Origin of the sequence: Sinorhizobium meliloti (assembly GCF_017876815.1) — a bacterium.
In the GTDB taxonomy this organism is placed as follows: domain Bacteria; phylum Pseudomonadota; class Alphaproteobacteria; order Rhizobiales; family Rhizobiaceae; genus Sinorhizobium; species Sinorhizobium meliloti.
The window spans coordinates 1,421,748-1,479,077 of sequence record NZ_JAGIOS010000003.1; the positions used below are offsets into that span (position 1 = coordinate 1,421,748).

The 57,330-nt window shown below is 58.7% G+C and carries 50 protein-coding genes and 13 pseudogenes (2 of these 63 running past the window's edge); 20 read left to right on the forward strand and 43 right to left on the reverse strand.

Translation table 11 applies throughout. The annotated features are described in order from the left end of the window. The 13 genes in view from JOH52_RS33385 to JOH52_RS33445 are tightly spaced (at most 39 nt apart) and all read right to left on the reverse strand, a layout consistent with a single transcriptional unit that may run on beyond the window. Positions 1-1,607: the 5' portion of a type IV secretory system conjugative DNA transfer family protein gene (locus JOH52_RS33385; protein WP_014531067.1), read on the reverse strand. Its footprint begins 493 nt before the window's first position; the window shows 1,607 of its 2,100 coding nt (coding positions 1-1,607); it begins with the start codon at positions 1,605-1,607; its stop codon lies off the left edge, out of view. Next, the gene (gene virB11, locus JOH52_RS33390) at positions 1,604-2,632 is read right to left on the reverse strand and encodes a P-type DNA transfer ATPase VirB11 (protein ID WP_014531068.1); all 1,029 of its coding nucleotides are present in this window, start codon (positions 2,630-2,632) and stop codon (positions 1,604-1,606) included. Before virB11 ends, JOH52_RS33385 begins: the two co-directional genes overlap by 4 nt. Further along, a complete protein-coding gene (gene virB10 / locus JOH52_RS33395; protein WP_014531069.1) occupies positions 2,613-3,824 on the reverse strand; it encodes a type IV secretion system protein VirB10 in 1,212 nt (403 codons plus the stop codon). Before virB10 ends, virB11 begins: the two co-directional genes overlap by 20 nt. Beyond that, a complete protein-coding gene (locus tag JOH52_RS33400; protein ID WP_017266188.1) occupies positions 3,824-4,633 on the reverse strand; it encodes a TrbG/VirB9 family P-type conjugative transfer protein in 810 nt (269 codons plus the stop codon). Before JOH52_RS33400 ends, virB10 begins: the two co-directional genes overlap by 1 nt. Further along, a complete protein-coding gene (locus JOH52_RS33405) occupies positions 4,630-5,325 on the reverse strand; it encodes a VirB8 family type IV secretion system protein (RefSeq protein WP_017266187.1) in 696 nt (231 codons plus the stop codon). The genes JOH52_RS33400 and JOH52_RS33405 overlap by 4 nt, the downstream gene beginning before the upstream one ends. A gap of 39 nt (positions 5,326-5,364) precedes the next feature. Next, positions 5,365-6,393, reverse strand: coding sequence for a TrbL/VirB6 family protein (locus JOH52_RS33410; protein WP_014531072.1), 1,029 nt, complete (start codon positions 6,391-6,393; stop codon positions 5,365-5,367). Positions 6,394-6,408: 15 nt separating this feature from the next. Beyond that, positions 6,409-6,636, reverse strand: a complete 228-nt coding sequence (locus tag JOH52_RS33415) for a hypothetical protein (protein ID WP_014531073.1) — start codon at positions 6,634-6,636, stop codon at positions 6,409-6,411. Then, complete coding sequence (locus JOH52_RS33420) at positions 6,626-7,327, reverse strand: type IV secretion system protein (protein WP_014531074.1); 702 nt, start codon at positions 7,325-7,327, stop codon at positions 6,626-6,628. The genes JOH52_RS33415 and JOH52_RS33420 overlap by 11 nt, the downstream gene beginning before the upstream one ends. Before the next feature lie 11 nt (positions 7,328-7,338). Then, on the reverse strand, positions 7,339-8,427 hold the full coding sequence (locus JOH52_RS33425) for a lytic transglycosylase domain-containing protein (protein ID WP_014531075.1): 1,089 nt from the start codon (positions 8,425-8,427) through the stop codon (positions 7,339-7,341). Continuing rightward, positions 8,424-10,883, reverse strand: coding sequence for a VirB4 family type IV secretion/conjugal transfer ATPase (locus JOH52_RS33430; RefSeq protein ID WP_014531076.1), 2,460 nt, complete (start codon positions 10,881-10,883; stop codon positions 8,424-8,426). Before JOH52_RS33430 ends, JOH52_RS33425 begins: the two co-directional genes overlap by 4 nt. A gap of 2 nt (positions 10,884-10,885) precedes the next feature. Continuing rightward, positions 10,886-11,185 carry a VirB3 family type IV secretion system protein gene (locus JOH52_RS33435; RefSeq protein WP_014531077.1) on the reverse strand — a complete coding sequence of 100 codons (300 nt, stop codon included), beginning with the start codon at positions 11,183-11,185 and terminating at the stop codon, positions 10,886-10,888. Positions 11,186-11,188: 3 nt separating this feature from the next. After that, positions 11,189-11,527, reverse strand: a complete 339-nt coding sequence (locus JOH52_RS33440) for a TrbC/VirB2 family type IV secretion system protein (RefSeq protein WP_014531078.1) — start codon at positions 11,525-11,527, stop codon at positions 11,189-11,191. 11 nt (positions 11,528-11,538) lie between these two features. Further along, the gene (locus tag JOH52_RS33445; protein WP_014531079.1) at positions 11,539-12,441 is read right to left on the reverse strand and encodes a lytic transglycosylase domain-containing protein; all 903 of its coding nucleotides are present in this window, start codon (positions 12,439-12,441) and stop codon (positions 11,539-11,541) included. Positions 12,442-12,663: 222 nt separating this feature from the next. On the opposite strand from JOH52_RS33445, the gene JOH52_RS33450 reads away from it, so the two are divergent. The 5 genes from JOH52_RS33450 to JOH52_RS33475 all read left to right on the forward strand — a co-directional run bounded on the left by JOH52_RS33450 (position 12,664) and on the right by JOH52_RS33475 (position 15,941). Then, complete coding sequence (locus tag JOH52_RS33450; protein WP_014531080.1) at positions 12,664-13,272, forward strand: hypothetical protein; 609 nt, start codon at positions 12,664-12,666, stop codon at positions 13,270-13,272. Then, positions 13,269-13,805 carry a thermonuclease family protein gene (locus JOH52_RS33455; RefSeq protein WP_014531081.1) on the forward strand — a complete coding sequence of 179 codons (537 nt, stop codon included), beginning with the start codon at positions 13,269-13,271 and terminating at the stop codon, positions 13,803-13,805. The genes JOH52_RS33450 and JOH52_RS33455 overlap by 4 nt, the downstream gene beginning before the upstream one ends. Next, entirely contained in the window at positions 13,802-14,503 is a 702-nt protein-coding gene (locus JOH52_RS33460) for a thermonuclease family protein (protein WP_014531082.1), read from the forward strand. The genes JOH52_RS33455 and JOH52_RS33460 overlap by 4 nt, the downstream gene beginning before the upstream one ends. A 404-nt stretch (positions 14,504-14,907) precedes the next feature. Then, complete coding sequence (locus JOH52_RS33470) at positions 14,908-15,501, forward strand: hypothetical protein (protein ID WP_026029870.1); 594 nt, start codon at positions 14,908-14,910, stop codon at positions 15,499-15,501. A 23-nt stretch (positions 15,502-15,524) separates the two neighbouring features. Beyond that, positions 15,525-15,941 (forward strand): hypothetical protein, encoded by a 417-nt coding sequence (locus JOH52_RS33475; protein ID WP_014531084.1) that lies wholly within the window; start codon positions 15,525-15,527, stop codon positions 15,939-15,941. 81 nt (positions 15,942-16,022) lie between these two features. Here JOH52_RS33475 and JOH52_RS33480 read toward each other — a convergent pair whose 3' ends face one another. Continuing rightward, positions 16,023-16,358, reverse strand: a complete 336-nt coding sequence (locus tag JOH52_RS33480) for a hypothetical protein (RefSeq protein WP_013845322.1) — start codon at positions 16,356-16,358, stop codon at positions 16,023-16,025. A 495-nt stretch (positions 16,359-16,853) separates the two neighbouring features. Between JOH52_RS33480 and JOH52_RS33485 the strand changes: the two genes are divergently transcribed. Beyond that, entirely contained in the window at positions 16,854-17,018 is a 165-nt protein-coding gene (locus tag JOH52_RS33485; protein WP_013845323.1) for a hypothetical protein, read from the forward strand. A 69-nt stretch (positions 17,019-17,087) separates the two neighbouring features. On the opposite strand, the gene JOH52_RS33490 is transcribed toward JOH52_RS33485, so the two are convergent. Together JOH52_RS33490 and JOH52_RS33495 are read right to left on the reverse strand one after the other, a co-directional pair. Next, positions 17,088-18,098, reverse strand: a complete 1,011-nt coding sequence (locus JOH52_RS33490) for an RcgR family putative quorum lactone hydrolase (RefSeq protein ID WP_013845324.1) — start codon at positions 18,096-18,098, stop codon at positions 17,088-17,090. After that, the gene (locus tag JOH52_RS33495; RefSeq protein ID WP_013845325.1) at positions 18,088-19,659 is read right to left on the reverse strand and encodes an RcgA family putative transporter; all 1,572 of its coding nucleotides are present in this window, start codon (positions 19,657-19,659) and stop codon (positions 18,088-18,090) included. The genes JOH52_RS33490 and JOH52_RS33495 overlap by 11 nt, the downstream gene beginning before the upstream one ends. Before the next feature lie 263 nt (positions 19,660-19,922). Here JOH52_RS33495 and JOH52_RS33500 point away from each other — a divergent pair, with 263 nt between their 5' ends. Further along, the gene (locus tag JOH52_RS33500; protein ID WP_017265009.1) at positions 19,923-20,225 is read left to right on the forward strand and encodes a hypothetical protein; all 303 of its coding nucleotides are present in this window, start codon (positions 19,923-19,925) and stop codon (positions 20,223-20,225) included. Between the two features lie 270 nt (positions 20,226-20,495). Here the strand turns inward: JOH52_RS33500 and JOH52_RS33505 are convergent, their stop codons facing one another. Both JOH52_RS33505 and JOH52_RS33510 read right to left on the reverse strand, forming a co-directional pair. Then, a complete protein-coding gene (locus JOH52_RS33505; protein WP_014531086.1) occupies positions 20,496-21,179 on the reverse strand; it encodes a B3/B4 domain-containing protein in 684 nt (227 codons plus the stop codon). A gap of 44 nt (positions 21,180-21,223) precedes the next feature. After that, positions 21,224-21,847 carry an FMN-binding negative transcriptional regulator gene (locus tag JOH52_RS33510; RefSeq protein WP_013845328.1) on the reverse strand — a complete coding sequence of 208 codons (624 nt, stop codon included), beginning with the start codon at positions 21,845-21,847 and terminating at the stop codon, positions 21,224-21,226. 75 nt (positions 21,848-21,922) lie between these two features. On the opposite strand from JOH52_RS33510, the gene pdxR reads away from it, so the two are divergent. Beyond that, positions 21,923-23,380, forward strand: coding sequence for a MocR-like pyridoxine biosynthesis transcription factor PdxR (pdxR, locus tag JOH52_RS33515; protein ID WP_015241476.1), 1,458 nt, complete (start codon positions 21,923-21,925; stop codon positions 23,378-23,380). An 81-nt stretch (positions 23,381-23,461) separates the two neighbouring features. On the opposite strand, the gene JOH52_RS33520 is transcribed toward pdxR, so the two are convergent. The 6 genes and pseudogenes from JOH52_RS33520 to JOH52_RS33540 form a co-directional block, all read right to left on the reverse strand. Beyond that, a complete protein-coding gene (locus JOH52_RS33520; RefSeq protein WP_014531088.1) occupies positions 23,462-23,758 on the reverse strand; it encodes a hypothetical protein in 297 nt (98 codons plus the stop codon). A 56-nt stretch (positions 23,759-23,814) separates the two neighbouring features. Continuing rightward, entirely contained in the window at positions 23,815-24,033 is a 219-nt protein-coding gene (locus JOH52_RS33525) for a hypothetical protein (RefSeq protein WP_014531089.1), read from the reverse strand. Between the two features lie 127 nt (positions 24,034-24,160). Beyond that, on the reverse strand, positions 24,161-24,370 hold the full coding sequence (locus JOH52_RS33530; RefSeq protein WP_003532639.1) for a cold-shock protein: 210 nt from the start codon (positions 24,368-24,370) through the stop codon (positions 24,161-24,163). A gap of 88 nt (positions 24,371-24,458) precedes the next feature. Next, the gene (locus JOH52_RS33535; RefSeq protein ID WP_003532635.1) at positions 24,459-24,647 is read right to left on the reverse strand and encodes a hypothetical protein; all 189 of its coding nucleotides are present in this window, start codon (positions 24,645-24,647) and stop codon (positions 24,459-24,461) included. Then, positions 24,647-25,003, reverse strand: a pseudogene (locus tag JOH52_RS35740) (VOC family protein). Before JOH52_RS35740 ends, JOH52_RS33535 begins: the two are co-directional and overlap by 1 nt. 485 nt (positions 25,004-25,488) lie before the next feature. Next, positions 25,489-26,490: an IS30 family transposase gene (locus JOH52_RS33540; protein WP_014531093.1), complete on the reverse strand. Its 1,002-nt coding sequence runs from the start codon at positions 26,488-26,490 to the stop codon at positions 25,489-25,491. Between the two features lie 67 nt (positions 26,491-26,557). Between JOH52_RS33540 and JOH52_RS33545 the strand changes: the two are divergent. The 5 genes and pseudogenes from JOH52_RS33545 to JOH52_RS33565 all read left to right on the forward strand — a co-directional run. Continuing rightward, positions 26,558-26,816: pseudogene (locus JOH52_RS33545) on the forward strand (IS110 family transposase); the annotation flags it as partial. A 194-nt stretch (positions 26,817-27,010) separates the two neighbouring features. Then, positions 27,011-27,457 carry an IS66-like element accessory protein TnpA gene (gene tnpA, locus JOH52_RS33550; RefSeq protein ID WP_014531097.1) on the forward strand — a complete coding sequence of 149 codons (447 nt, stop codon included), beginning with the start codon at positions 27,011-27,013 and terminating at the stop codon, positions 27,455-27,457. Beyond that, positions 27,454-27,807 (forward strand): IS66 family insertion sequence element accessory protein TnpB, encoded by a 354-nt coding sequence (gene tnpB / locus JOH52_RS33555; RefSeq protein ID WP_014531098.1) that lies wholly within the window; start codon positions 27,454-27,456, stop codon positions 27,805-27,807. Before tnpA ends, tnpB begins: the two co-directional genes overlap by 4 nt. A 62-nt stretch (positions 27,808-27,869) precedes the next feature. Continuing rightward, entirely contained in the window at positions 27,870-29,522 is a 1,653-nt protein-coding gene (locus JOH52_RS33560) for an IS66-like element ISRm14 family transposase (RefSeq protein WP_017266328.1), read from the forward strand. A gap of 274 nt (positions 29,523-29,796) precedes the next feature. Continuing rightward, positions 29,797-30,087 (forward strand): annotated as a pseudogene (locus JOH52_RS33565) (integrase core domain-containing protein); the annotation flags it as partial. A 149-nt stretch (positions 30,088-30,236) separates the two neighbouring features. Here the strand turns inward: JOH52_RS33565 and repA (JOH52_RS33570) are convergent. Then, positions 30,237-31,508 carry a plasmid partitioning protein RepA gene (gene repA / locus JOH52_RS33570; protein ID WP_014531105.1) on the reverse strand — a complete coding sequence of 424 codons (1,272 nt, stop codon included), beginning with the start codon at positions 31,506-31,508 and terminating at the stop codon, positions 30,237-30,239. A 206-nt stretch (positions 31,509-31,714) separates the two neighbouring features. Between repA (JOH52_RS33570) and JOH52_RS33575 the strand changes: the two are divergent. Then, a pseudogene (locus JOH52_RS33575) lies at positions 31,715-32,804 on the forward strand (IS630 family transposase). 758 nt (positions 32,805-33,562) lie between these two features. Here the strand turns inward: JOH52_RS33575 and JOH52_RS33580 are convergent. The 3 genes and pseudogenes from JOH52_RS33580 to JOH52_RS33590 form a co-directional block, all read right to left on the reverse strand. After that, positions 33,563-34,328, reverse strand: a pseudogene (locus JOH52_RS33580) (IS5 family transposase). Positions 34,329-34,395: 67 nt separating this feature from the next. Beyond that, positions 34,396-35,673: a plasmid partitioning protein RepA gene (gene repA / locus JOH52_RS33585; RefSeq protein WP_153530223.1), complete on the reverse strand. Its 1,278-nt coding sequence runs from the start codon at positions 35,671-35,673 to the stop codon at positions 34,396-34,398. Positions 35,674-36,305: 632 nt separating this feature from the next. Next, complete coding sequence (locus JOH52_RS33590; RefSeq protein ID WP_153530224.1) at positions 36,306-36,995, reverse strand: GntR family transcriptional regulator; 690 nt, start codon at positions 36,993-36,995, stop codon at positions 36,306-36,308. A gap of 747 nt (positions 36,996-37,742) precedes the next feature. Between JOH52_RS33590 and JOH52_RS33595 the strand changes: the two are divergent. From JOH52_RS33595 to JOH52_RS36740, 4 genes and pseudogenes are all read left to right on the forward strand, one after another. After that, positions 37,743-37,895, forward strand: a pseudogene (locus JOH52_RS33595) (Tn3 family transposase); the annotation flags it as partial. Positions 37,896-38,900: 1,005 nt separating this feature from the next. Then, the gene (locus JOH52_RS36065; RefSeq protein ID WP_276312787.1) at positions 38,901-39,515 is read left to right on the forward strand and encodes a ZinT family metal-binding protein; all 615 of its coding nucleotides are present in this window, start codon (positions 38,901-38,903) and stop codon (positions 39,513-39,515) included. A 77-nt stretch (positions 39,516-39,592) separates the two neighbouring features. Further along, positions 39,593-40,817: pseudogene (zigA, locus tag JOH52_RS33605) on the forward strand (zinc metallochaperone GTPase ZigA). Positions 40,818-41,068: 251 nt separating this feature from the next. Then, a pseudogene (locus JOH52_RS36740) lies at positions 41,069-41,167 on the forward strand (integrase-like protein y4lS); the annotation flags it as partial. Positions 41,168-41,229: 62 nt separating this feature from the next. Here JOH52_RS36740 and JOH52_RS33610 read toward each other — a convergent pair. From JOH52_RS33610 to JOH52_RS33630, 5 genes and pseudogenes are all read right to left on the reverse strand, one after another. After that, complete coding sequence (locus JOH52_RS33610) at positions 41,230-41,676, reverse strand: P-loop NTPase family protein (RefSeq protein WP_017267240.1); 447 nt, start codon at positions 41,674-41,676, stop codon at positions 41,230-41,232. Positions 41,677-41,722: 46 nt separating this feature from the next. Then, positions 41,723-42,198 (reverse strand): annotated as a pseudogene (locus JOH52_RS33615) (HIT family protein). 90 nt (positions 42,199-42,288) lie between these two features. Next, positions 42,289-42,570 (reverse strand): GrpB family protein, encoded by a 282-nt coding sequence (locus JOH52_RS36745; protein ID WP_080567557.1) that lies wholly within the window; start codon positions 42,568-42,570, stop codon positions 42,289-42,291. A gap of 584 nt (positions 42,571-43,154) precedes the next feature. Further along, positions 43,155-44,098 (reverse strand): IS630 family transposase gene (locus tag JOH52_RS33625; RefSeq protein ID WP_164843349.1). Its coding sequence is split into 2 segments (ribosomal slippage): positions 43,155-43,762 and positions 43,762-44,098, totalling 945 coding nucleotides; the frame shifts between segments, so codons are not numbered across the junction. 620 nt (positions 44,099-44,718) lie between these two features. Next, positions 44,719-44,908, reverse strand: a pseudogene (locus JOH52_RS33630) (transposase); the annotation flags it as partial. Between JOH52_RS33630 and JOH52_RS33635 the strand changes: the two are divergent. Further along, a pseudogene (locus JOH52_RS33635) lies at positions 44,905-45,132 on the forward strand (transposase); the annotation flags it as partial. The pseudogenes JOH52_RS33630 and JOH52_RS33635 overlap by 4 nt on opposite strands. A gap of 17 nt (positions 45,133-45,149) precedes the next feature. Here JOH52_RS33635 and JOH52_RS33640 read toward each other — a convergent pair. Genes JOH52_RS33640 through JOH52_RS33670 form a run of 7 tightly spaced genes read right to left on the reverse strand, consistent with a single transcriptional unit; the run spans position 45,150 to position 53,801 of the window. Next, positions 45,150-46,340 carry a serine hydrolase domain-containing protein gene (locus JOH52_RS33640; protein WP_014531122.1) on the reverse strand — a complete coding sequence of 397 codons (1,191 nt, stop codon included), beginning with the start codon at positions 46,338-46,340 and terminating at the stop codon, positions 45,150-45,152. 28 nt (positions 46,341-46,368) lie between these two features. Continuing rightward, the gene (locus JOH52_RS33645) at positions 46,369-47,298 is read right to left on the reverse strand and encodes a MurR/RpiR family transcriptional regulator (RefSeq protein WP_014531123.1); all 930 of its coding nucleotides are present in this window, start codon (positions 47,296-47,298) and stop codon (positions 46,369-46,371) included. Positions 47,299-47,310: 12 nt separating this feature from the next. Next, entirely contained in the window at positions 47,311-48,762 is a 1,452-nt protein-coding gene (locus JOH52_RS33650; protein WP_014531124.1) for an amidase, read from the reverse strand. Beyond that, positions 48,752-50,416, reverse strand: coding sequence for a dipeptide ABC transporter ATP-binding protein (locus JOH52_RS33655; protein WP_014531125.1), 1,665 nt, complete (start codon positions 50,414-50,416; stop codon positions 48,752-48,754). Before JOH52_RS33655 ends, JOH52_RS33650 begins: the two co-directional genes overlap by 11 nt. Beyond that, positions 50,413-51,264 carry an ABC transporter permease gene (locus JOH52_RS33660; RefSeq protein WP_014531126.1) on the reverse strand — a complete coding sequence of 284 codons (852 nt, stop codon included), beginning with the start codon at positions 51,262-51,264 and terminating at the stop codon, positions 50,413-50,415. The genes JOH52_RS33655 and JOH52_RS33660 overlap by 4 nt, the downstream gene beginning before the upstream one ends. Positions 51,265-51,275: 11 nt before the next feature. Continuing rightward, positions 51,276-52,214, reverse strand: a complete 939-nt coding sequence (locus tag JOH52_RS33665) for an ABC transporter permease (RefSeq protein WP_014531127.1) — start codon at positions 52,212-52,214, stop codon at positions 51,276-51,278. Between the two features lie 39 nt (positions 52,215-52,253). Then, entirely contained in the window at positions 52,254-53,801 is a 1,548-nt protein-coding gene (locus tag JOH52_RS33670) for an ABC transporter substrate-binding protein (RefSeq protein ID WP_014531128.1), read from the reverse strand. Positions 53,802-54,064: 263 nt separating this feature from the next. On the opposite strand from JOH52_RS33670, the pseudogene JOH52_RS33675 reads away from it, so the two are divergent. Beyond that, a pseudogene (locus JOH52_RS33675) lies at positions 54,065-55,216 on the forward strand (transposase); the annotation flags it as partial. A gap of 15 nt (positions 55,217-55,231) precedes the next feature. Here JOH52_RS33675 and JOH52_RS33680 read toward each other — a convergent pair. The 3 genes and pseudogenes from JOH52_RS33680 to JOH52_RS33690 all read right to left on the reverse strand — a co-directional run. After that, positions 55,232-55,585: pseudogene (locus tag JOH52_RS33680) on the reverse strand (transposase); the annotation flags it as partial. A gap of 308 nt (positions 55,586-55,893) precedes the next feature. Continuing rightward, the gene (locus tag JOH52_RS33685) at positions 55,894-56,925 is read right to left on the reverse strand and encodes a C45 family autoproteolytic acyltransferase/hydrolase (protein WP_014531131.1); all 1,032 of its coding nucleotides are present in this window, start codon (positions 56,923-56,925) and stop codon (positions 55,894-55,896) included. Beyond that, positions 56,922-57,330 carry the 3' portion of a biotin carboxylase gene (locus JOH52_RS33690; RefSeq protein WP_014531132.1) on the reverse strand. 1,031 nt of this gene lie beyond the right edge of the window, so the window shows 409 of its 1,440 coding nt (coding positions 1,032-1,440); the start codon falls outside the window, past its right edge; the stop codon is at positions 56,922-56,924. The genes JOH52_RS33685 and JOH52_RS33690 overlap by 4 nt, the downstream gene beginning before the upstream one ends.

The window sequence follows — 57,330 nt, forward strand, 5'->3', positions numbered from 1 at the left end:
AACGCCTCGGCTGATTTGAAGGGCTGCGTCTGGAAGAAGCGAAGCTTTTCACCGAAGATCGGCCGTTGTCCTTCGATGAGCAGGATCATCTTGTTCTCTGGCATTTGCCGGACCTCCTGCGGCATCATCAGATCGCGTTCGCGAATCTGCTCCACCTTCGTGCGGCGAGGCAGGCCCATCAATTCGATCGTGCGGGATTCCGACTGGTAGCGGATGGTGCGCTTTCCGAGCGCGCGTGATGCATACTCGGCCGTGGCCTGATCGTTGGCGCCGAGGACGAGCTGATAGCCACAATTGCCGAGCAGGGAATGCCGGGAGGTTTCGCCATAGATCTCATCGAGGTTCTTCAGATCCTGGATGATGAAGGCGAGCTTGATATTATAGCCAGCCACATAGGGCAGCTTGGTCATGATCTCGTCCATTCGCTTCAACTGCCGGAACTCGTCGAGCAGGAAGTAGACGGGGAGCGAATTGGGATCGTGCTCAAGCGTGAGAATATCCATCACCTGCTGCACGAAAAGCGTGAGGAGAGGGCGCAGCAGGGTGATGTCGGTGATGTTCGGCGCCAGGTAGATCGAGATCGGCCGGCGCTTCATTGCGCGAAGATCCATGTCCGTGACATTGGTCGCGGCAACAATCCTCTCGTTCTTGAAAGGCCGCATCGCCTTTTGAATGTCCAAGAGAGCAGACGCGGCGGCGCGTTCCGATAGAGCGATGTAGGAATTGAAGCTCTCGACTGTGAACTTCGAAAGGTAGGGCTCTTTCTCCTTGATGTATTTCATGAGCGCCTGGAGATCGACGCCGCTATTAAAAAAGGAATTGACCTCGGCGAGGTTGCGCCGGTCTTTGTAGAAGGGGCTTTCCGTGATGTAGCTGATGGCGCCGGCAAGGACCTGTTGCGCGGTCGCTTGCCACACGGAATTTTCCGATGCCGTGTTCTCGGGCACAAGAATGCTGGCGATGTTTTGAATGTCGGTCGTGCGATTGCCGCGCTGCGGCCGGATAAAGTCCAACGGGTTATAGCTGCTGGTCTTTTCGGAGCCAGGCGCGAATAGGAAGACTTGGCTGCCGTTCTCGCGGCGATAACCCGCGGTCGCCTTGAACACTTCGCCCTTGAGATCGGTAACGATCATTGAGCCTTCGTGCATCAGCGCATTGGGGATCACATAGCCCGCGCCTTTACCGGAGCGTGTCGGGCCAATGATCAGATGATGCCGATCGTCCCTGGTGCGGAGTATGTTCCGCCCGACCCGGCCGAAGATGTGTCCCTGTTTGCGGAACCATTTTCCCCGCCGTAGCGAAGCCATGTCCTGAAACGCGGCATCCCCCAATGGGCTGCTCGTCGGTTTCAGTCCGATGCAGGCGACAAGGCCCGCCACCAGCATCGCCGGTACCAGCGAACCAAGCGCGACCTTCTGCAGGGCAGGGCTGGTTTTGTAGTGCCAGAACTGTTGAATCGGAGCGAAGGGATTGCTCGTGATCGTCGTTTCGAGGATCCGACCGTCCTTATAGAAGAGCTGAAGCCCCAGGCCGTACCCGAGCATCCAGACAACGAACGCTATCCCGACGCAAAAGAGCAGGTAGAACGCCTGGAGCTGCTTCGTCATGACTCATCCCGGGCGAAGAAGATCTCAGAGACGCCGCGCTTGCCGCCTTCACGGCGCAGCTGTATGACGATCGGGATGACCATCTGGATATACGACATCAGATCCTGCTTCGAAAAACCCGCCGACATACCGGCTTGCTGCATCATCATGGCGAGCTGTTCATAAGCACCCATCGGCGTATCGGCGTGAACCGTCGACATGCTGCCGGGATGGCCGGTGTTGATTGCCCGGAGGAAGGAAAAAGCCTCTGCACCCCGAATTTCACCGACGAACAGGCGATCCGGCCGCATGCGTAGCGATGACTCGAGTAGGCTTTGAATGGTCACGTCCGCTGTGCCCTGGTCGCCCTTCGACGCGATCAGATGAACGGCATTTGCTTGCGGTGGGAAGAGCTCACGCGTGTCCTCGAGCGTGATGATCCGCTCATGCGGATCGACGCTCTTCAGGCAGGCATTGAGGAAGGTCGTTTTGCCGGAGGAAGTGCCGCCACTGATCAGGATAGAGACCCGCTTGGTGATGGCGGTATGGATGAAATCGTAAATCCGATTGGCGCGCAGATGCCTTATCAGCTCGCGATCAATGTCGCTGAGGCCGCCGACGGCCACAGAGACCTTATCGAGCGAACCGTTGTCGCGAAACTCCTCGAGCGTGAAGTTATTGACCACCTGCTTCCGGATCGAGATCGAGCCACCTTCGGGTGCCGCCGGCGGCAAGACGATCTGGATACGCTCGCCGGTCGGAAGCGCGGCGCTGAGGATTGGCTTCGAGCGGCTGATGAACTGGTTCGTGGCAGCCGCAACACGCTCGCCGATGTTCTGGATTTCATCACCCGTCAGGGCGTTGATTAGATGATGCTCCATGTAATCGGCGCCAAACCGCTCCACATAGACATGGCCCGGTTTGTTGACGGCGATTTCCACCACCCTCGGATCGTCGATAAATTCCCTGATCGGTTCGAGAGCGCGGTTGAGGAAATAATGGGGATCGCGCTTGATCGTAGTGGCGTTACCTCCGGCGACGTTCACGTTGGATCTCCTTCATCGCTTTGGTGACCGGGTCGTCATACATGGCACTGAAATCGAGGTCCTGGCGTACGTAGACAAAGATCCGCTCGCCCTGGCTGACGCTGATGGTGGGAGGAATGCGCAGGTTTTCGCTCAAGGCCTGGTTCGCCATATCCGAGAAGGTCTCGGCGATGGTTTCGCGGGCGAGCTCCTCGCCACGTTGTGCCTCTCTGTTGTTGTCGCCGAACGCCTCGTCGCTTCCGTAGCCGGTCAGGAAGCTGGCGCCGGCGCCGACGACGGAAAGCATGATTGCGGAGCCGAACCGCTCGCGCCATTTGTTGTCGACGTGGCCGGTCAAGCCCGAGCGCCCCAAGCTATCCGTGCCGATGGAGTTGAGGCGCACCGACACGCCGTCGTCGCGAATGAGCCGGGTCCAGATAACAAAAATCCGTTTTTGCCCGCGGGTGATCTCGGACTGGTATTCGCCAATGAGGCGCGTTCCAGTCGGAATGAGGATGCGCCGCCCGTCAAAGGAATAGACGTCCTGCGACGTGATCGCACGAATCTGGCCGGGGAGATCGCTGTTGATCGCGGTCTCGAGGATGCCGGAGATCAACGTCCCCTCCGGTATCAGGGCGTCGATGCGTTCGATTTGCCGAGCCTTTGCGCTCCGATCGGCGAGACTCGAGGCCGCAGCCAGGTACTTGCTGTTGCGGTCCTCGCCAGCGACACTCAGCCCGGAATCGTCCTCGCCTGGAAATCCGCCGTTGCCGTTCCCATTGCCTTTCTGATCAAGCGAGATCAGGCCCGACTTATAGCGTTCGGGAAACTCTTCGACGGGCGCAGCCTCAGGCGTGTATTCAACCACCTCCGGCGGGGGAGGAACCTTGAACTCGGTTGTATCAACGGGCGTTTCTTGAACCGGCTCAGGTGGCGGCGGCAGATTGATGACTGCAGGTTCTATCTCCGGCTTCGGCTCTTCTTGCTCACGCACGAATGACGGCGGCCGGAAGGTGGTCGTCTGAAATTCTTCGTCGCTATCGACGACATCACGCGGCTTTTCTCCTGCCGTGGCAAGCACGAAATAGGCGGCGACAGCGCCCCCCAGGAGCAGGGCAGCCATGCCGATGGTTTGATTGCGTCCAGCGTTTCTGTTGCTGACGGCCGTTTCATCGGCCGCCGTCATGGCCTCAAGTTCGGGACTGCGCTTCATTAATTGCCGCTCCTCCTACGTTTCGTCGCCTTGGCATCAGGAGCCGGACCGAGAATGGCAGGATCCGGAGCGCCGAAGTCGGGCTTGCGAAGGTTAAAGATGCAGGTCCATTGATTGCCCTCGCGCAGCGTGTATTGCGTCGCGACACCATCGACGACGATGTATTCGCCCTCCTTTCGGAAATTGCGCAGCGTCTCGGAAAAGTCGGCCTGGACGGCAAAAATCGCCGGGACCCGGCTGCCGAACTTGAAGAAGGTCTTTTTCCCGTCGTCGAAGATCACCAAGGGCTTCAACGCCGGATCACCGGAAAACGAATAGTCGATGTTGATGTTGGCCTTATCGACATTCGACATGTTCGGGTTTGCCGCCCGGTACTCAGCTTCCTTGCGAAGCGCGGCATTTAGATCCTTCTCCGGATAGACGAAACGGATTCCGAACACCTGCTTGCCATCGGACGGAGCATGGTCGTTGAGCTCGAGGAAATAGATCCTCTTGCTGGTCACAACATTCATGTTGGTGGCGACGTTCTTTGCGATCGGCTTCACGAACAGAATGTTGCCCTTCTCGGAAGGGGCAACCTGCCAACTGTCGGTGTCGCCAAGTGAGATCGTTTCGAACTTTTCGTCCTCATCAAAGATGATCATGGTGGAGATGCCGTAGGTGGCAGCGACCTTCACCACGTTATTGGACTGATAGACGACGCTGGTTACGCGCGAATCGAGGTTGCCCGGGCGAGGTGCCTGCGCAGCATGCGCGTGAGTCATCATCGCGGCCGCGCAGGCCGCGGAAAGCAGGAGGCGTTTGATCATTCTTCACCTCCAGGCGTAACCGTTTCTTGATCGCGACGGTAGTTGTAGACCTGAAAGCCCAAGGGGTTCTCAAAACGCCATTCGTTGGTCGCCGGCGTGTCCGTATAGCGATAGCGAACGACTGAAATGTAGTGACGCACGATCGAATCCGTGTCCGATTTCTCGGTCGTGGAAAAACGGACCAAGGCCGTGCTCGCATTGGAGAAGGTGACGGACTTTATGTCGACCGTGACCTTCTTGTTCTTGCCGAGGACTTTTGCGGGATTGCTGGGATTTGCGGCGCTGTAAAGCTCCTGCAGCTCGCGGGCTGCATCATCAGTGGAGAGTAGGGCGGCGATGCCGAAATTCTGCTCGATCGCGAAGGGGTCGTAGCCTTCGCGAGATCGGATATAGCGCACGACGTTCGCCTGCGTGACCGCCTGTTGGTCAGTCAGCTTGGCAGACCTGGTTAGACCGGTTTTTACCTCCATATAGCCGGTGTTCTTATCGACCTCGACGATGTAGGGCTCAAAGCTCTTCAGCGGAACGAGCATCACCAATGCGGTCAGCGACAGCAGGGTAATTGCGCCGAAAATCAATGTGACGAACCATGCGAGCGAGCGCGATCGCTTGGCCTTTTTGACGATCTCCTGTTCCCAACGATCGCCGTCCTGAAAGTAGCTCCGAAGAGCTGCGTCATTCGTTTCTGCCATTCGATCTAGCCCTTACATCTAGCCCTTAAATTCGCGTCCTCAGCGAGGCATGCTGTTGCTGCTAATGCGGTTCTGCATCGCCTCCGCAGCGGCGTTGCGAATATTGGTTCTCATGCCTTCCTGGGTACGTGCCCTGGCTTGCATCCCGGCGTTGCCAATTGATGCCGCCAGTCGTTGTCCGCCCGACAGGGCGGATACTGGTCCTGATATGCCTGCAAATCGGCCGACGGCGCGCGCAACGTTGCCAATCCCGGCGGCCACGCCACCGGTAATGCCCTGCGCGAGAACCTGAATGTTGAAGAGTACAAATGCGCCCGCGGCGCAAAGCAGCAGGAAAGCGGAAATGTCGCTAAGCTGAAGTTCCCGTTGGTTTGCAGCGCTCGTGACCTTTGTCAGTTCCGGGTCCATGGCTGAGATCAGGAATGCAGCCACGACGTAGACGAATAGCGGGATTAGCGCATACATCAGCACCTGCTGGAACCAGGCGACGCCCATGCCTCTTGTCTGTTCGAAGAGCATGCAGCCGATGAAGATCGGTGCGGTCCCGATCAGCACCCACATCATCACCTTGGCAAGGAGTAGGATCGCCAGAGCCACTGCAATGAAAACCGCCACCGCAAGCATGATCAGAAAACCGATCATGGACGGCAGCACCGCAAAATAACCGGACTGTTCCGCAAAGGCAGAAGCGGCCTCGTTTGCCGTCTTCCAGATCATCGAAAGGCCGTTTGTCGGCTCTGTGATTCCGGTGCCTGTGGCGGTCAGGATCGCCCGGCCGACGTCCTCTGGCGTGTTGTTCAGCCAGGAATAGAAAAGCGTGTTGAAATAGTTCCACTCCCTGACCAGCGCCAGAATGATCAGCATACGGGCTACGCGGCCAATGATCTCGCTGACGCTGACGCGAGCCGTTCCCATGAAAAGCTGGAGGCCGTAGTAGCCCACATATGCAATGAACATGATGGTGAGCAGCGGCACGATCTCATCGCCGACAATCCCATAGGCCCGGGAAGAAAAATTCGCGCCGGTCTGTTCAATTCTGTCCAGCAGATCGCCTAGAAAATCGTGCATCGTTGCAAATTGTCCTTATTCAGCCGCCGTCGCCTCAATGGCAGCGAAGGCGGCCGCTGCGTCACCGTTGACGCTCATCATCGGGCCGCATTCTTGGTGAGGATCCGGCACGTAAGACGTCAGGTTGGCAGGTCTCTTGCAGGGGGCGGTCTTCTCCTTCGCCGCGGTACCGCAGCCGGCCAGGCCGGCCGCGATCAGGACGAGAAACAGAACCTTTGCGGTCGTGGTGTTTTTACTGGTCACTGTAGGTGAGCGCCTTCTTCGAGTTGGAAATGTCCGTCAGGAGTCGCTGGTTATCGGCCTGAAGCGAAGACACGGCGCCGTTCATGACGCCGATCAATTCGTTGATCGTCAGGCCAGCTTGCACCTGAAGCTGAGTGTTCTGATCGATCGATCCTTTGATGTCTTTGGCCTGGCCGATATTTGCGCCCGCCTGCTCGAAAGAGGTGCGGCGAGTCTGGACGGCCTGCTGCGAGCCAGTCACGAGCGCCGCGACACCGAGGACGGTGTTGACCATCTCTTCGTAAGACTTGTCGCCCGAAAACGAGCTGCCCGCCTGCCCGGACAGGTTCTTCACCAGTTGCAGGCCGTTGATGAAGGTCGTTGCGACCTTGGCAACATCGCCGCCCATGCTTCCGAAGTTCGGAACGCCGCCAGACATCAGGCTATCGAAGGACGGCATTTGAGAGACGCTGAAGCCATTGCCGACGGCAAGGTTCTGCATCTGATTGGCGTCGCTACCGCGATCGCCAGTTACCGCCTGTAGGGTCTCCTGCACCGTTTTCAGGACTTCCTTGTTGGTGCCGAGAATGTCGTCTGTGGTTTTCGACGTTCTCTGCGCAATCTCAAGATTGGCAGCGTCGATGACCGGGACTTGCGCGAAAGCTGTAGACGCAAGGGCTATCGAACACGCCGACAAAATCGAAGGCTTCATGGCAGTTCTCCTCATTGAGCGGTCAACATCAGATCTACGTTGGCTTCGCGTTCCCGCTTCTGGACGCAAGCCTTCTCAGTCGGGCTCCATTCAAGCCCCTCGCGAGGATCGCAAATGCCAGTCGTTTTGCGGTCCGTCTCATCGTCATCCTTCTTGAAGTCGCTCGTACGTGATGCGCCTGAAAGATTGCCCACATCGACCGCACTTCGAGAATTCATGAGGTCCGCCATCGTCGTGCCGAGGCGGATGACCTGGTTCATCATTTCGAGGTTGGCATTTCGCGCGCCGGAATTATGGTCCCAACTGTCCTGAATTCTCCCGCTGGACATGGCGCCCAACTGCTGCAGCCAGGAGGCAACATTCCCGCTGCTTTCCCCGATCGCCTCGGACGTCGCCATGGAGTTGATGGTGGAATCCCGCATGCCGGTGAAGGCTGTAGACCCGCCGCCATAGTTCAAAGGGATGTTGGCAACGTCGGAGCCGCCGAAGGCGGGGAGCCACTTTTGGGTGATGTTTGCGACATACCCTTGCGTTTCCTTAAATGGCGGAATGCCGCCATATTTCTGGACGTTGCCAGGTCCTGCGTTATAGGCAGCCAGTGCGAGATTCGCGTTGCCGTTGAAGCGCCGGAGCTGTTGTTTCAGGTAGCGCGCGCCGCCACGAAGATTGTCTTCCATGTCAAATGGATTGACCCCGAGATCCTTTGCCGTACCCGGCATGAGCTGAGAAAGGCCAATGGCGCCGACCGGCGATTTCGCACAGGGATTGAACCGGCTTTCTTGGTAGACGAGCGCCATGAAGAGGCTTTCGTCGACGCCCTCTTCCTGGGCCACTCGCTTCACGAGGCCGGTGATTTCCGGGTTGGCCGTTGCAGCGGAAGCGGCATCACCGCTGCGACCTGGACGATACAATGAGCAGGTCACGCTCTTGCTGACCGTATGACGGTCACTATCCGTCTTCTCGATTTCCGTCGTCGTCTGGTCGCGTTTGGTGTCGGTCTCGAGCACCTCGCCGTCAAGCACCGGCACCTGAGGGTGCGCCGTTCCGAAGGCACCAAGCCACAGCGCAGAAATCACCCACAAAGCAGGACTCTTCCTCATTCGGCCTTCTCCCATCCGCAAAATTTAGCCAGCCAATTTTCAGGCTCGCCGCCATATTGTTCCCGAAGCGCCGCGCACTCCTCGACGGTCTCCTTGCGGCCGGAGAGCACCTTCACGAGATCGGGCATGGCGGAGAGATCGAGCCGAGCGATGACCGAGTCATTGCCGTGCTTGATCAGGAAAGTTCGCTTTTCGGGTGGAGTGTTCTTGATGAAGTTGAATTCCTTCACCGTCAGGCCAAAGCGCTTGATGTAGCTCTCTTCGTCGGCCCGCGGGTTCGGAAAGTGAATGTTCGTCGCCGACTGCTCGATCAGCGTATGCGAGGCTTTTGCCTTGGCGATATCCGCCGCGGACTGGGTGCCGAAGCCAACAATGCCGTTGAGCTTTCGGATGGTTTTCATCTTGTCGACGATGAACGCCGAAAAGGTCTCGTCCATAAGGAGTTGCCAGCCCTCGTCCATGAAGAACATGACCGGGTTCCCGTCGAGCAGCTCGTCAAGACGATGATAGAGGTACATCAGCGCCGGCGTGCGGAGATCCTCATTGCCGAGGATGTTCGTCATGTCGAACCCAAAGACGCTGCGACCCGAGAAAGAGAGGACGTCGTGCTGAGCGTTGAAGAGCCACGCCTTTTCACCTTCGATCCAAGGACGAAGGCGAGAGTGAAGGTCATTGGCATCCGCCCGCGACCGACCCACAAGCAAGGCGGCCAGGTTCGCTAGGTTCCGTTCCGCCGCAGGTTCCTGCATCAGGCGGACGATCGCCCGCTCAAGCGTATCCTCGTCTTCCTGAGTGAAGTCACTGCGATCACCGGAGCGCAGCATTGCCTTCAGGAGGCGAAGGAGAAATTCGCGGTTTGGGCCGGTATTTTCGAGCTGCAGCGGGTTAAAGCCGGTTGGCGTTCCCGGTGACAGCACCTCATATGAACCGCCAATCGCCCTTACGAAGATTTCCGCGCCGCGATCCTTGTCGAAGAACACGGCCTTTGGCGTCGGTGAAACGCGCATCGCCTGTGCGAGCAGGAAGGTCAAAGCGACCGTTTTACCGGAGCCGGTTGGTCCCGTGACGAGGAAGTGCCCGATGTCGCGGCGATGGAAGTTGAACCAGTACGGCGTCTGCGACGTGGTTTCGAGGATCGTGATCGGCAGTCCCCAATGAGTGCGATCGGCCTGGCCCGTCGCGAAATTGTGCATGGAGGACAGGCCGGAAAAATTCGCGCTCGACAACATCGCTTTGCGAGCAATGTAGCTGTGATTGCCGGGCAGTTGCGCCCAAAATCCCGCTTCGAGGTTCAGATCCTCGCGAAGCCAGGTGAGGTTCATGTCGGTGAGGCAAGCACCGAGTTCGGAAACGGTGCGGCTAAGGCCCGGGAGATCGCGGGAGAGGCATAGGAGCGAAAGATGGTGGAAACCGAAGACGGCTTCCTGGTTCATCAGGCTATTGAGCGCATAGTCGATATCCTGTTCAACTGTGCTACCGGACTCGTCCGAGGCTCTGATCTGCCTCTGCAATCGACTAATACGTTCTTGAGCGATCGGCTTGTCGGCGATGGTGAAGGATTGCGTCAGAATGAATTCGTGGTTCACCTGCAGCAGGCCGTCCAGCATTCCCGGCCCGGTGAAGGGCGGATATTCCTTGATGGACAGCAGCGCCCCAAAGCGGGTGTCTGCATAGACGGCCGCTTGAGCTTGCATCGTCCGCTTGCTGAAATGCAGTCGCGACGTTCCGACATAATTGCGAATGCCCATGCGTGGCAGGCGCATCTTGCGCGGCACACCGCAGCTCAGGATCGCATTGAAGAACTCGCAGGGTTCCGAGTAAGGCTCGCCTTTCTCCTTCTCTTCATGCACTTCAATGTTGGCTTCGTCGTCATTCCTGCGACGATAGGTAATTCCGAGCGCCCGGGCTCCATACTTGTGCAGATCGCGGACGATGTTGCCGATCAGCTCCTCGAGCTCTGTAACATCTTCGCGCGTTCGCTGGACCCGAGCGTCCCTGTTTGCCTTGTCAAAGAGCCTCTTCAACGAGTCGCCGACGCCGAGGGCGCCCCGCATCCCAGACCGAACGATCGTCAAATATATTTCATTCGTAAACATGCGCTTGTGACGCAGTTGCCCCATGTAGCGCTTGTTCAACAGGTCGCAGAATGGTTCATCGAACGCGCCACCGATCTGCGTTTCGACCTCTCTCCGGATCACGGTCGACCAAAGAGAATAGCGGCTCGACCCCAAAGCACGGATCATCGTGTTTTGGACGACCGAACGCATGTTGAGCTCAGCCTGGTCCTCCGTCTGAAAGAACAGTCCATCGAGTTTGATCACGCTTAGAAGCGAGCCGTTTTCCAGCCCGATCACTGTATCGGCGACGTGTCGGAGATACGGAATATGAGTCGACATGGGCCGCTCGTTACTGGCGACCCGGCCGAATCCAAGCTCTTCTTTGACGACTTTCAGCATGGTCACGGTCCGTAGGAGTTGGTGCCCCAAAAGCGCTTGTTGGGCGTGCGGGGCGTCTTGCGGGAAGTCACCTGCATCACATCGAGGATCCTGTTGTCCCAGGTGCAGAGCGAGAACAGGACAAGGTAAGCAACCGGCGCGATCAGCAACGCCAGGAGGTCGTTCGTTGCAAGCCAGCCGATAATGGTGACGCCAACGATCAGCACCACCGCCATGTAGGGGACGCCCCAAAGCGTTGGGGACCGGGTTAACCCGATCACCAACGGCGTCAAAGCTGGCTTTTCGTCCTGAAACTCACTCATCGGTCACTGACCGACCGCCGAGATCATCTCGTCGACGATCGCCGGTGCACCAAACACCAGACCGATGCCCATCACGACCGCGCCGGCCGTGAACCACGATAGGCGTCCGGCGAATGTCAGAAACCCAAGGCCGATAACGGCAATGGTCGCGAGCAGGCGACCGAACGGGCCCGTGATGAAATCGACGATCATCTGCACCGCCGTCTGCAACGGCCCGAACGCGCCGCCTGCGCTCTGCGCTAGAGCCACATCGGCCCCGGCGATCTGGACTGCAGCCACGATGCCGAGCGTCGCTGCGAGCTTGAAAGCCTGAGACTTCCTCGTTTGCATTTCAAATTGCATGTTTCTCTCCTTCAAAAGTGCATGACACCGCCGACAAACTTGCCGGTCTTCTTCACGGCGATGACACCGGCGTCGCCGCTGTCACTCGCATCCGAGACCGCCTGCGGAGCGGCGGCCGGCCTCGCCTTGCCTTTTGCCGACGGCATTGGCAGCCCGAGTTGGTAGTTCACCACCTTGGCGACGTATCCGACTGTTTCCTGGAACGGCGGGATGCCGCCGTGTTGGTAGATCCGCTGTTCGCCGCTGTTGTAGGCAGCCGCGACCAGGAGCGGGTTCTGAAACTCATCAAGCAAAAAGCGCAGGTACTTCATCCCGCCCTCGATATTCTGAGCGGGATCACAGATGTCCTTGACGCCGAACCGCGCAGCCGTCGCAGGCATGAGCTGCATCGGTCCGCGCGCGCCCTTTGGGGAATTGCGGCTTTGGTCAAAGCCGCTCTCTGCCCAGGCGATGGCCGTCGCGAAGACTTCATCGACGCGATATTTGCGCGCCGTCTGTACAACCAGAGACTTAACCTCTTCCGAGCTGAGCGGAGACGGACCGCAGTCTTTGGTGTTGTCATCGATCTGCCGAACTGCACCAAGTTGCTGTATTGAGCCCGCGGGAACTTGCGGTTCATCAACCCTGTTCGGCACGTCGTTGGAGGAAGCGAAATTGCTCAAGACTGCATCAATATGATTCATGCCCCCAAAATCATGGGGGCTTTTGTCAGCTTTGTACTGAACCGCATTTTCCTGCTTCACAACGCCATCAGCGCCTAGCACGAACTCCTTCTCTGAGCCGCGCCAGTGCTCATCGAAGTTCGTTGCAAGATCCGCCTGGCGCTCGATCGTCCAAGTGCCTTTTTTTGTTATAATATCTGCAGATTTCGGCCCATCTTGGGCGTAAGAAATCTGAACCCAGCTCGTGCACAAAAGGGCGCTCCCGGTAAAAGCGGTCCAGCTCACAACGCCTGAAAATCTAGCCCTTTTATCCATCGCCGCGCGCCTAACTTGCGGTGTTGTGATCGAAACGAAAACCAACTAAGCTGGTGAAGATGTCGCATCGATTTGGTTCATCGATACAACTTTTCGAGGCAGACTTAAACCCCCTATTGCAGGGGAACGATCGGAAGCAATATGGGTAAGGGCTAGAAAATGAAACGGACCATCATCGCCGCACTCGTAAGTTGTGCAACCGCAACACCTGCGTTGTCCGTCTCGGACATCAACAAGGATTACATCAAATCGCTCGCAGCGCCGGGCAAGACGGTTCTCGTGCTCGAATATTACGACGGAAGCGGAAAGGTCGCCGATCGGAAGGGCTATGCAACAACGGCCGGATTTAAGGCCGTTTCACCGACCGACTTTCGCGTGGATGACAAGACAACACTGCACCTTTTTGGCCTGGAGCCATGCAAGGGCGAAATGGTCAATCGCAGTGAAGACTTCGCCGGGAGCTGCACCGATTATGCGCAGCAACAGCTTCAGATCCTGTTACAAAATCCGAAGGTCGTGTTTTGCCGTGCCTTTGTGAGCGAGCAAGGTTCGCCCGTCCAGAACGCCACCTGCTACGGCTACTATAATTTCCCCGGTAGCCTCGACTCCGTCGATATGTTCGAGGAGCAGCTTCTGTCGCTCGGCGCGCTCCGCCTCGCAAAAAAGCGAGATGGGACTCCCGTTCGTCCGGATCTCTCCAAAGCTGAGGAGATTGGCCAGAAGGGGTCATTCGGAATGTGGGCCGATCCGAGGGTGAAGGGTCAATGAGAAGGGCTCTTTCCCTTCTGTCGGCTCTCTTGCCGACATCCGTATCCGCAGCGCCCGCAGGCTATTTCGATCTTCTTCCTGGCGTCACCCTGGAAACTGGCGAGACGTGGGTTTCCAATGGTGAAAGATTCCGTCTCTACGGCGTCCAGTCCTGTTTGCGCGGCACTGCCTATACGGACAAGCACGGGCAGAAACGTGACTGCGGCGAGGCGTCCCTTGCCGTGCTGGCGGCCTATATCAAAGACACCAAACCTGTTTGCGCCCCGGTGGTGAAGAAAGACGGTATCGCTTACGTCGTCTGCTACGCCACAGTTGGGAAGGAGCGGCTTGATCTGGCAAACGTCCTGATCACGAGCGGATACGCCTTCGCGTCCCTCAACGGTGAGGGCATGCCCTATCACGTCCCCTATGCCGTGGCTGAGAAACTTGCGCGCGATAAGCGTGCCGGCCTCTGGCAGTTCGAAGACGTCCAGCATCCGGCCATTCTCTTGAGCCGCGAGGTGAATGCGCGAACCAAGAAGGCAGATCAATGAAGCGATACCTACTTGCAGCCGCCGCGCTCGCTACGATCCCCCAGGCAGCGACAGCCGCGGATCTCATCAAGACTCCGGCCGCGGCGGCTCGGCCACCGCAGAGATTGAGCGAAGCTCCAATCTACCAAAATCCGGTCTACAACGGCCAAGTCGCCGTCATGGACGGCCGCACCCTGTGGTATCCGCAATATGCGCAGCGCGTTCGCCTCGTCGAGATCGACGCGTGCGAGCTCCCACAGTGGGCGATTGATCCGAAGTGGGTGGATCGCGAGCGGCAAAAGGCGCCGTCACCCGTTCCGTGCGGCCCACTTGCGAAGGCTTGGCTCAAGAGGACCATAGGCAGCAGACCGGTCGAATGTACCGTCGTAGCGTATGGCAATGACGGTATCCCCCAGGCCCGCTGCACGTCAGCCGGCCGCGATATTGCGGTCGAGATGCTTCGTGTCGGATGGGCGCGTGTCGCGTCGCCCTATTCATACAACAGCCAATACCTGGTCTATCAGCAGAACGCGATGGCGGCTCGCTATGGCATGTGGGCCACTTACGTCCTCGACATGAACGAGTGGCGTCGCAAGGCCGTCGACAAGACGCTAGACCGCGAGCCGATCGCTGATTTCAACCTGCTTGTCGAACGGGAAAGAGAAATATCGCCTCCCTTCATCGACGCGCGGAAAAAGCCCAAGAGGACAGACCGATAGTTGCCAGACTTCGCACATATTGCGAGCTCATTCGCAACCGATCCGCTGGCGAGCTTAATGCTCGCCATTCCCTTATCGTTTGCGCTCATCGTCGTTTCGGAACAAATCTGTGGGTGCACGGTCCGTTCGCCCTGGCGCTCCTGATCCTTTCGATCCTCTTTCTCGATCGACGTCATCTGGCGCTGGACAGCTTTCTTGTCGGCTTATTCGCCTTTGCACCGCTTTGCCGGGACATTCCCAACCAGCCGATGCTTTTTCGGATCGGGATTCTCTGGTTTTCAGCCTTCGCGCTCGTTGCCGCCATCATCTACGCAGCAGGCGGTCGAGTGAACCATGCCACACCGCTCGACAAGCTATTCGTCGACCACGCGTCTCCAGCCGCAACCATCATGAGGCCAACTGACATGAAACACCTGCTTTATGCTGCAGCCGGTCTTGCTGCACTTGCCTTCGCCCCCACAGGAGCGGAGGCAGAAGATGCTTCCTGGGGCTGCCAGGTCCTCCTTTGCGCTGCTTCACAAAATCCGTCATGGCAGGGCGTTCCCTATTGCGTGCCCCCGATGAAGAGGCTGATAGCCGCAATGTCGAAGCCGGGATTTGATTGGCCCATTTGCCACGATGCGAAGGCCGGCGAGCCAGGTCGGCAAGAGTTCGAGGACTGCCCTGCAGGGTCGCGCCCCACCTCTAGCAATGATGGGAACGACAACGGCTTGCGCCGCCGCAACGAGGAGGAGCAATGCGTCCGGGTCGTGGACAGATGCGAGAACCGCGGCGAGTACAACCGCCTCTATGGTGACGAGGACGCCAACCAGCGTAATGGCGTGACCGTAAGGTCCATCAGCGGCAACAGCGACGATTTCGGGAATCGCGACAATCGCTACAACGGCTGCAAGGTGCAGGTAACTTCCCCCCGTCCGCGGCGCGCAAATCCCTGGTTCTTCGACATCCCAAACGACAAGGGCGTCAAAGAGCGCTTCTGGTTCAATCTACGCACCTAGCCCTTGCCTAAGAGGAAGAATCTATGCACCAGAACGCCATAATCGCGATCGCAGCCACCCTCGGTATAATGGTTGGCGCCGGCGGCACCTACATTGCAACCTCTGAGCCGAAAGTTGAAGCTCAGGCCATCTCGAAAGCAGAGCTGGTTGCGGCTATCTCCGCTGATCCATCGCTTTGCCCTATTCCGACTGTTGAAGCGCCGACGGAAGCCGAAGCATTGGCCGCCTACCGCAAAGCACATGCGGCGTCTCCTCTCGTTTGGGATCGGAATAATCTGCCGGAAATCTCTCTGGCGCTCGGCCAATGTGACAAGGCCGGGGCAGGGCCAGGCGTCGCTTGCATGACCTCAGTCAAGATGGGACCCGAAGCGCGGCCTATTGATCGAATCGTCGGCTTCGCAAAATCAGCATCCGGCGAGTGGATCGCCACCATCAACTAAGAAAGAAGCCGCCCAACAAGGCGGCTTTATTCTTCTGCCCTTTACGCTCGACCCAGCACATTGCCGGGCCAGGGCAGAGGCCTACTCCATAGGCTCGGTCGTGCTCAAGACGGCATCCATTTCTTTCGGCTTGAGCGAGCCTCGCGTCGCGAACAAATACGCGGCCAAGTGCGTCAACTTTTGCCATCCTTGTTGATCGTTGCACGGCCGGTGGTTCACGATCCTTAGCCTGGCGGCCTCTTCCTCTTTCGTCACCTTGAGCAGAGCCTTTGCGTAGACCACGTTGGTTACATCGCCAGCCGCGCGGCGTTCATCCCATTCGTGCACCGCCTCAGAAGTCGCCGATAGCGCCGCTATATGCCGCTCGATCATCGTATCCAACGACACGGTGGCTTCCATTCCAAAATCCTCTGTCATCGCACCCTCAATCCCAGGTTCCGCGCTAACTGCTGGACCTCCCAAATCGAAGGGAGAGCAGGCCCGCTCCTGCTCCCGAGCTCGTGCGGAACAGCGGAAGAGAGGGGGACAAGCGCTAAACCGGAGGGGGATCACCCACCCGCCGGGCCGTGTCGGCGCAGCCGTCCGGTGCTGCAGGCCATCGGGCCGAAGCATGGGGAGACCGGTTTAGTGCTTGTGGGGGAGAGAGGGCAGGGCTCTCTCTTCCCCTCTCAGAAAGTTCAAAATATGCGGCCTTCGGCCGTTATTTCGGTGCAATACGGAGAGGTAGTTTTCTCTCTCAACATACGGCGATCGTACCGAGCTAATGGGCTTGCCTCAATGACAGACGGTTCCCCCAATTTTGCCGCGAGCGACAAAATCGGCTCCCCCATCTGCCCTTCGGGCCAGCGCGATCATTGACACAAGCCCATTAGCTCGGGGCTCAGCCTCTGTTTTGAATCAGAGGAGCTGACGATGACCACTTACGAGCACATTGAGGAATTGCGGGCCGAGTTGGCGGCATCCATCGACGCCGGCGAGCGTCAGCAGATCGCGGCCGAGCTGGAGCGCGCCGTCGCGCAGCGCCAGCAGGAAGAGGCCGCATTCGACGCGCTGATCAGCGTTGAGCCGCCTCACTAGGCGGCTCGCGATCTTTCCTGAGTATCACTGTAACGGCGGCCGACGCCAACTGCATATTCGCCGGGCCGATCATTTGTCCGCACACGATAGAAACCGCTTCAAGCTCAAACCCGCCAATAAAATGTAAGGCGGCATGGCGAGCGAATAGTGACCGCAGTTCAGTTCCAAAACATTCGGCCTGACTCCGACGTCCTTCAGCTTCTGAATGAGGCGTCTGGATAGGGCGGGCAACACCACCTTGTCCCGCGTAGCCAACACGACGTGAAGTTCGAGATCGGGCCGTGCCAGATTATGCGCGTAATTCTCTAAGTTGAGCGGACCCCATGCCCTTCGGAGATCGGTAAGCTCAATTACAGGCTCAAGGCTATCGCGTATCGATCGGGTCGCGCGCCCCGTCCAAACCATGTCTGCGAGACTTCCCGCCGTCAAAAATAACGAGGCCTTCGATACGGCCGGATCATGCGCAGCGATCAATCCCGCAACCCAGGAGCCAAGGCTCATGCCGAGAACCGAGACCTCTCGATAGCCTTCGCTCTTCAGCCAGCGGACGAGCTTTCGCCCATCCCATACGGCCTGCCTTACAGACTGGATCGTTCGGCCGAGATTCGAACTAAGCATATAATCGGCGTACAGCGAGCCGGGACGGCTGCGCTCGAAGTGATAAGGCATAGCAATCTCGACAACCGTGATTCCACGCTGCGAGAAAAACTTGGCAATCTGACGATTTCGGGTGCTGGCATTCCAGTGATGAAAAATCACCATTGCCTGATCGAGCGAGCCGCTCTCGGTGATTTTTGCCCAAACGACGTTGTTCTCTTCGACGTCAGTAGAAATGTCTGATGGAAATTTGAGCCACCCATCGTGCCTTTCAAAGCCCTGACCGCTCCCGCTCGGCGGTTCGAAGAAGCTTGGATCGGACACGGCCTTGTCCGCCAGGACACAAAATTCATCGAGTGTTTCGACCTTCTTCGCGCTTGGAAAGGCGCGACCGGCGTCAAGGACGAAAGCGGTTGTTTTCTTCGCTTCCTCACCGCGTCGGGCCCGCCGCTCGTCCCAACGATCAAGCCAACTATGATACACTTTGATTGCTTCCCAACTCGTCTGCGCGCCACCGCCCGAACTCTGGATCAAAGAGGCCGTACGTCGCGAGCAGCGTTCCAGTGCCCAGGAGGATCGAAAACCCGTCAAATGCATCGATCAGCAAGTAGCTGGCAAAGAGTAATGCTACGACCGCCGACATCTTCCACAAGGGCGCATGAAAGCGCTTTCCGAACCGGATGGAGCCGTACAGAAAGCCAACACAGGACGAAATAGCGACAAGGAGACTGCTGTAATGGGTCGGCATTCGATAGCTGAAGCTGTTGCTATCGTTTCTCTGCCCGTTCAAGACTGAAGACATATCGTTGGCTAGCCAGGTCAGGATATCTTCGCCGTTCGAGGCCAGGTAAGCGCTTTGAGCCTTCATGCATATGGCGACTAGAACACCCAGGACCGTACACCGAAAGATTCCCCGCATCACCCTGAGGCCGATTTCGCCGCCCGCGCGTCGATATTCCTCCAGGCGCATCTTCGATCCCTCTTCAATTTTCCCAAGATCATGGAGGATCGTATGAAGCAGGATGAGGCCCGCGAAGAGCAGATAAAAGCAAAGACACATGTAGAGGTAAGCGAGACCAGTGAACACAACGGTCATCGGCACCGATATGACTTCAGGGCGCACAATGGCTAACTTGCCCCAATCTACCGCATAGTTGCCACCGCCGTTGATCAACGGGATCAAGCACACGCCGATCCACTGGAAAAGACCGGCGAACAACACACAGATCAGAAAAACGGCCCAGTATGTATACGAAGAAGCCTCAACGTTGCGCGCCCAAGCATCGTCGCTTTCCATCTTCTCGCTATACCCTGTCAGCCTGAGGCGTCCTTCGTCTTTCCAGAAGACCAGCAGCTCCGTCACGAGCGCAAAAAACAGGGGCAAAAGCACCATGAAAAGGAATGTCCAATTCGGCGCCCAAAGAAACCCAACCTGCTTAACGACACCATCCGCGCGGCCATAAGTGGCGCTGTGGATCCCCACAATGTACGACAAAAATCCAAGCGCGGAGGCACCGGCAAATACCGAGGCGGGCAAGTTCAAGGGCGATCCACGGGTGAAAAGCGCCTCCGATGTTCTTGCCAAGTTGAAACCCTGTCGGCCCGCAGGCCGTGTCTGATTATCGACCATCACAGGCGGCGGCATGTCTGGAACCCGCAGCGCCGTGCTGCTACCCGCCTTCTTTGAATCTCGCCTCTTGGCGGTTAGCCGTAATTGCGCCGCGCTGAGCTCCATCTGCCATTCGCTGGTCGCTTCGGGATCGTCGCACCCAAAGATCCGCGCCAGCCAACGAATGTTGGAGGTGCTAATCCCCTTCTCGTTCTGTTGAAACCAGAGCTGGACCGTCCGCAAATCGACCCCGATCCGGTTGGAGTCGATCTGTGAAATCGCCTCTGCCAAAAGCTCCGGCGTCCATGGGCCTTGGGGAAACCCGTCACTGCCTAATGGCCGGCCTGCTCCCGCAGCGGCTAACTGCTTGAACAGTTCCTTGAAATCGCTCCCGTCCTTGGGCGGTGCGACAAAAATCTTTCCGTTCTTTTCCAAAGGCTTATAGGCCCAAATTTCGTTTCGGTTCGTATCCTATCGTGCCTTCAGCCTCAATCAATGGTCTTAACGCCCGCAATGCAACTTGATCGGTGAGGCATTCCATCATGCTATTGTTGTCGTCATCCAGTTCGCGTTCGTCCCGTGACACCGGCGACATTTCTCCGAGCCCGAGCGCGGCTTTGAGTGCGTCAGCGCCGGATCGCAAGGTGGGACAAAAAGAAGAGGGCGGGGCGGAAACTGCGATTTCCCTTTGCGAGTTGATGGAGCGGCATATAGCGGCACAACTCGCGACCGCGGACGCCGTTCGTGCGTGGGATGAACCCAGGGCGGCCAGCAAGGTTACGAACGTAGCCTATGCAAACCGACTGTTAGATGTTGCGCGGGATGAAGAAGCCTGCCGGCTTGCGATCATCAATTACAGGCCGCGGGGCGATCGGGAATCGAGGCTGAAGCTGGCCTATATGGCAGCTTACCTCATCGCGACACGTGGCACCCTGCAACCCAGTCAGATGAATGCCGTCTTGGAAGACACTCGCGATCGGCCAAGCACATCGGTTTCCTGAGTCTCCTTTACGCCGGATTGCACAATAGTGTGCTGAGACCACACTGCTGTCGATTATGCCGGGGCGATGTCCCGTATCGACCATTGCGTCGAACACGAGTCGTCACGCATTGCGGTGTGACTACTAATGTAAATGCAACAAGGGCTTAAAGGCTGCCACAGGGCAGGAGATCAGTCCCTGGTCAGGCGTGCTGGTCGGGGTTGCTAAGCCTGTCCGGGCGGATGGCGACGCTGTAAAGAAGGTCTGCTCCGCGCCATCAGCGGGCCATCCTCAGACGGCGATTCTCTGCGCGAACACCAAACAATCGGGCATCAGCGTATTTAGCCCTTCAACCAGCATGTCCGACACTTCTGCTAGCGCGCCTACCGGCATTGTCTCAAGGCTTTCCAACACAAACCACATGCGGCCATCGACTGCCTCCAGTCGGGTGCGCGTGCCCTGCCGCCAGTTCCAACGCCGGCATGTGACGCCCGCATCGTCTCGCCAGATGACCTCTCCCGGGAGGGGATTTTCGATCACCACTTCGCCATTCATGACTGTTTCGAATGGTTCGCTTCCGTCGGCCACGGTAAGAAGCGGACGCCCAGCATAGGCATCGTAGTTCTCGCCGCCAACGGGAATGGCATATTTGAGACTGACGGCGTTATAGAGATCGACGATAGGATTGATCGAAGGAATCATTCCGTCCTTCAACACCCGCTTTCTCAGTGCTTGCGCCGAACAGGGTGTCCGATTGGGCTTGGCTCCAAACCGGGTATAGGCGTCGGCCCAACTGGTCAAATGGGCGTCCGCCCATGCTGGGCCGCCCCGCAAGACGTAATCGCAGGCATCCGTCAGAAGCCCCGTGTGAAGGCTTCCTTCTCCGGCATTTGTTGCGTCGACATGAATGCTCATCGCTCTGAAACCGGGTGCGATTTCCTTGATCCGTTCGTCGATCACGGGCGATTCAAACATCTATTGCTAACTCCAGAATTCCATTCAAGGGCCAATTGCTCGTCTCAGACCGGGATCATGTCAGAAACGATCTGATCGGTAGGGCTGCGGCTATCGGCAAGTCCGTGTTTCACCCCTTTGCGATCGGCCCCAGGGCGATTTTGGCTCATCTTGCGCTTCCCCTGCAGCGAAACGACGGGCATGCGAATACCGACAATGCCGCGAAGCTGAGCCTTGATGTAGGCTTCGGGAGCGTCAGTGACTGCCCAAGGTAGCGAGCGTGACGCCTCGTGAATGCCCGTGAGGCGCGACACCACCTCGAATAGTCGTTCGGCTTCTTCGAAAAACTCAACCGGCCCGGTCGCATGAACGGCTGTGTAGTTCCATGTTGGGACTACCTTCCCATGCTCGGCTTTTGAGGCGTACCAGGACGGCGTCACATAAGCGTCCGGTCCCATAAAGACCGCAAGTCCATGTCCGACGACAGGAGCCTGCCACTGCGGGTTCGGTCGCGCCAGATGCGCATAGAGGACGCCCCTTTCTCCCTCCGCCTCATCGAGGAACATAGGTAAGGGGGTGGCCATCGGACCACCGGGTGTAGCCGTCACGAAATTGGCAAGACGACATTGCCGCATCATTTCGTAGAGCTCGGTCGTGTCTTCCACGGCGAAGGCTGGCGGGGTGTACATAAGCATCTCCTTGACGTGAGCTCATTATTCACATCAAGGTGGCACAAGATACACCGCCACTTTTGGAATATCTCATTGGTCCAGTTAGTGAAGGGCTCACGAAAGAGCGGCGCGACCCGCCGCATTTACCTGTCTTTGCGCGACCAGATTACGTCTGGCGTCTACGATGCGGGTGAGAGATTGCCCTCGAGCCGCGCGCTTGCGGGCGAACTCGGCGTTTCCAGGACCACGGTGACGGCCGCCTACGACCAGCTGATCTCTGAGGGGTATATTACGGTGCGGCAGGGCGCCAAGCCCACGGTCACGTCCGAGGGACGACATCCGTACACCAGACCCGCATCGCAAGCACAGGAACCCACTCCCCAGGTGTCCGCCTATGCCTCACGTGCAATGGCATTGCCGAAGAACATCAGCGCGGAACAGGCGGCGCTTCAATACGACTTCCGGTACGGCGACATTGCTTCGTCGGACTTTCCCAAGCTGGCTTGGCGGCGCGCCCTGAACGCGGCAGTTCTGGCGTACCGAGAACGGCTTGGCTATGAGCATCCAGCCGGTAACCTGGCACTTCGTCGTGCGCTGCAAGGCTATCTCTGGCGAGCCCGTGGCATTGAATGCGATATCACCCAGATCATCGTGGTCAGCGGTTCCCAGCAGGCGTTGGACCTGTGTGCGCGGGTGTTTGTCGATCCGGGAGGCCAGGTTGTCCTCGAGGAGCCCTGCTACGCGATGGCCCGCAACGTGATGCTTGCAACAGGAGCAATGCCTGTCGCCATCCCCTGCGACAAGGATGGAATGGACACCTCTCGGCTTCCCGTTCCTAAGGACGTAGCCCTGGCATTTGTAACACCCAGCCATCAGTTTCCGCTGGGCGGCGTTCTACCGTCCGGACGTCGCAAAGCCCTGATCGAATGGGCGATCTCCGGCAACACCTACATCATCGAGGACGACTACGACGGGGAGTATCGATATGACGTACGTCCGATTCCGCCGCTGTGGATGATCGGTCAAGGTCGGGTCATCTATGTCGGCACCGTATCCAAGACGCTGTCGCCAACGCTCCGCCTTGGTTACATGGTGCTGCCTGGCACGCTTGCGGAGCCCTTTGTCCGATGCAAGCAGATCACCGATCGACACAGCTCGAGCTTCGAGCAAGAGGCTCTCGCTTCGATGATCGAAACGGGCGCATATGAAAGCCACGTTCGAAAGATGAGGCGACTGAACGCCGAAAGGCGTACGGCATTCCTGAATGCAATGGCCGAAGCGTTTGGCGACGAGGTCGACATCGTTGGCACGTCGGCGGGCCTCCATGTCGTCGTGTGGTTCAACCACCTCACTGGCAGCGATGAAGAGCGTTTTGCCGCCTCCGCGAGGCAAGAAGGTGTTGGCATCTACCCAATCTCGCGTCTGTATGCGGCCCCAACAGATCAACGTGCGGGGTTCATATTCGGATACGCCGGCTTGCCCGTTGAGCAGATTGGAAAGGGTGTGAATGACCTAGTACAGGTCTACCGATCCAAATTCCGATCGGCATGACCGGTTTGGGCCGTCCCCGTCATGTCGCGCGTGAGGGTAAATCCGTCCTGCTGAAGGTGGTCGTGGCACATCAACAGAGATTTATGTCGTCCCGGGTCGAGGGTCAGATTGCTCGAAGGTGAAGGAGGTCAGGAGGTTTGTGACAATATTGGTCGCCTTCTCCTTCACCAGAGTTTCGGTCCATTCATTCGTTCCCCGCAGCCTGAGGTCGCTGTAGATGCTGCCTACCGCACCCTCTTCGATACGCTTTATATGTGCCGTGAAGGCGACTTCACCATGAGATTGATAGAGGTCACGGACGACCATGCGGAGGATTTCCTGCATTGCGATCTGCCATGCCGTCGTGCTTGCCTGAAGTTCGAGCGTATCGTCTGCCATGGGATTTCCTGCATTGGGTGGATCACCTGGGTGCGTGGTGAAGCTGGCGACCACGCCTATTTTGCCCGCCTCGTGATGAGAGCTGAGGTTGCTCTCGCACGGTCATCCGACTCTTTTGCCAGCCGGGCTTCCCGCAACCGAGCAGTTTTGGCATCGCGGGCCAGCGTTACGAAATCTTGCTCTTCCACTGCCTGGTCTCTGGCGAAGAATTGGCTTTGAACCTTGTTGAAAGCGCTTTCCGCCCGTTGACGAGCCTTACTGAACGTCTGTGCCATAGGTTTTCTTTCTCGGGGTCGGCCGTTCCATCGGCCAAAAAAAAGCCGGGCATCACGCCCGGCCTTGGTTGGTTCATGCCCTCGACAGTGCCAGTACATCCGTGGTCAAGGAGAGCAGGTACCGATATTAGGCAGCCTGGAGATTGCAGGCCGACATCTTGCCCGACTTATTGTCGCGCTCCAGCTCGTAGCTGAGCTTCTGGCCTTCGACGATTTCGCGCATGCCTGCACGCTCGACGGCCGAGATGTGGACAAACGCGTCAGCGCCGCCATTGTCAGGCTCGATGAAGCCGAAGCCCTTGGTAGAATTAAACCATTTAACTGTGCCAGTGGTCATGATGAACCCTTTCGTAGCATTGGTGATCGACCGCGATGTTGGTGACATCGTGGATGGTGATAGCGATATTTTTAAAGGAAAGGTTCGTTCAGGCGCGGTGCCAGTCGCGCGGTAACCAAAGCTCAGCAAGAAAAAGATCGATAAACGCCAGATAGTGGTTCGCAATCAGAATGTCAACCAATAGTTTTGATGACGTAGCGCTAAAGGCGGTCACAGGTGCGGCGAAGCTAAGCGCAAACCTTCGTTCGCTCACATGCAGGAGCGACACGTTCGCCATCAATCCTGCGCCGGCTCCCACGGCTCGACTGGATTGCCCTCCGGATCATGAATCCGGGCAAAGCGACCTGCCTCCGAGTTCCACTCATTCAGGTTTCCAGCGCGATTCCACTTGCCGTTAGGCTGGCCACCAGCCAATCGAGATCATCGGCTCGGAAATTGACCATCCATTGTTGTTCCGCTCGACCGAAAAGTCCGTGTCCTTCGAGAAAGGACCAAATATCGTCATCCCCGCCTCCTGCCGCCATACCGACTTGTGCAGGTCGTCAATACCGAGATGCTTTTGATACCATTCGGCCAGGCCAGCCGGGTTCGCCGCCCAAAAAACAGACCGCCGATTCCAACGGCTTTTGGCATAGAGCTCTCCTCATCTTGAAACAGAACAATGCAGCTCATTGGGCGCACGTGCAATCTGAAGATTAGGAGGGACGTGGTGTCCGCTTCGGGCGAATAGGCGCGGTGACGCAGAAGCGCCAGCAGCAGTTATCCCTCCGGAAGGGTAGGGGAAACTTAGGTTGGGAAGTTCTCATCCATCCACGGACGAGCGAGCACGAGATCGTCGTCGTTTGCGGCCCATCCATGGCCCGAATCGAGCGCGTGGTGAGTAACCACTGCGATCGCTGCGATGAGCTGTTCTGCGACTTGGGAGGCGTGTGCTGTGGTTCTCTCCTGTTGTCACGCAGACCCGAAATGATAAGCACAGGCTTGCCTGACAATTCGGGAAAAGTGAAATCATCTGAGATTGGCTGTGGCCGTAGCAATATAGCTCCCACGAAATTTTCCGGTGCGAGCGCATGGAGAATCTAATCCAAGTGCAACAATGACGGGTGGAGGGTAGGGGATTACCCGCAATCGCGCAAATGGGCCATGAAGACCTCGGCGGGCGTGCGGTAACCAAGGCATTTCCTGGGCAGTGAATTGAGATGGTGGGCGAGGGCGACCAGTTGCGGCTGGTTGACGGCGGACAGGTCCGTATCGCTCGGCACAAAGCGACGGATGCGCTTGTTGGTGTTCTCGACCGCGCCTTTCTGCCACGGTGAATTCGGATCGCAAAACCAGCTCCTGGCGCCGAGTCCATCTTCCAAAGCCTTGAAACCGCGAAACTCGGTACCACGGTCGAAGGTGAAGCTCTGCCGGGCAAAGGCGGGTAGCGGTGAGAAGGCATCGATGATCTTGTCGATGAGCGGACGAGAGTGACGGCTGCCATTCTTGATCATCACCGTGTAGCGGCTCTTGCGCTCGACCAGCGAGGTGACATTGGCTTCACCAAGGTCGCGCCGGAAGATCAGGAGATCACCCTCCCAGTGGCCGAACTGAGAGCGATCGGCAATGAAATCAGGGCGTTGGCTGATCCTGCAGTCCAACGGGATCGAGCCGTCACGGGGTTTGCGGGAGCGGCGTGGGCGGCGCTTACGACGGCCTTCCGGCAGATGCTGATAGAGCTCCAGCGCATAATCTTCCTTGCTATAGATGAAGCGATAGATCGTCTCGGTGCAGACGCGGACGGCGCTCACACCATCGGCAAGCAGACGGCCGGCGATCTGCTCCGGCGACCAAAGTGCCTTCAGCTGCTCGATGACCAGTTCGCGCAATTGCGGGTGGCGGCTGAGCTTGCGCAGCCGTCGCCGACGCTCCTTCGAGATGTCGTTGGCGATACCGCTGTAATAGCCGCTGTATTCCGGAAACTCGGCATCATGAAAGGTATTGCGCTTCAGTTCACGATAGATCGTCGATCGATGCCGACCGAGTTGGCGGGCGATCTCACCGACAGGAACTTTGCGTTCCACGAGCTGATGCAAACGTCGTCGATCGGAAAGGGTGAGTTGCGAATAGCAAAGCGACATCCAAAAATCTCCAAGGCGAAGCCTTTGTTTTTATTGGCATGTCGCACTTGGAAATAGAATGTACCCGGCATTGATGCTGGTCGGTTTGCGAGAGAGACTCATTCGCAATCGAACGCAGCTCGCCAATGCCATACGCGGGTTTGCCATGGAGTTCGGCATTGCTGCGGCCAAGGGCATGTGCCGAATCGAACCGTTGCTGGAGCGGATTGCGGCTGATCAATCCCTGCCTGCATTGGCCCGCGAGCTTTTTGCCATGCATGGCGTTGAGTATCGCCGAAAAGAAGGCGGTCGAGGAAAAACTGACAGCGTTGCATCGCTCCGATGAATTATGTTGTGTGAACTTGCAAGGGAGAACAGATGGTGCGATCGATCCAAGACGCGTGACACTCCGTCAGTTCCAGTGGCCTTTTAGGTCGTTGCCGTGTTAGGAAGTAAGCGCCGTCTCCGCCCCATTGGATAGGCTGTATTTTGAGGCTGGCTGGGCGTGCGAGAAGGTTTCCAGGACTATCTGGAGATTTGCATGGCAGATGATGGATTTGTTGGGCGCTACGAAGTTGTCGAGCCGCGCCGCGGAAACCGGCGTTGGCCCGATGATGTGAAGGCGCGGATTGTCGCGGAGAGCCTTGAGCCGGGTGTTCGAGTTGTTGATGTCGCGCGCCGTCATGACGTTGTTCCGCACCAGCTTTCCTTCTGGCGTCGGCAAGCGCGCGAGGGCATTTTGGCGCTGCCTTTTGAGTCTATGCCGGGCCTATCGGAGAGCGGCGATGCCGAGCCTGCATTTGTGCCTTTGGCGATTGCGGCAGAGCCGAGCGAGGCTGTGAATGTTTTGGCGCCGCTGAAACTGCGGGAGGCGGTTTCGTCAGTCTTGACGCTCACGATCGGCCCGGACGTTGTGATGCGGGTTCCCGGCGATGTATCGGTTGAACGTGTGGCGGCCCTGGTGCGCGCCATTCGAGGGACGGCATGATCGTCGCGGGCCAACGACTGCCGATCCTGGTTGCAACGCGGCCGGTGGACTTCCGCTGTGGGCATCAGGCGCTGGCTCTGATGATGCAGACCGAGTTGAAGCTCGACCCGCATTCCGGGGTGACGGTGATCTTCCGGTCGAAGCGCGGTGATCGTCTGAAAATCCTGGTATGGGATGGCACCGGCATGGTGCTAACCTACAAAATTCTTGAACATGGAAGCTTTGCCTGGCCCAAGGTGCAGGATGGGACGATGCGTCTTTCCAGGGGGCAATACGAAGCTTTGTTCGAAGGTCTTGATTGGCGACGGGTCATGGCGCAACGGGTGACCGCGCCGTCGGCGGCAGGGTAAATATACGGCTGCCTTTGCATTGTTTTATTTGGCTTTTTTGTGCTGCCTTGCTATAAGGCCGCATGTCGTCACCCCTTGATCTCAGCCTGTTTCCGAACCTTCCGCCCGAGGTGGTGAAGGCGTTTGCGGCGATGCAGTTCGAGCTGTCGGTCGAGCGTGCTGCACGTCAGCATGAGCAGGCTGTGGTTGCCGAAAAGGATGCGTTCATCGCCGAGCTGAAGGAACTGGTCGAGAAGCTTGAAGGTCAGGTTCACGACTATCGGCGCACGAAGTTCGGGCCGAAATCGGAAAAGCTCGATCCGGCGCAGATGGAACTGGCGCTGGAAGACCTTGAAACGGCAATTGCCGAAACACAGGCGCGGATTGCCGCCGTCGAGAAAAAGATCGAAGCCAGCGCATCTGATCCGGAAAAAGTCGCTCCTCGCAAGGAGCGTAAGGCCCGTGCACTGCCCGAACATTTGCCGCGGGTCGAGCGGGTGATCGAGCCTGAGAGCATCGTTTGTCCCTGCGGTTGCGGCAACATGGTCCGGATCGGCGAAGACCGGACGGAACGGCTCGACCGGATTCCGGCGCGCTACGAGGTGATCGTCACGATCCGCCCGAAATACGCCTGCCCCAAGGGTCGAACGGGCATCGTCCAGGCCAGAGCGCCGGCGCATCTCTTAGAAGGGAGCTGGCCGACCGAAGCCCTTCTGGCTGAGATTGCCGTCTCCAAGCATTCCGAACATATGCCGCTCAACCGGCAGGCCGAGGTCATGGCGCGACACGGGGTGCCGATAGACCGCACCGTCCTGGCCGATTGGATGGGCAGGACGGGTGCTGCGATCGCGCCGGTGGTCGACCATATGGCCAAACGGCTGCTGTGGGAAAGCACGCGGCTTTATGTCGACGAGACAACGGCTCCGGTGCTTGATCCGGGGCGAGGCAAAACGAAGACCGGTTATCTATGGGCCGTGTTGCGTGACGATCGCGGCTGGAATGGCTCTGCGCCGCCAGGCGTGGTGTTCCATTACCGGCCCGGGCGTAAAGGCGAATATGCCGCTGAAATCCTCGACGGGTTTAACGGGACAATCCAAGTGGATGCCTACGGTGGTTACTCTCACCTCGCCACGTCGGACCGGGTGGGTGGCGATCCCTTGAGGCTGGCTTTCTGTTGGGCGCACGGGCGCAGAAAGCTGATCAAGGCCACGCCAAAGAGTGGATCGCCCATCGTCGACGAGGCGCTGGTGCGGATCGCCGCGCTCTACAAGATCGAAGACAGCATCCGTGGCTCAGATCCCGAACATCGCCGGGCAGTTCGACAGGAGCTGTCCCTCCCGCTGGTGGACGCGTTCTTCACCTGGCTGGCAGCGCAAGCCAAGCGCATCTCACGCAAGTCTGACCTCGGAAAAGCCCTGGCCTATATGCTAACGCGGCAGGACGGCTTCCGGCTGTACCTGGACGACGGCCACGTCGATATCGACTCCAACCTGGTGGAAAACGCGATCCGCCGACCCGCCATGAACCGCCGCAATGCGCTCTTTGCGGGGCACGATGAAGGGGGCCGCAATTGGGCCCGGTTTGCCAGCCTGATCGGCACTTGTAAAATGAACGGCGTTGAGCCCTACGCCTATCTGTGCAACCTCTTCACCCGCCTCGCAAACGGCCACCTCGCCAAAGACATCGATGCCCTGATGCCATGGGCCTATGCCGCTCGCATCCAGGCCTCACAATGAGCTCGTCAGATACTCTTCGGTGAGCTCATTTGACGGCCCGTCGATCAACCTCAGATCGCCGCAACTGAATAATCGATGGGGCGTGGACGCCGCATACGTTAGGAACGCGCGTTGCGGAAACCATCTTGGCCAGTGGTCATGTGCGACCACACACAAAGGCCGTACATTTGGAAGCAAGCGATCCGACCAAAAATATCTGCAGAAAACCCTTGCAACAGGGAGCCGTCCACATATGGAACTACGCCGCCTGAATGGCCGCGGCTTGTCGCTTACGCTTGCTCGCTATGGCAAGCCGGAGAGCTTGAACACCGACCAGGGCTCGCAGTTCACGTCCGCCGACTTGGCCGAGATCGACATTGTGATGGACGGCAAGGGCGCGTGGCGGGACAAGGTCTTCATCGAGCGGCTCTGGCGTTCGATCAAATACGAAGAGGTCTATCTCCACGCCTACAAAACCGTGTCCGAGGCCCGCGCTGGCATCGGCCGCTATCTGACTTACAATTGCCGACGCCCACATTCATCCCTTGACCAGCAGACGCCGGATCAGGCTTACTTCAACACGCTGACGCCGAGATGGCGGCAGCATAATCGAGGCGGAAATCCACTTAGCGAAAAGCCCCAAACTGTTCAGATAAACCGAACCACCTCTAGTTGGGCTCCTTCAAGAGCTCAGCCTTTCGTACAACATCGAGCGCATGCGCTGCGTGCGTAGGCTCATTTGCTAAGCCTCCTGGACTGGGATTTCGCCTTACCTGCAGTCGTCGAGCGGGAAGCCTGCGACACATAGATTGGGGGACGGCCCCAAACCTCGGATATGAGATCCATTACCTCCGCATTGACGGAATTCAGCGTTTCCATCGCTTGCTCGTATGCCGATCGGCCTACCGCTCCCGCTGACAGCTCATACAATGATCGATTTTTGAGCCGCGCTTCCCGGATCGCGTCTGATTCCCAGACGGTCGCAGTCAAGAGATCATCCCCCAGTGAGTCCCGCAGTAGGGCGACAGCCTCCTGCTGTGAGACGTCGCGCGGGTCGTGCCGTGTCACCAAGAATTTGGTGAAATACTTTACGGGCCTCTCAACTCGTTCGATCAGGGAGGCGCGATGCGACAAAACTCTGACGAACCAGGCCGTCGACGCGATCTCAGCCAATTGCGGGCGGACCGTCACCAGCAGGCCGGTCGCTGCTTCAAACGCACCCACAGTCAAGTAGCTGGGTTCAGGTGGACAGTGGATGACGACGACGTCGTAATTCGCCTCGACTTCCTTGATCGCAGACACCATTCTGACGCCAACATCTGGGTTCGTCGCGTCCTCATAGTGCCGCGAACACTCGAAGTCGAACTTGCTGAGCTCGAAAGAGCCCGGCACGAGACCAAGACCATCAAAAGGCGTCGGTCGGATTACCTCATTTATACTGGCCCGCAACGCGTCATTATAGCGCATCGCGGCATACATACTCACATCGCGGACGGGAAGTTTCGGGACTAAACCGAACATTTCCGACAATGAGCCCCTAGGATCGAGATCTATTGCGAGAATGCGAAATCCTTGGAGTGCAAGGCCCTGAGCCAGATAGAACGCTGTAGTGGTTCTTGCGGAGCCGGCGGCCACTGAGATGATCTGTAGTTTCTCACCCTCGCGCCTCCGCGGGTAAAACTTCAAAGCCTCTTTCGGACGGGCCGAAGCGAGATAAGCACGCAGTTCATTGATTTGTCGAAGCGTATAGGAGCGTCGCCCTGCGGTCCCGAGCTCCGGTGTGGGTCCCAGACCATCGGTTGACAACTGCCGTAGATAACTGTCCGACACACCGAGAATCTCGGCGACCTCGCCCAACGAGAAAGAGCGCAAGGTCATGGGGTCTGGAAATGGATATTTGATAGCTACGCCAGACGCGCGTAAGCGATCGATGAGTTCTCTACCAAGACGCTCGATGCGTTCCGACTTTGTCTCGTCTTCATACGGCGGACTAACAGGTTTTGGCATAACGGTCCTCGCGACGGCTACTCTCCTGCATGTCGGTTTATCGCGTCGCGGTTCTTCTTGCACGTCTGAAAAAGCCTCGCAAGTCGCAACCGGATAGATTGTGGCGTGTCCATCTAGACCGATCAGCGCGCGCTCGATCTTCTCTAGTCACCTGGAACTAAAATTCACTACATTGTATGCTTGGCCTCTTCATTGGAGGTTGAGGCATGGCAAATGCGACTGGCCGACCAACGGCCCCATTGGTTTTGAGCGAGGCGGAGCGGGAATATCTGGAGCGACAGGTGCGCAAGCATCGTGTTGCACGCTCCCTGTCGGAGCGGTGCCGGATCATTCTTCGCTGTGGCGAGGGAGTTCCGAGCAAGGTCGTTGCGGACGAGCTCGGCGTGCATGAACATACGGTTGGCAAATGGCGACGGCGCTTCCTCAAAGACCGACTCGATGGGCTGCTCGACGAAGTTCGCCCTGGTCGGCCCCGAACCATCGACGACGATCAGATCGCGGCTGTGATCGAGCGCACGCTGCGTTCAACGCCAAGCGATGCGACCCATTGGTCGATCCGCTCGATGGCAGGGGCCACAGGCTTTTCGCACACGACGATCCGCCGGATATGGAACGCTTTCGGCCTGCAGCCGCATCGCACAGAGACGTTCAAGCTTTCCGGCGATCCTTTGTTCGTCGATAAGGTCCGCGACATCGTCGGTCTTTATCTGTCACCTCCCAATCGGGCGCTGGTTCTCAGCGTGGACGAGAAGAGCCAAATCCAGGCTCTCGACCGCGAGCAGCCAGTGTTGCCGATGATGCCCGGCGTGCCGGAACGGCGCACGCATTCCTATGTCCGACACGGCACAACCACGTTGTTTGCCGCTCTGGATGTCGCCTCCGGCTTTGTCATCGGCAAATGCTACAAGCGGCACCGTGCCACCGAATTCCTGGATTTCCTCAAGCAGATCGATGCGAGCGTACCGTCCGATTTGGACGTTCATATCGTGATGGACTACTATGCGACCCACAAAACGGCATCGGTCAAAAACTGGCTGATGCGACGGCCGCGCTACCACGTGCACTTCACCCCGACCTCGGCGTCATGGATCAATCAGGTCGAACGCTGGTTTGCGGAACTGACCCGCAAGCAGCTCCGTCGCGGCGTCCGCACTTCGACAATGCAGCTCGAAGCCGACATCCGAAGCTTTCATCGAACGCCATAATCAGAACCCGAAGCCCTACAGGTGGACGAAATCCGCAGACGACATCCTGGCCTCCGTCAAACGTTTCTGCCAGAAAGTCCAGGACTTATGACACGAATTTCGGATTCGGATGACTAGGTCGTAAACTCATAGCAAGCCCACTTCTGGCGCTGGCGTGTAATTTCGCCTCTATCGAGTTTCGTGGAATACATGCTGCATTGTAGACGGGAATGATACTCGAGAAGTAACCGAGCAATTCCGACAATGAGCCCTCGGATCGAAATCTATGGCGAGAACGCGGAATCCTTGAAGTGCAGGCCCTGAGCCAGATAGAACGATGTGGTGGTTCTTGCGGGGCCGGCGGCCAACTGGGATGATCTGTACTCACCCTCGCGCCTCCGCGGGTAAAACTTCCCAGCCTCTTTCGGACGGGCTGGAGCGCGATAAGCACGAAGTTCGTTGATCCATCGAAGCGTATAGGAGCGTCGACCTGCGGTCCTTAGCTCCGGTGTTGGCCCCAGACCATCGATTGACAACTGGCGCAAATAACTCTGCGACATACTGAAATCTCGGCGACCTGTCCGAACGAGAGAGAGCGGAAGGTCATGTGGTTTGGAGATGAATATACCCGCGCGCGCGTTCCCAGAGCTCTTTGCAGTCAGACGGGGGAAGAGCAAGTTGTTGAATTTTGCTCATCATGACGGATTGTGTCCAATATCGAGAAATATTCCGTCGCGGTTTAATCTCTCTGTCCGTGCCAGTCAACGGCCCGTGAGCATTTTGCCGCTACCAAACTTACCGGCTCCCTCGGTGCCGCCTTTCGTCAGCCTCGTTGAAGCTTTGTTTTTATTTCCCTTTTAGGGCGTCGACTCATAAACTTTGACACCATATCCTCGCGGCGATGAGCTTGACCGCGGCGAGGTAGTTTCCCGGGTGCTTATCGTATCGGGTTGCGATGCCTCGGAACTGTTTGATCCTATTGAAGAACCGCTCCACGAGGTTCCGCTGCCGATAGACCTAGCGCGAGAAAACGAGATGACCCTTCCGGTTGGACTTCGGCGGGATGTTGGTTCAGGCCATTCGCTCGGCGGCCTTGGCCCGGATGGCATTACTGTCGTAGCCCTTGTCCGCCAGCAGGATGTCTCCCTCGCCGAGCTCGTCCGTCAGCGCGTCGGCCTCGGTGCAGTCGGCGATCTGCCCGCCGGTCAGACGGAGGTTGACGGGGCGACCTTCGGCGTCGACACGCGCGCGTGGATTTTGCTCGTGAGCCCGCCACGGGAACGTCCCATGCCGCCATCGTCTCCATCCCCCTTTTTCCCGTGGCCGCGTGCTGGTGAACGCGGACACAGTTTGAGTCGATCATGACGATGTCGCCATCGTAAGCCTCGGAAGCGGCTTCAAGAAGCCGATCCCAGACACCGGCCTTCCGCCAGCGGACGAAACGGTTGTAGCAGGTGGTCGGCGGACCATAGCGCTCCGGAATTTCCGCCCAGGGCGAGCCCGTGCGAAACCGCTAGAGGATGCCATTCGGCACCCGCCGATCCTCGACGCGGGGAACACCCCGCGGTTTGTTGGGCAACAGCGGCGACAGGATTGACCATTCGTGGTCGGTGAGTTCGTAGCGGCGGCGCGTCATTCCAAGGCTCCCTCATTCGGAAGCCTTGAATCATCGGCGCGACTAAACAACAAGTGATTTTATGAGTTTACGACCTAGACCTCTTAGATTGGGATTTCGCCTTACCTGCAGTCGTCGAGCGCGAAGCCTGCGACACATAGATCGGGGGACGACCCCAAACCTCCGATATGATATCCATCACCTCGGCATTGACGGAATTCAGCGTTTCCATCGCTTGCTCGTATGCCGATCGGCCTACCGCTCCCGCTGATAGCTCATACAGCGATCGATTCTTGAGCCCCGCGTATCCTATCGCATCCGATTCCCAGACGATGGCAGTCAAGAGATCATCACCCAGGGAGCCCCGCAGCAGGGCGATCGTCTCCTGCTCTGCGACGTCACGCGGGTCGTGCCTTGTCACCAAGAATTTGAAAAAATCATAATCTTCGGACTTCCCAGCTTCTTCGATCCTGCGGACGTATTCCGAGAAAATGCTGAGGGACATGGCCGTTGACGCGACATCATCCAATTGCGGGTGGACTGTAACCAGCACGCCGGTCGCTGCTTCAAGCGCAACCGGGCCTAAGCCGTCGCGTACAGGTGCACCGGCAATAACGACGACATCGTAATTGCCCTCGACTTCCTCGATCGCAGACACCAGTCTCGAGTTAGCATCTGGGTTCCTCGAGGCCCCGCTGAGGTAGCGCCGCAAGCGTTCCTCCTCGAACCGGCGGAGCTCGATACTGCCCGGCACGATATCAAGACCATCAAAATGCGTCGGTCGGATTACAGTCCTAATACTGGCCCGATCGTCATCACAGCGTAACGCGGCATATATGCTTTTATTGTAGACCGGCGTCGTACTGGCGGTGTAACCGAACATTCCCGAGAATGAGCCTCGCCTATCAAGATCTACAGCGAGAACACGGAATCCTTGAAGTGCAAGGCCCTGAACCAGATAGAATGCTGTAGTGGTACTTGCGGAGCCGCCTACTGAGATAATCTGTAGTTTCTCACCCTCGCGCCTCCGCGGGTAAAACTTTAAAGCATCTTTCGGACGGGCCGAAGCGAGATAAGCACGAAGTTCGTTGATTTGTCGAAGCGTATAGGAGCGTCGCCCTGCGGTCCCTAGCTCCGGTGTTGGCCCCAGACCATCAATTGACAACTGGCGCAGATAACTGTGCGACACACCGAGGATCTCGGCGACCTCGCCCAAGGAGAAGGAGCGCAAGGTCATGGGGTCTGGAAATGGAAAGTCGATAGCTACGCCAGAGGCGCGTACGCGATCGAAGAGTTCTTTGGCCCGACGCCGGATGCGTTCCGACGTTCTCTCCTTTTCATGCGGCGGACTAACAGTTTGTGGCATAACGGGTCCCGCGAAGGCTATTCTCCAGCATGTAGGTTTATTGCCACGGCCCTTCTTGCACGTCTGAAAACGCCGCGCAAGTCGCAACCGGATAGATTGTGGCGGGTCCACCGCACAATCTAGTCCGATCAGCGCGCGCTCGATCTTCCCTAGGGTTGATTTGCGCATGTACGAAGCCAGTTTCCCGCTGCGCCCCGTGGAACATTTCTGCCGGTATGAGTGAGTGTGTCACAGCCCGAGCGTTGACATCTATTGGGGCCCGACCCGCAGCTTGTTATGCGGCGAGTAGATAAGAGTTCCTTTTTCGCGCGCTACTCACACCATTGCAGCATCCCGCGGACGAAAGCAGAAGCTCGGCGCGACATCCCGCATGGGCGAATGAACCTTGAGCCGACTGGTGATCCTCGGTCCGAACGCGGCCGGTGCGCTGGGCAAAGCGTAAAAGCTCGACCGTGGACCATGGCTTGCGCGAATGCTGAACCGCAAACAACCCAGATTGGCGGCCCGGCCAACAAAGATGGGTTGCATCGTCCGGCGGAACGCATTGCAAGTCAGCAAGAGCGCCGGCCGCAACAGCGGCAAATGTGAGCCAGAGCCTCATATCGGTGGAAACCGCCGGGTCAGCTCTCAGCCTAAAGCTTCGACAATGTCTCCAACCAACTCTCTTTCGTATTCCCGGCACGACGATTGCCTTCCAGCACAAGCTTGGGAACAGTGCTAATCATTGCACTGAATTGCCGATCAACATTTGCGATCGCCGCATCGTTGTCTCGCTTATCAAGAAGCTCCAGAAGCTCGCTCATGTCATCTCTGATACATGAGAGACGCTCCGGCTGGTGCAAGTCCAACCAACGAATGTATCTCGTCCGAACGTTGTACTCATGCACGAGGTCCCGCATTATTCTGTTGTTCGAAGCCTTCGCGATACGTTCGTAAAAAGACTGTTGGAACTCCCTGATCAAGTCGTAGTCGGTCCAGCTGGGAAGAACTACAAACGTAGAGTGCTCATACAGGTTTTCTCTGAACACATGCTTGAGCACCATCATAATAAAATCAAGTTGATCCGACAGTTTCTGTGGATCAAGCTTCTTGGTGTAGTAGCCATTGTTGAATAAGCTCATGATGTATTCTTCTATTTCGAGCTGAATCAGTACCTCGCGCACAGGGACAACGCTCGTATTCATGACGTTGCTGATCCGGACAGCATAGAGTCGCGTACAGGGGGGGACCTCACAATTGACGATAATCTTCTTGAGTGCTTTATACACTTTGCCGACCTTGGACTCGTCCCATCCTAGTTTATGTTCGTGGCGACTATACATGCCTTCTCCTCCGCGCATAGTTTCTGTTGTTCAAAGAAGTCTGGGGCTGCAGCCCGCTTCTGGCGCTGGCGTGTAATTTCTCCTCTGTCGCGTACCGCGGAATACTCGAGAAGTAACCGAACATGTCCGACAATTAGCCGTACGGATCGAGATCTCCGGCGGTGACGCGTAATTTTTTGCAGTGCGAAGGCTCTGAGAACGATGTGGTGGTGCGGAGCCGGAGGCTACGAGATGATCTGTGATTTCTTGGCCTCGCGCCGCCACGGGCAAAACTGCAAAGCCTTCTTCGCACGGGCCGAAGCGGAATAACGTTCGTTTGTGTCGCAAGACGCATCCTGACGGTGTTTGAGCTGCATGTTGATAAACATCCGTCACGATGTAGACTCGCTTCTCCGTGCCAGTCAACCGAAACTTACGGCTTTATCGGAGCGCCTTTCGTCAGCCTCATTGAACTCTTGTGTTTATTTCCCTCACAGTCAGCTGCGGAGTTGTCGCTTGGCACTTATATGTGAGAATGCGGCTGTTTCAGCCGAATGTGGCATTAAAGATGAGAATCCAACGGGTGGGATGCGCAAAATAACTGCACTGGGAAGACGCCACCGAACGGCATGTATGGGGCATGATCTCCTCAATAGCGCTGCTGAATCGCACTTGATTCTGACCCATCATTTTCGCACGCCTCATCATGAGCATCACTGGTCCAGCCCGCTCGAGATGGATACTCCGGCTAGCAGAGCTGATCGCAGATGGAACACCCTCCATCTCGGCCATGCAATCGCAGAGCGCCGGAATGAAGGACTTGATGTGCCGCCCGAACTTCTGGCGCATATCTCTCCACTGGGTTGGGCACACATATTACTGACCGGCGAATATCTCTGGCCTAACGGAGAAACGGCTTAGAGTGTCATTCCGCCCCCAGCCGGAACCGACCCCTCTCTGTACCGCAGCGAAAGCGGCCGCGCCGTGTTCGCGGTGCAAGGTGATGCGGGCGCGGTCACCGCAATCGCCAGCGGCATTTCCTTCGACGACCATGGCGACATCGATGTCGAGGCGCCGAAGCTGACGGGCGCCGAGATCGTCGGCCAAAAGCCCTCCCACTTGGTCGAGCACGACGGCGAGTTCGCGGCTTTTTTCGACGGGGAAGGTGTCGCCCGCATCATCTCCGAGAAAGCGGTGTTGCAGGGCAAGTCAGACTTCCGGGAGGTAAAGACCGACGCACCGCAGCACGGCGTCGCCGTCGCCTATGGCTCCCATGTCCTTCTGTCGGAGCCGAACAGGGAGAAGCCCGACGAACTCCCGGTCGGCATCAGGACGGTTGACAAGGCCCGCACGCAGGTCGGCGACATCGCTGAATGCCCCGACCTCCACGGCGAGGCCTCTTCGGGAAACATTCTGGCCTTCGCCTGCGCGACCGGTCTGCTCGTCGTCACGCATGGAGAAAGCGCGTCGGACATCCGCCATCTGCCCTATGCGGATTCTTTGCCGGACGGCAAGTCGACCACGCTGATCGGTGGCCGGGGACTGCAGTATTTCCTCGGCAATTACGGTCCCGACAAGGTCGTTCTGATCGATCCGACGGCTGAGAGCGACGCCTTCCGCCTGATCGAGTTGCCGACGCGGCGCGTGCACTTTGCCGTCGATCCGGTGAGGCCGAAGTTCGCCTACGTCTTCACCGAGGATGGCCAGCTTCACCAGCTCGATATCGTCGCCGGTAAGATTGCCAATTCGCTCAAGCTGACCGATCCCTATTCGGTGGACGGTCACTGGAACGATCCGCGCCCGCGCATCGCCGTGGCAGGGGACAACGTCGTCGTGACCGACCCGCTGGCAGGCAAGCTCCATCTCGTGTCGGCGGGATCGTTCACCAGGACCGGCGAGATCGCCGTGGAGGGCAAGCCCTTCAACATCGTGGCCGTCGGCGGAAGCGGCAAGGTCCACGATCACACAGCTGAGAAAGTTCACGCACATAGCCACGATCCGGCGGTCCAGCAGATCTACAAGGGCCACTTTGAGGACAACCAGGTCCAGGATCGAACCCTGTCGGACTGGGCTGGCGATTGGCAGTCGGTCTATCCCTACCTGAAGGATGGAACGCTCGATCCAGTCATGGCGCACAAAGCGGAGAGCGCCGACCAGAGCGCCGACGAGTACCGGGCCTATTACGAGATCGGCTATCGAACTAACGTCGAGCGGATCAAGATCGATGGCGACACAGTGACCTTTTTCGAGGGCGAGAAGCCGCTCGAAGCCCGCTATGTCAGCGACGGCTATGAGATCCTGACCTACGAGAAGGGCAACCGTGGCGTGCGCTTCATCTTCAAGAAGTCCGACGGTGACGCGGACGCTCCGGAATTCATCCAGTTCAGCGACCACAAAATCGCGCCCGAGGCGGCCGACCATTATCACCTCTACTGGGGAAATGATCGTGCGGCCCTGCTGGAAGAAGTGACGAACTGGCCGACCTACTACCCGTCTTCGCTGAGCGCGAAGCAAATTGTCGAAGAGATGATAGCGCACTGACCGTTGCGCTCCTCTTCGCCTGCGCCCGGCCTTCACGGTCGGGCGCCCCTTTTTCGCCATTAAACCCCGAGGCACCCATGCTTGACACAGCCAAATCCTCCAATCGCCTGCCCGTCACTGTCCTCTCCGGCTTCCTCGGCGCCGGCAAGACGACACTTCTCAACCACGTGCTGAACAATCGCGAGGGCCGCCGGGTCGCCGTCATCGTCAACGACATGAGCGAGGTCAACATCGATGCCGCGCTGGTTCGCGATGGTGGCGCAAACCTTTCGCGCACCGACGAAAAACTCGTGGAGATGACCAATGGCTGCATCTGCTGCACATTGCGCGATGACCTCTTGCAGGAAGTGCGTCGCCTCTCAGAAGATGGTCGGTTCGACTATTTGCTGATCGAGGGCACTGGAATTGCCGAGCCGCTGCCGGTCGCCACCACCTTCGACTTCCGCGACGAGAATGGCGAGAGTCTCTCGGACGTCTCCCGCCTCGATACGATGGTCACCGTTGTCGATGCCGCCAATCTGCTGAAGGATTATTCCTCCCACGATTTCTTGCGCGACCGCGGCGAGGTGGCCGGTGAAGCCGATGATCGCGCCTTGGTCGATCTTCTGGTCGAGCAGATCGAATTCGCCGACGTCATCGTGCTCAACAAGGTTTCCGACACGCCCGCGAGTGATCTCGATCTCGCTCGTAAGATCGTGCGTTCGCTCAATCCCGACGCCGAACTGATCGAGACGGACTTCGCTCAGGTCCTGCTGGACAAGGTTCTAAACACAGGCCGTTTCGATTTCGAGAAGGCCGAGCAACATCCGCTCTGGTTCAAGGAGCTGAACGGCTTCAAGGACCACGTCCCCGAGATCGAAGAATACGGCATCCGCTCCTTCGTCTACCGCGAGCGTCGCCCCTTCGATCCGATGAAGCTCAAGGCCTTCATCAACAAGTCCTGGCCCGGCGTTGTGCGAGCGAAGGGCTTCTTCTGGTTGGCAACGCGTCCGCACTATGTCGGCGAAATCAGCCAGGCTGGTGCGCTCATTCGAACGGGCAAGCGTGGCCTCTGGTGGGCGTCAGTTCCAAAGCCGCAATGGCCGGATCATCCCGAGTGGAAGGCCGCCATGAAGCCGTATCTCGATCCTATCTGGGGCGACCGAAGGCCAAGAGATCGTCTTCATCGGCTGCGACCCGATGGATGAACGCCAGATCCGCGTCGAACTCGATGCCTGCCTCGTCAAGGAAAAGAACTTCATACCCGGCCACTGGCGCGATCTTCCGGATCCGTTCCCGAGCTGGGAGAGGCAGGCTGGATGAGCGTCGAAGCACCAGCCGGGTTTCGGACTGGAGATGTTGGCAACGCAATCCACTGGCTGGCTGCAAGGCACTGTGCGGATGTCCCCTTCGCGACTGCGATGAATCGCCGTTGCAACGGCGTGTCGCGGCGATCGGGAATACCCTCGACGCATCTACAAAGGCCGCCCACCGAAGATTCATCGCGCAGAAATCCTGCTTCGCCTGTGCCACGTTTCCTGGCGGCGGCGATGCCTTCAGCCTGTCGCTCGCGTACCTCCACAGCCGCCGGAAAGGCGTTCTTCGACATGCTCGGCGTCTTCGCAGAGTTCGAAACCAACCTGCGGCGAAACGGCCAGGAACATGCTGTCGCAAAAGTCCCTCTCTGCGGCCGGACTTTTGCGCCTGATATTGCAACGCTAGTCGGCTAATGATTTCAGCCAGTTTCCGTCGAAAAGTTAGGATTCCGCGACACATTATCCAAATAGGCGCCGATTTCGGTTCGGCTCTTCAGCAAAAATTTTGAGCCTGCGAATGCCTCAAACAATTGAGAGTGGGCAAGGAAGCAGCTCGAATTGTTGCGAAGGCGATATTCCGCGATCCATTTTAGGAGTTCTTGGAATTCTTCGACGCTACCACCACCCTGTATCCCTCGCTCTTTAACGTTCGCAATGCACTCTTCTTCTGGCAAGTCGATCCAGATTAATGTTGTAGCCTGATGCAGTACGACATTCGCCAACCATCCGTACACGCCCTCCATCAACCAACTATCAGCTTTTCCGGCCTCCGCGACCTCGTTCGCGACAAGCTGGTTGTTGCGGGCTATCCCATAGTTTCCGGGTTCCCATCGGAGATCGTCGAGATGGATAGGGGCGCACTGCAATATGTCGCCAAGCTTACGAGCGAGCCACGTCTTTCCGGAGCCGCCATTACCGAAAATCAGGGTCCGGCGCAGATCGGAGGAAGATATCGAGTTCAAATGCGTCCCCTTCCTGTACCTTTCGCAGCAATTCCACTACTTCGGAGACCACCGGCCCCTTGATCGCGGGCGGCTCTGCACGTTCGCAAAACTCTCGCCAGACAAAGAACGTCAGTTCAGCACCATCCGTTGGCGTTTCCGCCGGTCCTTCTGCGAAACTTCCAAGCAGACGATATCTCTCGTTCTTCCAAAACAGTTCCTCCACCCAATCATAGATCGGGATCACATGGAAATGGATCGGATAGCCTGGAGAATGGCCGTAGCGGCCGATATTCACCCGTTGAGCATGCAATTTCTGCTTCAAGGCTTTCTGAGTTGCTGCCAGCAATGGCCCAAGCTCGGCAAGCGCGCTTCCGATAACTCTGACAGATCATTAGTGTCCATCTTAGAGCTAACCATCAGATAGCCGGGAAGAGCAGAGTTCATCCGGTGGCTCACCGGCCGTCCGGTTGTCTCGGCAACGCTGAGGTATCTCCAAATTCCCCCTCCGCTGTAGCCATAAATGTTGCTTGGCTTTCAGGCATCTGTCGGTCCGAGCCGCCAACCCGTATCTGCGGCCCACTGATCTGCTTGCCTAATGACAGAGGACGGTCCGTGGGGGTCTTTCTCGGCCAATGCCCGCTTCAGAGCGGCATAGGGAATATGCTCATGGGGATGTTGCCGGATATAATCTCTGAACAGCAGCGCCCACTGCTCATGCCAACTACCGGCCCTGCGAATATGCACATGGGTGCGCTCTTCGCCAGGCTGCTCTCGAAAGTACCGCTTGCTCAAATTTCTGTTCGACTTCCGCCAAATATAGGCCCCTGAAAATTAAAGGGGCGCAGATGTACGGTAGCGCGATCAACGTATGAGCGCCAGATCGACATGTCTATCGGCGAGGTCACAGTCGGGTGGATAGCGACCCGTCCGATTCAGGCTGATTCGGCCAAAGCTTCTGAAGGCTCCGGTTTGCTGAAAGCCGCGATGGCCGAACAAACGCCGAGGAGCTGCCGCTGCGGCCCGTGCCGAGCCCCCTTGCTAAAATCCGTCTTGCGAAGTCCGCTTTGCCGAAACAGCCCTTGCCGCCCCTGAGCCGCTTGCGAAAGAATGCTCTCTTGCGCTTAGCCATCTTGTTGCCCCCTTACTTCGATGGACGCGGTCACCAGCTTTGGCCTAGGCTTCTGCTTGGACTTGCCGATACCGCCTTGAAGGTAGAACGCGGCCTGACGCAGAGCTGCCATCTTGCTTCCTTTGTTGTTTAATTATTTGGGTTGTTCGGACACATGAATGCGCAACAGATGCGCGCGCCCAAGGTGATCGTGCAAAAGTCGTGCCAGGCGGCAGGAGAGTCTGAAATTAAGCTACTGGCTTTCTTTTCAGAGAGTTAGAGCACGTCCACTTTAATCCGGATCATGTCCTGCTGCTGCGAAGTAGTTCGCACACTCTTGCGGCTCGAAGAGCTTGACGATGTCGCCAACTGTGTTCCACAGGGCGTCGACGGAGCGTTCGGCCCTTGCCCGCAGAAGCGCCTTGAGCTTTGAGAAGGCGTTTTCGATCGGGTTGAAGTCGGGGCTATAGGGCGGGAGATAGAGCAGCGTGCAGCCAGCGGTTTCTATGGCCTGTCGGATGCCATCTGCCTTGTGGGCCGGCAGGTTGTCCATGACGACGATGTCGCCGGGCGTGAAGGTTGGCACGAGAACCTGCTCGACATAGGCCTTGAAAGCAACTCCGTTCATCGCCCCGTCAAGGACCATTGGCGCGGTCATGCCGGAGAGCCTGAGCGCCCCGGTGAACGTCGTAGTTTTCCAATGACCGTGCGGAACGCCCGATCGGCAACGCTCTCCGCGCGGAGAGCGACCGCGAAGTCGGGACATCTTCGTGGAAAGACCCGTCTCGTCTATGAAGACGAGGCGGGCTGGATCGAGATCAAGCTGTGCATCGAACCAGTCCTGACGCCGCTTCAGGAGGTCTGGCCGCTCCTGCTCCAATGCATGTGCGGTCTTTTTTTGAATGTGAAGCCGCGCTTGCGCAGCCAGACGTCGAGGGTGCTGCGGCCGATAGAGACGGATCGGTCCTCTTCCAGACGCAAAACCATCTCGTTCAGCGTGATGTCCTTCGACGCCTCGATCATGCCGATGATGAAAGCCTCATGATCGTCGAGACGGGAACCTCCAGGTCGACCCTGCTTGGCAGCGCTCACCTGACCCTGCCGGGCGCTCGCGATCCAGGCAATCGCCGTCGAAATCCCGATCCCGAGCCGCGCTGCAGTCGACCGCGTGGACATCCCACCAGCCGACGCAGCCAGAACCCGGTGGCGAAGATCATCACTCAATGCTCGGGCCATGTTCCCTCCGACAAATCAAAGACAGCAGGAGGGAATCACAGAACGCTCTGAAAAGGAATCCTCACGCCGCTTCCGCTTTCATCGGACGCGCTCTAGATCTTGAAATTGGCCGCACGGTTGAAGGAATAATCTGTGTCCACGAACCGACAAAGGTGACGGACAATATGGGTGGTTGTCACGCGTCCGAGCATGTGGAGGCGTGGGCGCTTTTCCGAAACTCTGGCATTGGTGGTCGGCCCTCCGATTTGCGTTGCATTGCCTTCCTCGAAGCTGCGGACGGCACCGGGCGGAACGCGGAAGCTGTCGCCCGCAGCTTCAAGGAAGGCAATGCAACGCGCAAATCGGAGGGCCGACCACCAATGCCAACGAAAGCGCTGATTCTGCTTGAAGGCACTAAAAAAACGTTTTGTCGAGACCCGGCGTCGGCGCCCGCCTGATGAAAAGGCGCGTCGACGCCTCAATCCGGCAAGGCTCGAATGAGGTGGCCTGGCGACGCTTTCAGCCGATGCACCGCGCTTCACCTCGAGGTCGCCCGCGCATCAGAAAAGTACAATATTTTTGAAGGGAGTCTCAGCCGTCGAATGCAGCTTTGCCCGGTGCTCTTTCGGGAGGGCCATCTAGGCGAGCACATCGTCCATGATGGCTGCGAGCTTTGGAACTTTCGGTCTGATCTGATCGGCGACGCTGCGCCATTGCGCGCTGGCTGCCTCCGGGTCTCCTGGCCAAAGGCCTTTGCGATGAAGGCGGAGACACGACCCGCCGGCCGCTCTTGCCGGCATGCGTCAGAACGTTTCTCATGAAGTGGATACGTGCATTTCCTCGGGAACGCCCTCGATCATCTGCGCGCAAGCATGGCGACGATTGCCTGAAGGAGCTTCGATGGTTTTATGATCGCCGCGACTCGAGAGGCGAAGGCCGATCTCGCCGCCTGGCTGGGAAAATGGTCGGTCCGCCATCCGCGCCTGACCTCCTGGGTCGAGGAAACCATCGAGCAGACGCTGACCTTCTTTCGTCTGCCGCGCCGGGACGAACGGGGAAATAGCCCCGCTTGCTACGGCGACAGCGCTCCTCGGATAGCCCTGACCGCCGCCAGCGCTGTCCGCGTCCGCGTAGTGCTGACGAATTCCGGCCAGCTCGACAGGACAACCGCCGCGAAATCCGCCATCGGGTCGATGTAGATCAGTTGTCCGAAGACGCCGCGGGCCATATAGACGCCGCGTGCGGTATCCTCGATCCAGAACTGGTTGTGATATGCACCGGCGGGTAAAACCTCTTGATAGATGCCGCCGAAGAGTGTCGGATCAGCACCGAACCGTGTCCCGGCAATCCACTCGGTCGACACGATACGCCCGCCGTTAATCTCGCCGCCGCGAAGATGCAGCAGGGCGAAACGAGCATAGTCCCGAAGAGTCGCATTGAACCCGCCGTCGCCGAGAGCATAGCCGGCAGCGTCCACGGTGAAATAGGCGTCTTCCTCCGCCCCCATCGGCGCCCACAATTCACGGCTGACGAGTTCTGCAAGCGGGGTAGCGGCGGCGCGCTGTAGAACGAAGGACAGTACATCCGTCTCGATCGAGCGATAGCGGAAGGAAGTACCGTGCGGGCACTCCAGATCCTTCAAAGACAGGATCAGGTCCCAGATATTCGTGTGCCAGCTCGGGTTCCAACGATTCTTCCAGCCGCTGGCGACATCCAACTGCGCCATGTGGGAATCGAGCGCGGTATAGGTCTCATCGAAAACCACGCCGCTGGTCATGTCGAGCACGTGCTGGACGGATGCGCCGCGGTAGGCCGTCGCCTCCAGCTCCGGCAGATAATGCGTCAGGGACGCGGCCGGATCGACCACTCCGCGGCCGATCAGGATGCCGGCCACGGTGCCGACGACCGACTTGGCAATCGACTGCGAGAGGTGCTGGGTATGCCGTGTCATGCCGTTCAGGTAGCGCTCGGCGACGATCTTGCCGCCATGGAGCACCAGGAAGCCATCGGCATAGCTCGTCTCGAGGAAGCTGCCAACGGTATAGGCCTGTCCCTCCGCCACGAAGGGAATGGCATCGATATCCCGAAGATCGGACGGTAACAGACTTGCCGGCCCCGATCCGCGCCAGACCTGTGTGGTGGGCAGCAGGTCCCGAACATGCTGGAAGGTCCATCGGTTCCAGGGCGCGCGGTCCCAGTTTTGCATTGGAATGAGAGAATTGCCGGGTGCAGTCGGATCACGGAATGGCGAAATACTGGTCATGCATGCTCTCGTTTGCGTTTGAAATGGATCAATCGTTCCGGCGGAGATAGCTGCCTCCGACGAACTCTCCGAAGAGGGTGCCCATGTCGCTCATCATGGCGAAGTTACGCTTAGCCTTCGGCCCTAGTTTGGTGGCAACGGCGTCGATGAGCAGATTCAGCACGACACTGAGGCTTGCCGTAGAATCCCAGAAAGTTTTCACATGCGTATGCGCCTCGAAGACGAAGCGCGTATAGGCAAAAGCCCAGTGACTGAACTTGTCGGTGACGATGACCAGCGGCATGTCCATCGACTTCAGCTTCTCCACCAGCTTGATGCCGCGGGTCGCGTACGAGGCCGTGTCAACGAGGACGACGGCGCTCTGCTTGGGATCTGCATTGATGATCTCGCCAAACGTGCCCGAGGCGTTGTCGATGAAAATCACGTTGGAGCGCGCCCAGAGCAGGCGGCTGGCGAAATCCATGGCCAACCCCTTCGAGGCCTGAAAGCCGACGACATAGATGGTGCGCGCCTTCACGAGCAGGCTTGCGGCCTCGTCCCACACGTCGGTGGTAGTCAAGGCGTAGGCCTTCACGATAGCGTCGAGTTCCAGCCGCAGGCTTTCCTGGAGCATCTGCTGTCGGCCTTCGCGCATTTGAAAACGAGACATGTAATCGTCGACTTCGCTATCCTTCTCCGCGACCGCGAAGCGCAACCGCTTCTTGAGGTCGCGCAGGTTCTCAAAACCGAGGCCACGAACGAACCGCGTGACGGTCATTTCGCTGACGCCCACGGTCTCAGCTATGCTGCTGCCGGTCTCGAAGGGCAATATCTGGATATTATCCAGGATATAGGCCGCAAGGGTTTGCTCCGAGGGCGAGAAACCGGACATGCGGTCGCGCAGGATCGCTTCGATGTCTATTTTCTGCTCAACGTCGCTCGATCCATTAGAATCCGTGCCGCTTCGTGCTTTCACCACAGTGACAGACTCCTAGAAATTGCCGGCGTGAATGGCTGGACGCCCCTGCCCCCAGACGCCGGGAGCGCTGTCCACCTCTTCCTCGATTTGCCGCGCCGCCGCAAGCAGCAGATCCTCCCGTCCAAAACGGGCGACAAGCTGAATCCCAATAGGTAGACCATCCCGGCTGCGTCCAAGCGGTAGGGAGATCGCGGGCTGTCCCGTCGCATTGAACAACGCAGTATACGTCTCCTTCGGCGCAAGATCATTGAACACGCCTTCCGCATCGATGCCCGCCCGATCGGGATCGAACGTGCCGATCGGTTCCGGCAGCATTGCGCTGGTCGGTGTCAGCAAGAGATCATATCCAGCAAGGAAGCATCCGACCTGCCGCGTCACCCGATCATAGACGGCAAGCGCGTCGATAAGCTGTGCACCGCTGATGCCGAGTCCCCATCGATAAAGAGCATATACGCTTGTGCCAAGCGCTTCCTCGAGCGAGCGATCCATATGCCGCGCCATAGCCGGAATATGTGCGGCAGCGTCGGCAGCCCAGATGACCTTTTGCGCCTGGAGGAAGGCCGGATAATCAAAGTCCGGCGATGCCTCCTCGACATGGTGGCCAAGGGATGAAAGCCGCTCCGCCGCCGATCTTGCCGCGGTGGCAACCTCCGGGTCGATCTGCACACCGGACCATGAGCGCGTGCACAGGGCGATGCGCAGCCCCACCGGTCGGTGCTTGATGGCGTCGAGATAGGTGTCCACTGGCGGCGCGATCTCATAGCCGTCGCCGGCATCGGGGCCATGGCACAGGTCGAGCAGAGCTGCGGTATCGCGGACTGAGCGTGTGAGCATGAAGGCCGTTGCCAGGCCCAGAAGCGGGGCATTCCCATTCGGCGCGCCGGTAACTCGCCCGCGTGAAGGTTTCAGACCGATCAAGCCGCAGAACGCGGCCGGATTGCGAATTGATCCACCGCCGTCGCTGCCCTGTGCAAAAGGCACGATGCCTGCGGCGACGGCCGCGGCGCCGCCGCCGCTGGAACCCGCGACGCCGCGCTCTGGGTTCCACGGATTGCGCGTTGCCCCATAGAGGGGCGATTCCGTCGCCGCCGGCACGCCGAATTCGGAACTCGTCGTGCGGCCGACATTGCTTAGGCCGCCGGCGCGCAACCGTGTCCAGTAGACGGAGTCATGGCCGGCGCGGTAACCTTGCGCCAGACGGCTGCCGAATTCGGCCGGGCGGCCCAATTCGATTGGGAAGTCCTTGGTGAGGGTGGCAATTCCACCGAAGGGGGTGGCGGACGCCACCTCCGGCAGGATCTCGAGCGCGTCCGGATAGAGTTCGATGACGGCGTTCAGCGCAGGGTTCACGGCCGCGACGGCCTGTTCGACGCACCGGCCGAGCTCCTTTGGCGTGACCTCTCCTTTCGCCAGCAGGTGGGCGAGGGCGGTTCCATCATGGGCTGCATATTCATCAAGGCGCATGGGTCACTACCGGTTGCGAAGGGGGAATCGCAGGGGCCGACGGCAGTCGAGCCAACGAGCCGACCAGCGCCTGCGTATAGGGGTCCTGCGGCGTGAACAGAACCTGCCGCGCCACGCCCTGCTCAACAACGCGCCCGGCTTTGAAGACATAGACACGCTGGCAAAGGCTGCTCACCACGGCGAGATCGTGCGAGATGTAGAGCAGCGTCAGCGAGCGCTCACGCTGGAGACGCACGAGCAATTCCAGGACCTGCGCCTGTGTCGTGACATCGAGCGCCGAGGTGATTTCGTCGGCGATGAGAAGCTGCGGTTTCAGTGCCAATGCTCGTGCAAGGCCGACGCGCTGACATTGGCCGCCGGAAAGCTGCAGTGGCTTGCGATCGCGCAGGCTGCTCGGCAATTCCACCATATCCAGCAAGACGTCGGCCTCTTTCCGCGCCGCCTTTCGGTCCGCGATGCCATGCCGCCAGATCGGCTCGGCGACGGCCTCGGCAATGGTCAGGCGCGGATTGAGTGAATCGTACGGGTTTTGGAACACCATCTGCACACGGCGACGGAACGCCGTCAGCGCCTCCCCCCCGAGCGCGCCAACATCCTGCCCGTCCAGACGGATCGCGCCGCCGCTCGGCGTGTTCAGGCGAATGATCGACCGGGCGAGCGTGCTCTTGCCGGAGCCGCTTTCGCCTACGATACCAACCCTTTCGCCGGTATTGATCTTAAGGTCTATGCCGTCGATGGCCCGGAAGGGATTGTCGGTTCCGAAGCCGCCGAGCAGGCCCCGCCCGGCGGGGAACGCCACCGAAAGATTTTCGATGCTCAGCAGCGGCGTTGCCCGATCCGGACCGCTCACAGTGCCATAGCTCTTGCGGCCTGGCTGGGATTCGATCAGCAGTCTTGTATAGGGATGGCGCGGCCGGTTGATGACTTCATCGATCGGCCCCTGTTCCACCACCTCGCCATTCCGCATGACCACCACACGCGAGCAGATATCCGCGACGACGCCGAGATCGTGCGAAATGAGGATCATCGCCAGCCCGTTCTTGCGATTGAGCTCCTTGAGCAGTTCAAGGATGCGGGCCTGCACCGTAACGTCGAGAGCGGTCGTCGGCTCGTCGGCGATCAACATCTTCGGCTGGCAGCCGATCGCGGCGGCAATCATCACCCGTTGTTTCATGCCGCCGGAAAACTCGTGCGGATAGGACCGTGCGCGCTTTTCAGGCTCGCGGATACCCACATCCTCCAGCAACTTGATCGCGCGGTGTAGGCCTTCGCGCTTGCCGATCCCAAGGTGCCGGAGCATCGGCGCCGCGACCTGCTGGCCGATGCGGCGCAATGGATCGAGATGCGATGCCGGGTTCTGGAAGATCATACCGATGTCGCGGCCGCGAATGGCACACAGCTCGTCCTCGCCAAGCGTCAGCAGGTCGCGTCCGTCGAGCCTGACCGTGCCCTCGGCGCGTGCCGTAGCCGGCAGCAGCCGCATCAGGGCGCGGCAGGTCACGGATTTGCCCGAACCGCTTTCGCCAACGATGCCGAGGATTTCTTCCGGCTGGAGCGTGAACGATACTTTCTTCACCGCCGCGAAACCACCGAAGCTGACGCACAGGTCCTTGACTTCAAGCAGCGGCCGCTTGCCCGTTTCCCCCGCGCTCATGCCGCAACTCCCATCCGCTGTATCTGCCCCAGTCCATCGCCGAGCAGAGCAAAACCGAGGCCGAGCGAAATGGCGGCCAATCCCGGAAACAGGCAAATCCACCAGGCTTGCTGCACGAAAGCCTGACCGTCGGCGATCATCACGCCCCATTCGGCGAGCGGCGGCTGCGCGGCCATACCGAGGAAGCCGAAGCTTGCACCGGCGAGCATGACGAGCACCGCGTCGCTGGCTGCGTAGGCGATGACCGGTCCGATGGCGTTAGGCAGCACATGATGGCTGAGTATGGTGGCCGGCCGATAGCCGAGGCATTTGGCCGCCTGGATATACTCGCTTTCGCGGATCGTCAGTACCTGCGCCCGCACCAAACGCGCATAGCTTACCCAGCCGACGAGGGCCAGGGCCAGGATGAAGTTGAGGAGCCCCGGCCCGAGCACGCCGACAATTGCCAGCACCAGAACAAAGAAGGGGAACGCGACGGTCAGGTCATAGATGCGCATGAACACGGTATCGACCGCACCGCCGAAATAGCCGCTCAACAGCCCGATTATCGTCCCGATCAGGAGCGGCGGAAGCACCCCGGCCACACACAGCAGCAGATCGACCCGACTTGCGAAAAGAACCCGCGAAAAGACGTCGCGACCAACTTGGTCCGTGCCGAACAAATGGGCGGCATTCGGCGGCGAAAGCATATTCATGATGTCAACGGCATTGGGATCATAGGGCGCGATCGCGGAGGCGGCTAGCGCAATCACCAACCATCCACCAAGAATGACGACTGCAATCAGGATGGTAGGGGTGGTGCTGCCGACTGGTGGCGCGGTTTGCACAAGAATAGGGCTGTCAGTCATGGGCTATCTCCTCAGAACCGGACGCGCGGATCAATGACGGCGGTGAGCAGATCCACTATCAGCGTGATCAGGACGGTCGAGACCGCGAAGATCAGCGTCAAGCCCTGCACGACATAGTAGTCGCGCCCGAGCAGCGCGTTGACCATCAGCGTGCCGAGGCCGGGCACCGCATAGACGGTTTCGACGATGACGGCGCCGCCGATCATAAAGGCCACCATGACGCCGAGCAGGTTGAGTGTCGGCAGCAGGGCGTTCGGCAACATGGTCTGCCAGAATATCTGCCGCTCTGTGGCGCCCTGCGCCCGCGCGGCGGTGACGAAGTCGGCGGCCGTTTTTTCGATAAGGGCGGCGCGCAGGCTCTGAGTCAGAACCGGCACCAGCCAGATGGCCGTTGACAGGGCCGGCAAAAAGAGGTGATGAATATGGCCTGTGAAACCGGTGCCGTAGCCCGAGACCGGGAACCAGCCGAGGCTGACGCCCAAGAAGCGCGACATCATGATGCCCAGCCAGAATACCGGGATGGTGAGGCCGGCAATCCCCAAAAGGCGAATGATCTGGTCTGCGATGCCGCCGGGACGGCGGGCGCCGAGGATGGCGAGCACGACCGTCGGCGGGATGGCGAGGCATAGGACATAGCCGGTCAGGAACAGCGTCGGCCACATGAACTGTTCAATAAGCTGGCTCACCGGTCGCTGAAAGCGCAGCGACAGGCCGATATCGCCCAAAGCGAGATTGGCGAGATAGGTCAGGAACTGCCGCCAGAGCGGCAGGTCGAGCCCATATTGCGAGCGGATCGCCGCGATGGTTTCAGCATTCGCCCTCTCCCCGGCAAGAAGCCGCGCGGGATCGCCGGGGGCCATGTGCACTAGAAGGAACGTCACGAGGCTGATACCGGCAAGCACACCGATCAATTGCAGCAGGCGCCGCGAAATGAGTTGCAGAAGGGGCAATCCGGCTCTCCGGTTCGAGCGTCAGGGGGTGGAGGTGGCTCACGGAACGATGGAGGTTTCCTCCAGCGTCCACTGTAGCGAGGGCGTCAGCTTTAGACCCTGGAGACGTTTCGAATAGGCAACCGCGTTTGGTGCATAATAGAGGGGGATCTGCGCCACCTCCTCGGTGGTGATCTTCTGAATCTCCTTGTAGATTTCCGCGCGCTTGGCCTGATCGGCCTCTTTGGTCCCCTGCTCCACGAGCGCGTCAACCTTCGCGTTCGCATAGAACGTGTTGTAGGAGTTCGAGCCGCAGGATCCGCACACGGCCCAGCGGACGGCAAGGTCAGGATCGAGGGTTTCGTTGTACCACCAGTTGGCAGCAGCGTCGTAATCGCCCTTGCCGGTGGCATCCCACCAGGCGGCGCCATCGACGTTGACGATCACAGGCTTCAACCCAATCGCCTGCCATTGGGCCTGGATCAGCAGTGCCGTCTGCTGCGCCGGCGCATCGGCGGTCGCCAGGATCTTTACCTCGCGCCCCGCCATGCCGGATTCGGCCAGTAATTCCTTTGCCTTGGCGGGTTCGTGCGGAATACCCGGGTAATCCTTGTCATGGAAATCGACGCTGCCCGGCAACGTGGTGTTCGCCGGTTCGGCATAGCCACGCGTGATGGCTGCGGCTATGGCTTTGTTGTCAATCGCCATGCCGGCCGCCTGCCGCGCCTTCAGATTGGAGAAGGGCTCGCGCTTGTGGTTGAGCAGGGTCATGTAGATCGTGGTCGAAGGCTCGAGCCGCATATCCACCAACTCGGTCGCCTTTAGCTCGCCGATCTGCGCCCACGGCACCGCGCGCACCACGTCGACCTCGCCGGCCTTCAGCATGGCGATGCGGGTTTCGGGCGATGTGATCTCGATCAGCTCGACCGTGGCGTCCGAATTAGGATAGCCCTTGCGCCAGTAGTGCGGATTGGGTTGGAGAACAAGCTTCTCGTTCGGCTTCCACTGCTTGACTTCATAGGGGCCGGACGTAACCGGGACCGTGGCGAAAGCCGCCTCCTCGCCGCGCTTCTCGACATCGGCCTTCGAGACGATCCCCATGTTCCAGATTTCCGCGTTGCCGAGGAACGGCGCGAAGGCCGACTTGAGCGTGATCAACACGGTTTTCGCATCCGCCGCGGTCACGGATTCCACGGCCCCCAGCGGCGCAGGATAAGCCGATTTCTTGTCGCTCCGGATACGGTCGAGGCTGAAGGCCACGTCGGCAGCCGTGATCGGCGAACCGTCCGAGAACTGGGCATCGCGCAGATGAAAGGTGTAGCTCTTGCCCTCCGGCGAAATTTCCCATTTCTCGGCGAGCCCCGGCTCGAGCGCGCCGGTTTCAGAGTTCCGGCGCAGCAGACGCGAATAAAGCTGGCCGTAGGTTTCTATATTGCCGGCCGCCGCGGAGCGCATCGGATCGAGCGTCGTAGTCTGGTAAGGCGAAACGACGCGGATTACATCGTCGGCGAAGGCCGGAACGGCCCAACACAAACCCATTGCGACGAGGGTGCTGCCGTGCAGCACCGCACCCGCAGCCCGCGTGCGGGATCCGCTCAAGAAAATCATCTTGTTCTCCTCCCGATATTTCTCTTGTGCCTGGGCACGAGGCAGAGGTTACGGGATATTTCTAACTTCTGTCAACATTCAAGTTGTAAATATAACACGAAGCCGACTCTTGGCCTCGCAAGCCCCGGCACCTCGGCCAGCGATGGCGGCGCAACGGTCGAAAGACGCCGGCCGACGATTGTTCAAAGGCCCCCCCACTCGAGCAGCACCTGAATCGAAAACTTTGTGCTGATCGGGGAGTTCGAACGCACTCCAAACGCGGGGAGGCTCAGGTTAACGTCGCTATTCGCTGGTTTATCGGCTTCGGTCTGCACGAAGCTCTCCCGGACCATTCGTCGTTGACCCGTATCCGTCAGCGCTGGGGTGCAGAGCGTTTCCGAACTATCTTTGAGCGGACGGTAAAGGTCTGCGTAGCGGCCAAAGTCGCCAAGGGTGAGGTCGTTCATGTCGACGCCTCACTCATTCGGGCCGACGTCAGTTGGGAAAGTCTTGCGGTCCGCCACATAGATGCGGTCACCGACGCCAACGAGGCTACTGAAAGCGAACGAAAAAGCCGCAAAACAGGCAAATACAAGAAAGTCTGCGTCACCGACCCTGACGCGTCCATGGCGACCAACGGGCGTAATCGGAGACTGGAGCCAGCCTACAAGCAACATGCCGTGGTGGACGATGCTTGCGGCGTAATTTTAGATGTGGAGGTCACCACAGGCGAGACTAATGAGGGGCAATTCATACTCAGTCGTCTCGACGCGGTCGCCGCGATGACCGGCACGACAATCAAAACGGCAACGGCCGACGCCGGCTATGCGTACGCTAAGGTGTTCGCAGGTATGGAGCAACGCGCGATCGAAGCAGTTATTCCGGCAAAGGCAGAGCCAATCCGTAGCCCCGTGCCTATGCGCCGCTTTCGTTATGACGCCAAGCACGATACCCTTAAATGTCCGCGCGGCAAAATGCTGAAGGCGGGCCGTGCCGTTAAACATGGGCGCTTCTTTACATCTCGCGCGGCCGACTGTCGGCACTGCGATCTGGCGCGACTTTGCCTTTCCAATGGCCGTGTGAACAAGGCGGTAGTGCTCGGCGATGACTATCCGGCACTCCTGCGAGCTCGTCGCCGAAGAGAACGATGGTCGGACGAGGACCGAGCTTTGTACCGACGTCACCGCTGGCGCTCAGAGGGATATCACGGCGAAGCGAAGACCTGGCACGGGCTATCGAGAGCGATCCGGCGCGGCCTCATAAATATGAAAATCCAAGCCTATCTGACGGCCGCGGCAGTCAACTTGAAACGACTGGCGAGTGCTTTTCTGTCAATTTTGCTGTTCGTGTACAGCCAAGAAGCCACCAGTTCAGCCCGACATTCCCTCAGGCAAGGAAAAGTTTTTGGAATCGGCTTGTTGGTGGCTTCCGCATAGCTCCGCCGACGATTGGTTCTTCAACAGCCCCACGTAACAGCGCTGCCAGGCAGCTTCCGGGATCACCTCGCCAATTGCCGCGACGAGACCGGCATGGTCGTCGGAGACCACCAGTTCGACGCCCTTCAAACCGCGCCCTTTCAACCTGACGAGGAAGTCCTTCCAGTCGGAACGGCTTTCACGGCCGGCCATCTCGACCGACAGGATCTGCCGCCGCCCGTCCCAGTCGATGCCGACAGCGATCAGCACCGCCTGGCTCATCACCACACCGGCCTCGCGCACCTTCTCATAACGGGCATCGAGAATCAGGTAGGCAAACGGCTCTTGAAGCGGGCGCTCGGCAAAGGCCTTCAGGCTCTCGTCCAGCCGCTAGCCGCATCACCAGCCTGCCATGACCGCCTCTCTCAGTGAATTTGCAGAACCTTCAACACACTACCCTGATACACTGCAATGCCTTGTTAGGAGAGCGGCAGCCATCCCATCTTGTTCGCACCCCAAATGTGAGGCGCAATTGGCGGCGCTGGAGCGCGGGTTGGTCAGCTCACGATGTAGCTGGACCTGGATAAAAAAACCGCGCCGATCGCCAGTTGCAACGAGAAACTATCCGTGGTCACCGGCCCACAGCCTGCCCCGTTACACGAGTGTCAAAATGATCGATCTACAAGATCGTCAACTGCTCACCGCACCTTCCTTGAAGGTTGGCGCAAGGCCGCCGAAATCCCGTCGTTGAAGCGGATGGTGCGCACCTCCTCCTGGAAATCGGCGCAGGATTGCCGCCAGCGCGAGCCCGGCCAGACCAGTTCCACCGAGGCATCGAGCGGTCGGTAGACGGCGGTGTATAGCGTGCCGCAGTCACGTCCGTAGTGTGTCTGGTAGACGGGGGGGCGCTGGAAGCCGGAAAGAACGTTCTTGATACTCGCCGAGGCGGGCAGCAGTTTCTCCACCGCGGCCTCGCGCTCGACCGACTTGGTGGTCTCGGCGTGGCACGCCCATTCTACGCCGTGCTGGTGGTTGGTGCTGACGCGACGCTCCACCACTTCCGCCGGGCGATCCGGATTTACATAGACGGTCGCATGGTTTCCCTGACGGTCGATCAGCGCGATGGAATAGGACATGTGCACGGGAATATCCCGGAGCATGGCAACGGCTGCGGCCGTGGTGTTAGCAAACTCCAGCACGTAGCGCAGCACAACCGGCATGCCGAATCCCTGCCCCTCGGCGGTGCGCCCGCCGAAAGCGAGCGAGACGGCCAGCCCGTCCTCGTTGATGCCGTCGAGCACGCCCCACAGGCAATCGACCACCGCGACGACGCGCTTGCCGTTGAAGCGCGACGCGAGCCAGGTGCCTTCGAGAAGGCGCGGGCTGTAGTCATAGTTGCGAATGAGCGACGACTCCGCACCGGTCAGGATCGCTTGCGAACAGCCTCTCACATAGAAGGGCGGGCACCACATGGACAGGAAGCGGGCTTCCAGATCGCCGCCGCCGGCCGTCTCCACGATGGCCTCGTAGGTCGGCAGCAGTTTCGGCATATGTGTCCGCAATGCTTCGAGGCTCATGGAATAGGTCGGGCGCGATCGGACACCTTCGCGCACGAACCAGCGGCTGTAGGCAGGCCAATGGCGATAGAACACCCGGCGCCATTTGGAACCGGGCACATCTTCGTTTATAGCTTCGAACTGGAGGTCCATGGCGTCCTGCAGAATCTTCAACGGATCGGCTCCTTCGCTTCGTCGCACTGGATTTCGGTGACCGCCTTGCTGGCATAGAGGCGCTTGATGCCCGTGATCCAGTTGCAGGCCCGCTCGGTCAGCTCGAATTCGTCGTCCATCACCCGCCCCCGCATCATCAGGGCTCCAAGGTCGGCGCCCTTCTTTAGGGAGTCGCCGCGGCCGGTGAAGCGCACGAAGAGAGCCTCCTCATCGCTCTCGATCGCCTGCCGGTGATAGTCGAAGCGGTCGTAGGACACGCTGCCGTCCGGCGCCATGCGGTAGATGCCCGCCGCCGGCGCATGGGTGACGATTCCGTCGAGGTCCTCGGTCGACTTGAGAATCAACTGCGACCAGGAATCGATGAATTCCTCGCTTGCCCAACGATCGTTCAGTTCCTTTACGTCG

Coding starts and splice junctions, on each gene's coding strand:
- JOH52_RS33500 (WP_017265009.1), top strand. CDS start 19,923: ATGGAGCGGCATATAGCGGCACAACTCGCGACCGCGGACGCCGTTCGT.
- JOH52_RS33420 (WP_014531074.1), bottom strand. CDS start 7,327: ATGAAGCCTTCGATTTTGTCGGCGTGTTCGATAGCCCTTGCGTCTACA.
- JOH52_RS33405 (WP_017266187.1), bottom strand. CDS start 5,325: ATGGCAGAAACGAATGACGCAGCTCTTCGGAGCTACTTTCAGGACGGC.
- JOH52_RS33590 (WP_153530224.1), bottom strand. CDS start 36,995: ATGTATAGTCGCCACGAACATAAACTAGGATGGGACGAGTCCAAGGTC.
- JOH52_RS33455 (WP_014531081.1), top strand. CDS start 13,269: ATGAGAAGGGCTCTTTCCCTTCTGTCGGCTCTCTTGCCGACATCCGTA.
- JOH52_RS33660 (WP_014531126.1), bottom strand. CDS start 51,264: ATGACTGACAGCCCTATTCTTGTGCAAACCGCGCCACCAGTCGGCAGC.
- JOH52_RS33535 (WP_003532635.1), bottom strand. CDS start 24,647: ATGGCGAACGTGTCGCTCCTGCATGTGAGCGAACGAAGGTTTGCGCTT.
- JOH52_RS33400 (WP_017266188.1), bottom strand. CDS start 4,633: ATGATCAAACGCCTCCTGCTTTCCGCGGCCTGCGCGGCCGCGATGATG.
- JOH52_RS33475 (WP_014531084.1), top strand. CDS start 15,525: ATGCACCAGAACGCCATAATCGCGATCGCAGCCACCCTCGGTATAATG.
- JOH52_RS33485 (WP_013845323.1), top strand. CDS start 16,854: ATGACCACTTACGAGCACATTGAGGAATTGCGGGCCGAGTTGGCGGCA.
- JOH52_RS33560 (WP_017266328.1), top strand. CDS start 27,870: ATGTCGTCACCCCTTGATCTCAGCCTGTTTCCGAACCTTCCGCCCGAG.
- JOH52_RS33450 (WP_014531080.1), top strand. CDS start 12,664: ATGAAACGGACCATCATCGCCGCACTCGTAAGTTGTGCAACCGCAACA.
- virB10 (WP_014531069.1), bottom strand. CDS start 3,824: ATGAAGCGCAGTCCCGAACTTGAGGCCATGACGGCGGCCGATGAAACG.
- JOH52_RS33505 (WP_014531086.1), bottom strand. CDS start 21,179: ATGTTTGAATCGCCCGTGATCGACGAACGGATCAAGGAAATCGCACCC.
- JOH52_RS33530 (WP_003532639.1), bottom strand. CDS start 24,370: ATGACCACTGGCACAGTTAAATGGTTTAATTCTACCAAGGGCTTCGGC.
- JOH52_RS33510 (WP_013845328.1), bottom strand. CDS start 21,847: ATGTACACCCCGCCAGCCTTCGCCGTGGAAGACACGACCGAGCTCTAC.
- JOH52_RS33670 (WP_014531128.1), bottom strand. CDS start 53,801: ATGATTTTCTTGAGCGGATCCCGCACGCGGGCTGCGGGTGCGGTGCTG.
- JOH52_RS33640 (WP_014531122.1), bottom strand. CDS start 46,340: ATGACCAGTATTTCGCCATTCCGTGATCCGACTGCACCCGGCAATTCT.
- JOH52_RS33655 (WP_014531125.1), bottom strand. CDS start 50,416: ATGAGCGCGGGGGAAACGGGCAAGCGGCCGCTGCTTGAAGTCAAGGAC.
- JOH52_RS33650 (WP_014531124.1), bottom strand. CDS start 48,762: ATGCGCCTTGATGAATATGCAGCCCATGATGGAACCGCCCTCGCCCAC.
- JOH52_RS33435 (WP_014531077.1), bottom strand. CDS start 11,185: ATGAGTGAGTTTCAGGACGAAAAGCCAGCTTTGACGCCGTTGGTGATC.
- JOH52_RS33425 (WP_014531075.1), bottom strand. CDS start 8,427: ATGAGGAAGAGTCCTGCTTTGTGGGTGATTTCTGCGCTGTGGCTTGGT.
- tnpB (WP_014531098.1), top strand. CDS start 27,454: ATGATCGTCGCGGGCCAACGACTGCCGATCCTGGTTGCAACGCGGCCG.
- JOH52_RS33460 (WP_014531082.1), top strand. CDS start 13,802: ATGAAGCGATACCTACTTGCAGCCGCCGCGCTCGCTACGATCCCCCAG.
- repA (WP_014531105.1), bottom strand. CDS start 31,508: ATGCCAAAACCTGTTAGTCCGCCGTATGAAGACGAGACAAAGTCGGAA.
- JOH52_RS33430 (WP_014531076.1), bottom strand. CDS start 10,883: ATGCTGAAAGTCGTCAAAGAAGAGCTTGGATTCGGCCGGGTCGCCAGT.
- JOH52_RS33525 (WP_014531089.1), bottom strand. CDS start 24,033: ATGGCACAGACGTTCAGTAAGGCTCGTCAACGGGCGGAAAGCGCTTTC.
- repA (WP_153530223.1), bottom strand. CDS start 35,673: ATGCCACAAACTGTTAGTCCGCCGCATGAAAAGGAGAGAACGTCGGAA.
- JOH52_RS33480 (WP_013845322.1), bottom strand. CDS start 16,358: ATGACAGAGGATTTTGGAATGGAAGCCACCGTGTCGTTGGATACGATG.
- JOH52_RS33470 (WP_026029870.1), top strand. CDS start 14,908: ATGAAACACCTGCTTTATGCTGCAGCCGGTCTTGCTGCACTTGCCTTC.
- JOH52_RS33440 (WP_014531078.1), bottom strand. CDS start 11,527: ATGCAATTTGAAATGCAAACGAGGAAGTCTCAGGCTTTCAAGCTCGCA.
- JOH52_RS33540 (WP_014531093.1), bottom strand. CDS start 26,490: ATGTCGCTTTGCTATTCGCAACTCACCCTTTCCGATCGACGACGTTTG.
- JOH52_RS33520 (WP_014531088.1), bottom strand. CDS start 23,758: ATGGCAGACGATACGCTCGAACTTCAGGCAAGCACGACGGCATGGCAG.
- tnpA (WP_014531097.1), top strand. CDS start 27,011: ATGGCAGATGATGGATTTGTTGGGCGCTACGAAGTTGTCGAGCCGCGC.
- JOH52_RS33410 (WP_014531072.1), bottom strand. CDS start 6,393: ATGCACGATTTTCTAGGCGATCTGCTGGACAGAATTGAACAGACCGGC.